The sequence below is a fragment of the Pseudoclavibacter sp. CFCC 14310 genome (assembly GCF_008831165.1).
Lineage (GTDB): Bacteria > Actinomycetota > Actinomycetes > Actinomycetales > Microbacteriaceae > Pseudoclavibacter_A.
In genome coordinates this window covers 284,920-341,910 of the sequence record NZ_WBKC01000003.1, presented here as the reverse complement: position 1 = coordinate 341,910, position 56,991 = coordinate 284,920, and the positions used below count along the sequence as shown (strand labels likewise).

General features: G+C 65.4%; 49 protein-coding genes and 2 tRNA genes (2 of these 51 cut by a window edge). 26 read left to right on the top strand and 25 right to left on the bottom strand.

Annotated features, from left to right (window positions below; translation table 11 throughout):
• The 3 genes in view from ligA to F8O06_RS08905 are tightly spaced (at most 2 nt apart) and all read left to right on the top strand, a layout consistent with a single transcriptional unit that may run on beyond the window.
• Positions 1–811, top strand: the end of a protein-coding gene (gene ligA, locus F8O06_RS08915; protein WP_158038277.1) for an NAD-dependent DNA ligase LigA. 1,565 nt of this gene lie to the left of the window's left edge; only the last 811 of its 2,376 coding nucleotides appear in the window; its start codon lies beyond the left edge, outside the window; its stop codon occupies positions 809–811.
• Between the two features lie 2 nt (positions 812–813).
• Positions 814–2,157, top strand: coding sequence for a M18 family aminopeptidase (locus F8O06_RS08910; RefSeq protein ID WP_158038276.1), 1,344 nt, complete (start codon positions 814–816; stop codon positions 2,155–2,157).
• Positions 2,154–3,167: an NAD(P)H-hydrate dehydratase gene (locus F8O06_RS08905; RefSeq protein WP_225733449.1), complete on the top strand. Its 1,014-nt coding sequence runs from the start codon at positions 2,154–2,156 to the stop codon at positions 3,165–3,167. The genes F8O06_RS08910 and F8O06_RS08905 overlap by 4 nt, the downstream gene beginning before the upstream one ends.
• A gap of 750 nt (positions 3,168–3,917) precedes the next feature.
• On the opposite strand, the gene F8O06_RS08900 is transcribed toward F8O06_RS08905, so the two are convergent.
• From F8O06_RS08900 to aroA, 4 genes are all read right to left on the bottom strand, one after another.
• Complete coding sequence (locus F8O06_RS08900; protein ID WP_158038275.1) at positions 3,918–5,081, bottom strand: DUF4192 family protein; 1,164 nt, start codon at positions 5,079–5,081, stop codon at positions 3,918–3,920.
• A 205-nt stretch (positions 5,082–5,286) separates the two neighbouring features.
• Positions 5,287–6,075, bottom strand: coding sequence for an inositol monophosphatase family protein (locus F8O06_RS08895; protein WP_158038274.1), 789 nt, complete (start codon positions 6,073–6,075; stop codon positions 5,287–5,289).
• Positions 6,076–6,157: 82 nt separating this feature from the next.
• A complete protein-coding gene (locus tag F8O06_RS08890) occupies positions 6,158–7,354 on the bottom strand; it encodes a ribosome small subunit-dependent GTPase A (protein ID WP_158038273.1) in 1,197 nt (398 codons plus the stop codon).
• Between the two features lies 1 nt (position 7,355).
• Complete coding sequence (aroA, locus tag F8O06_RS08885; RefSeq protein WP_158038272.1) at positions 7,356–8,804, bottom strand: 3-phosphoshikimate 1-carboxyvinyltransferase; 1,449 nt, start codon at positions 8,802–8,804, stop codon at positions 7,356–7,358.
• A gap of 102 nt (positions 8,805–8,906) precedes the next feature.
• On the opposite strand from aroA, the gene F8O06_RS08880 reads away from it, so the two are divergent.
• Positions 8,907–9,638: a sigma-70 family RNA polymerase sigma factor gene (locus F8O06_RS08880; RefSeq protein ID WP_158038271.1), complete on the top strand. Its 732-nt coding sequence runs from the start codon at positions 8,907–8,909 to the stop codon at positions 9,636–9,638.
• Positions 9,635–9,901 (top strand): anti-sigma factor family protein, encoded by a 267-nt coding sequence (locus F8O06_RS08875; protein WP_158038270.1) that lies wholly within the window; start codon positions 9,635–9,637, stop codon positions 9,899–9,901. The genes F8O06_RS08880 and F8O06_RS08875 overlap by 4 nt, the downstream gene beginning before the upstream one ends.
• Positions 9,902–10,048: 147 nt before the next feature.
• Here F8O06_RS08875 and F8O06_RS08870 read toward each other — a convergent pair whose 3' ends face one another.
• Positions 10,049–13,942: a multifunctional oxoglutarate decarboxylase/oxoglutarate dehydrogenase thiamine pyrophosphate-binding subunit/dihydrolipoyllysine-residue succinyltransferase subunit gene (locus F8O06_RS08870; RefSeq protein ID WP_158038269.1), complete on the bottom strand. Its 3,894-nt coding sequence runs from the start codon at positions 13,940–13,942 to the stop codon at positions 10,049–10,051.
• Between the two features lie 172 nt (positions 13,943–14,114).
• Here F8O06_RS08870 and F8O06_RS08865 point away from each other — a divergent pair, with 172 nt between their 5' ends.
• Genes F8O06_RS08865 through F8O06_RS08855 form a run of 3 tightly spaced genes read left to right on the top strand, consistent with a single transcriptional unit; the run spans position 14,115 to position 17,958 of the window.
• Positions 14,115–15,554 carry a GuaB1 family IMP dehydrogenase-related protein gene (locus F8O06_RS08865; RefSeq protein WP_158031051.1) on the top strand — a complete coding sequence of 480 codons (1,440 nt, stop codon included), beginning with the start codon at positions 14,115–14,117 and terminating at the stop codon, positions 15,552–15,554.
• The gene (locus tag F8O06_RS08860; RefSeq protein ID WP_263969993.1) at positions 15,551–16,915 is read left to right on the top strand and encodes a hemolysin family protein; all 1,365 of its coding nucleotides are present in this window, start codon (positions 15,551–15,553) and stop codon (positions 16,913–16,915) included. Before F8O06_RS08865 ends, F8O06_RS08860 begins: the two co-directional genes overlap by 4 nt.
• A complete protein-coding gene (locus tag F8O06_RS08855) occupies positions 16,912–17,958 on the top strand; it encodes a hemolysin family protein (RefSeq protein ID WP_158031052.1) in 1,047 nt (348 codons plus the stop codon). Before F8O06_RS08860 ends, F8O06_RS08855 begins: the two co-directional genes overlap by 4 nt.
• Positions 17,959–17,970: 12 nt before the next feature.
• On the opposite strand, the gene F8O06_RS08850 is transcribed toward F8O06_RS08855, so the two are convergent.
• Entirely contained in the window at positions 17,971–19,467 is a 1,497-nt protein-coding gene (locus F8O06_RS08850) for a sugar porter family MFS transporter (protein WP_158038268.1), read from the bottom strand.
• Between the two features lie 123 nt (positions 19,468–19,590).
• On the opposite strand from F8O06_RS08850, the gene gatC reads away from it, so the two are divergent.
• The 5 genes from gatC to F8O06_RS08825 all read left to right on the top strand — a co-directional run bounded on the left by gatC (position 19,591) and on the right by F8O06_RS08825 (position 24,510).
• On the top strand, positions 19,591–19,884 hold the full coding sequence (gatC, locus tag F8O06_RS08845) for an Asp-tRNA(Asn)/Glu-tRNA(Gln) amidotransferase subunit GatC (protein WP_158031053.1): 294 nt from the start codon (positions 19,591–19,593) through the stop codon (positions 19,882–19,884).
• A 120-nt stretch (positions 19,885–20,004) separates the two neighbouring features.
• Complete coding sequence (gene gatA, locus F8O06_RS08840; RefSeq protein ID WP_158038267.1) at positions 20,005–21,585, top strand: Asp-tRNA(Asn)/Glu-tRNA(Gln) amidotransferase subunit GatA; 1,581 nt, start codon at positions 20,005–20,007, stop codon at positions 21,583–21,585.
• Complete coding sequence (gene gatB, locus F8O06_RS08835; protein WP_158038266.1) at positions 21,582–23,078, top strand: Asp-tRNA(Asn)/Glu-tRNA(Gln) amidotransferase subunit GatB; 1,497 nt, start codon at positions 21,582–21,584, stop codon at positions 23,076–23,078. The genes gatA and gatB overlap by 4 nt, the downstream gene beginning before the upstream one ends.
• Positions 23,075–23,656, top strand: coding sequence for an NUDIX hydrolase (locus tag F8O06_RS08830; RefSeq protein WP_158038265.1), 582 nt, complete (start codon positions 23,075–23,077; stop codon positions 23,654–23,656). The genes gatB and F8O06_RS08830 overlap by 4 nt, the downstream gene beginning before the upstream one ends.
• Before the next feature lie 71 nt (positions 23,657–23,727).
• Positions 23,728–24,510 (top strand): L-threonylcarbamoyladenylate synthase, encoded by a 783-nt coding sequence (locus tag F8O06_RS08825; RefSeq protein ID WP_158031057.1) that lies wholly within the window; start codon positions 23,728–23,730, stop codon positions 24,508–24,510.
• Positions 24,511–24,682: 172 nt separating this feature from the next.
• On the opposite strand, the gene F8O06_RS08820 is transcribed toward F8O06_RS08825, so the two are convergent.
• A complete protein-coding gene (locus F8O06_RS08820; RefSeq protein ID WP_158038264.1) occupies positions 24,683–25,942 on the bottom strand; it encodes a class I SAM-dependent methyltransferase in 1,260 nt (419 codons plus the stop codon).
• A gap of 263 nt (positions 25,943–26,205) precedes the next feature.
• Here F8O06_RS08820 and F8O06_RS08815 point away from each other — a divergent pair, with 263 nt between their 5' ends.
• Positions 26,206–26,991 carry a DsbA family protein gene (locus F8O06_RS08815; protein WP_158038263.1) on the top strand — a complete coding sequence of 262 codons (786 nt, stop codon included), beginning with the start codon at positions 26,206–26,208 and terminating at the stop codon, positions 26,989–26,991.
• A gap of 140 nt (positions 26,992–27,131) precedes the next feature.
• Complete coding sequence (locus F8O06_RS08810) at positions 27,132–28,460, top strand: DNA recombination protein RmuC (RefSeq protein WP_158038262.1); 1,329 nt, start codon at positions 27,132–27,134, stop codon at positions 28,458–28,460.
• Between the two features lie 84 nt (positions 28,461–28,544).
• Here the strand turns inward: F8O06_RS08810 and trxA are convergent, their stop codons facing one another.
• From trxA to F8O06_RS08765, 10 genes are all read right to left on the bottom strand, one after another.
• Entirely contained in the window at positions 28,545–28,982 is a 438-nt protein-coding gene (trxA, locus tag F8O06_RS08805; RefSeq protein ID WP_158038261.1) for a thioredoxin, read from the bottom strand.
• A gap of 128 nt (positions 28,983–29,110) precedes the next feature.
• On the bottom strand, positions 29,111–29,272 hold the full coding sequence (locus F8O06_RS12270) for a hypothetical protein (RefSeq protein WP_192496896.1): 162 nt from the start codon (positions 29,270–29,272) through the stop codon (positions 29,111–29,113).
• Between the two features lie 37 nt (positions 29,273–29,309).
• Complete coding sequence (locus F8O06_RS08800) at positions 29,310–29,663, bottom strand: metal-sensitive transcriptional regulator (protein WP_158038260.1); 354 nt, start codon at positions 29,661–29,663, stop codon at positions 29,310–29,312.
• Positions 29,660–31,387 carry an FAD-dependent oxidoreductase gene (locus F8O06_RS08795; RefSeq protein WP_158038259.1) on the bottom strand — a complete coding sequence of 576 codons (1,728 nt, stop codon included), beginning with the start codon at positions 31,385–31,387 and terminating at the stop codon, positions 29,660–29,662. The genes F8O06_RS08800 and F8O06_RS08795 overlap by 4 nt, the downstream gene beginning before the upstream one ends.
• A gap of 154 nt (positions 31,388–31,541) precedes the next feature.
• Entirely contained in the window at positions 31,542–32,636 is a 1,095-nt protein-coding gene (locus F8O06_RS08790) for a putative zinc-binding metallopeptidase (protein ID WP_158038258.1), read from the bottom strand.
• Positions 32,637–32,641: 5 nt separating this feature from the next.
• Entirely contained in the window at positions 32,642–33,097 is a 456-nt protein-coding gene (locus F8O06_RS08785; protein WP_158031065.1) for a thiol-disulfide oxidoreductase DCC family protein, read from the bottom strand.
• Positions 33,098–33,106: 9 nt separating this feature from the next.
• Positions 33,107–34,150: a patatin family protein gene (locus tag F8O06_RS08780; RefSeq protein WP_225733448.1), complete on the bottom strand. Its 1,044-nt coding sequence runs from the start codon at positions 34,148–34,150 to the stop codon at positions 33,107–33,109.
• A 719-nt stretch (positions 34,151–34,869) separates the two neighbouring features.
• On the bottom strand, positions 34,870–35,892 hold the full coding sequence (locus F8O06_RS08775) for a CNNM domain-containing protein (RefSeq protein WP_158038257.1): 1,023 nt from the start codon (positions 35,890–35,892) through the stop codon (positions 34,870–34,872).
• Positions 35,889–37,307, bottom strand: coding sequence for a hemolysin family protein (locus tag F8O06_RS08770; RefSeq protein WP_158038256.1), 1,419 nt, complete (start codon positions 37,305–37,307; stop codon positions 35,889–35,891). Before F8O06_RS08770 ends, F8O06_RS08775 begins: the two co-directional genes overlap by 4 nt.
• Before the next feature lie 289 nt (positions 37,308–37,596).
• Positions 37,597–38,709, bottom strand: coding sequence for a type I restriction endonuclease (locus tag F8O06_RS08765; protein WP_225733447.1), 1,113 nt, complete (start codon positions 38,707–38,709; stop codon positions 37,597–37,599).
• Between the two features lie 428 nt (positions 38,710–39,137).
• Here F8O06_RS08765 and F8O06_RS08760 point away from each other — a divergent pair, with 428 nt between their 5' ends.
• On the top strand, positions 39,138–39,524 hold the full coding sequence (locus F8O06_RS08760) for a nuclear transport factor 2 family protein (RefSeq protein ID WP_158038255.1): 387 nt from the start codon (positions 39,138–39,140) through the stop codon (positions 39,522–39,524).
• Between the two features lie 211 nt (positions 39,525–39,735).
• Here the strand turns inward: F8O06_RS08760 and F8O06_RS08755 are convergent.
• From F8O06_RS08755 to F8O06_RS08745, 3 genes are all read right to left on the bottom strand, one after another.
• A tRNA-His gene (locus tag F8O06_RS08755) sits at positions 39,736–39,811 on the bottom strand.
• Between the two features lie 38 nt (positions 39,812–39,849).
• Positions 39,850–40,476: an oligoribonuclease gene (orn, locus tag F8O06_RS08750; protein WP_225733446.1), complete on the bottom strand. Its 627-nt coding sequence runs from the start codon at positions 40,474–40,476 to the stop codon at positions 39,850–39,852.
• Positions 40,477–40,498: 22 nt separating this feature from the next.
• Positions 40,499–40,571 (bottom strand) — tRNA-Arg (locus F8O06_RS08745).
• Between the two features lie 182 nt (positions 40,572–40,753).
• On the opposite strand from F8O06_RS08745, the gene cysK reads away from it, so the two are divergent.
• A complete protein-coding gene (gene cysK / locus F8O06_RS08740) occupies positions 40,754–41,695 on the top strand; it encodes a cysteine synthase A (RefSeq protein WP_158038254.1) in 942 nt (313 codons plus the stop codon).
• 66 nt (positions 41,696–41,761) lie between these two features.
• Here cysK and serA read toward each other — a convergent pair whose 3' ends face one another.
• Complete coding sequence (gene serA, locus F8O06_RS08735; RefSeq protein WP_158038253.1) at positions 41,762–42,961, bottom strand: phosphoglycerate dehydrogenase; 1,200 nt, start codon at positions 42,959–42,961, stop codon at positions 41,762–41,764.
• A 138-nt stretch (positions 42,962–43,099) separates the two neighbouring features.
• Between serA and F8O06_RS08730 the strand changes: the two genes are divergently transcribed.
• The 7 genes from F8O06_RS08730 (at position 43,100) to ettA (ending at position 49,748) form a co-directional block, all read left to right on the top strand.
• Positions 43,100–43,597 carry a thioredoxin family protein gene (locus F8O06_RS08730; protein WP_158038252.1) on the top strand — a complete coding sequence of 166 codons (498 nt, stop codon included), beginning with the start codon at positions 43,100–43,102 and terminating at the stop codon, positions 43,595–43,597.
• Positions 43,587–44,102 (top strand): DUF4395 domain-containing protein, encoded by a 516-nt coding sequence (locus tag F8O06_RS08725; protein ID WP_158038251.1) that lies wholly within the window; start codon positions 43,587–43,589, stop codon positions 44,100–44,102. The genes F8O06_RS08730 and F8O06_RS08725 overlap by 11 nt, the downstream gene beginning before the upstream one ends.
• A gap of 145 nt (positions 44,103–44,247) precedes the next feature.
• Positions 44,248–45,720 carry an NCS2 family permease gene (locus F8O06_RS08720; protein ID WP_158038385.1) on the top strand — a complete coding sequence of 491 codons (1,473 nt, stop codon included), beginning with the start codon at positions 44,248–44,250 and terminating at the stop codon, positions 45,718–45,720.
• Between the two features lie 4 nt (positions 45,721–45,724).
• Entirely contained in the window at positions 45,725–46,249 is a 525-nt protein-coding gene (gene msrA, locus F8O06_RS08715; RefSeq protein WP_158038250.1) for a peptide-methionine (S)-S-oxide reductase MsrA, read from the top strand.
• Between the two features lie 307 nt (positions 46,250–46,556).
• Positions 46,557–47,279, top strand: a complete 723-nt coding sequence (locus F8O06_RS08710) for a single-stranded DNA-binding protein (RefSeq protein ID WP_192496895.1) — start codon at positions 46,557–46,559, stop codon at positions 47,277–47,279.
• Positions 47,280–47,386: 107 nt separating this feature from the next.
• Positions 47,387–47,779, top strand: a complete 393-nt coding sequence (locus F8O06_RS08705; RefSeq protein ID WP_158038248.1) for a DUF6993 domain-containing protein — start codon at positions 47,387–47,389, stop codon at positions 47,777–47,779.
• 286 nt (positions 47,780–48,065) lie between these two features.
• Positions 48,066–49,748 carry an energy-dependent translational throttle protein EttA gene (gene ettA, locus F8O06_RS08700; protein ID WP_158031076.1) on the top strand — a complete coding sequence of 561 codons (1,683 nt, stop codon included), beginning with the start codon at positions 48,066–48,068 and terminating at the stop codon, positions 49,746–49,748.
• Positions 49,749–50,323: 575 nt separating this feature from the next.
• On the opposite strand, the gene F8O06_RS08695 is transcribed toward ettA, so the two are convergent.
• Positions 50,324–51,259, bottom strand: coding sequence for an acyl-CoA thioesterase (locus F8O06_RS08695; RefSeq protein WP_158031077.1), 936 nt, complete (start codon positions 51,257–51,259; stop codon positions 50,324–50,326).
• A 366-nt stretch (positions 51,260–51,625) separates the two neighbouring features.
• On the opposite strand from F8O06_RS08695, the gene F8O06_RS08690 reads away from it, so the two are divergent.
• Positions 51,626–52,363 carry a hypothetical protein gene (locus tag F8O06_RS08690; protein WP_158038247.1) on the top strand — a complete coding sequence of 246 codons (738 nt, stop codon included), beginning with the start codon at positions 51,626–51,628 and terminating at the stop codon, positions 52,361–52,363.
• A gap of 32 nt (positions 52,364–52,395) precedes the next feature.
• Here the strand turns inward: F8O06_RS08690 and F8O06_RS08685 are convergent, their stop codons facing one another.
• Genes F8O06_RS08685 through pepN form a run of 3 tightly spaced genes read right to left on the bottom strand, consistent with a single transcriptional unit; the run spans position 52,396 to position 56,601 of the window.
• Positions 52,396–52,776 carry a globin gene (locus tag F8O06_RS08685; RefSeq protein ID WP_158053886.1) on the bottom strand — a complete coding sequence of 127 codons (381 nt, stop codon included), beginning with the start codon at positions 52,774–52,776 and terminating at the stop codon, positions 52,396–52,398.
• Positions 52,769–54,022, bottom strand: coding sequence for a mechanosensitive ion channel family protein (locus tag F8O06_RS08680; RefSeq protein WP_158038245.1), 1,254 nt, complete (start codon positions 54,020–54,022; stop codon positions 52,769–52,771). The genes F8O06_RS08685 and F8O06_RS08680 overlap by 8 nt, the downstream gene beginning before the upstream one ends.
• Entirely contained in the window at positions 54,019–56,601 is a 2,583-nt protein-coding gene (gene pepN, locus F8O06_RS08675) for an aminopeptidase N (RefSeq protein WP_158038244.1), read from the bottom strand. The genes F8O06_RS08680 and pepN overlap by 4 nt, the downstream gene beginning before the upstream one ends.
• A gap of 145 nt (positions 56,602–56,746) precedes the next feature.
• Here pepN and F8O06_RS08670 point away from each other — a divergent pair, with 145 nt between their 5' ends.
• Positions 56,747–56,991, top strand: partial view of a ribose-5-phosphate isomerase gene (locus tag F8O06_RS08670; protein ID WP_158038243.1) — the 5' portion only. It continues 232 nt past the right edge of the window; 245 of the gene's 477 nt are visible here — the first part of the coding sequence; the start codon lies at positions 56,747–56,749; its stop codon lies off the right edge, out of view.

The window sequence follows — 56,991 nt, the reverse complement described above, 5'->3', positions numbered from 1 at the left end:
CGAGCCCGACATCCGAGCGCCGTTCAGACGTCAGCGTCGCAAGAGCGACGGCGAATGGGCGGGGCCTGACGAGGCGGCGTTCAGCGGCGACGAGCATTCGGTGCCCAGCGAACTCGCGCACAAGATGCTCGCGAACATCGACGAGGCCAAGACTCGGCCACTGTGGAGACTTCTCGTGGCCCTGAACATTCGCCACGTCGGGCCTGTCGCTGCCCGTGCGGTCGCGGGGCACTTCGGGTCGCTCGATGCGATCTGCGCCGCCGAGACCGATGAGCTGGCCGCAGTCGACGGCGTGGGGCCGATCATCGCCGAGGCGATTCGCGACTGGTTCACGATCGACTGGCACATCGACATCGTCGAGCGGTGGCGGGCGGCTGGCGTGCAGTGGGCGACCCCCGGGCACCCTGGGCCGCATGGGGATGCCGAGGTCGACTCCGAGGCGCCGCTGGCCGGTCGCAGCGTGGTCGTCACCGGAACCGTCCCGGGATACACCCGCGAGGAGGCCGAAGAAGCAGTGATCGCGCTCGGCGCTCGTGCGGCATCCAGTGTGTCGAAGAAGACCTATGCAGTCGTGTTCGGCAGCGGCGCGGGCAGCAAGCTCGCCAAGGCCGAGAAGCTGGGCATCCCGATGATTCCGGCTGAACGGTTCGGTGACTTTCTGCATGATCCTGCGACGGTGGTCGGCGAGATCGAGTCGGGCGGCGACACTCTGGCCTCTGACACCAGTGCGCAGCAAGGGGCTGATGGGCAGGGAGCCCATCGATCCGGTGAACGTGAGCTGACGATCCCCGCTGACAATGAGAAGAGCTGACAATGAGCGATCAAGACTCCGCACGAACCGCGTTCGCTGACGGGTTTCGCACCTTTCTGGCGCACAGTCCGACCTCGTATCACGCGGCTGAGGCCGTCGCCGCACGGCTGACGGCTGCAGCATTCACCCGACTCGACGAGCGCGACCAGTGGCCGAGCGAAGCCGGACGCTACGTGGTGGTGCGCGATGGTGCGGTGATCGCGTGGGTCGTGCCCGAAGGAGCTACCGCGACGACGCCGTTGCGTGTGATCGGCGCGCATACCGACTCGCCGGGGTTCCGGCTGAAGCCGACGCCAGACTTCGTCACGCACGGGTGGCAGCAGGCCGGCGTCGAGATCTACGGTGGGCCGCTGCTCAGCACCTGGTTCGACCGTGATCTGGCCGTCGCAGGCAGGGTCTTCGACCGATCGGGGAGAGCCCATCTGGTGCGCACCGGGGCCATTGCGCGCATCCCGAATCTGGCGATTCACCTCGACCGACGCGCGAATAGCGATCATACGATCGGGCGACAGCGAGAGACCGCGCCGGTGATCGGGGCCGTTGATGCCGTCGACGGCAGCGATGGCAGCGACGCTAATCTGATCGGGTACGTCGCGGCTCGTGCGGGCCTGGAACCAGGCGACGTCACGGGTGCCGATCTGTTCCTCACCGACACACAGCCTGCAGCGCTGCTCGGTATGCATGAAGAGTTCCTCGCCGCTGCTCGGCTCGACAACCTGACGTCGGTCTACGCGGCTCTGGCAGCGCTTGCCGCTGTGGCCGGAGGCAGCAGGGGCGAGCGTCTGGTTGCGACCAGTGAACACATCAGCGTCTTCGCTGCGTTCGATCATGAAGAGGTCGGATCGGCCACGCGCTCTGGCGCCGCGGGGCCGTTTCTCGAAGAAGTGCTGCTGCGCATCGCCGAAGGCCGCGGAGCGACCACTGGGCAGCGGCTGCAGTCTTGGGCCGACTCCTGGGTGCTGTCGAGCGATGCCGGGCACCTCGTGCACCCGAACCATGTGGGCAAGCACGATCCAGAGCACCTGCCGAGGCCCGGCCGGGGCCCGCTGCTCAAAGTCAACGCTCAGCAGCGGTATGCCACTGACGGCGCCGGCGAGGCACTGTGGCACGGCTTGGCCGAGGCCGCCGGAGTCGCGGTGCAGACCTTCGTCTCGAACAACGACGTGCCATGCGGCAGCACGATCGGGCCCATCACAGCGACACGTCTGGGTCTGCGCACGGTCGACGTCGGTGTGGGGCTGCTCTCGATGCACTCTGTACGCGAACAGGTGCATCTCGGCGACCTCCGGGCGCTGTCGCAGCTGATCGCGACCTTCATGCTGGCGGCCGAGGAGCGAAACGCATGAACGACAAGACCACTCCCGCCATCGAGCTTGCGCGCGCACTGACCAGGCCGCGTCTCTGGACGGCCGTCGACACCGCCGTGACCTACCGCTGGCCGCATGCGAACGATCACAAGTACTCTCGTGGCGTGCTCGGGCTGATGACCGGTTCGCCGCAGTTTCCGGGCGCGGCCGTGCTGAGCACCGCCGGCGCGCTGCACACCGGCCTGGGGATGCTCCGCTGGCTGGGCGATGACAGCGTGCGCGACCGAGTGCTCGACTTCGCGCCTGAGGCGGTGACGACGGAGGGGCGTACCGATGCCTTCGCCGTCGGCAGCGGTCTGCCCGAGGTGAGCGCCGAGGCTGGCGACCCGGAGCTCTTTCGTCGAGTGCACGATCTGCTGATCAGCGGTGTGCCGACCGTGGTCGATGCGGGTGCGCTCGCAGCAATCGACGAGGCTGCCCTCGACCATGAGCACCGGTGGATTCTGACGCCGCATCTGGGGGAGTTCCGTCGTGTGGCGAAGCGCCTCGGTGTCGACGTCGCGCTCGACGAGCTTGCTGATGCGGAGCAGTCTGGCAGCGGTGTGAGCCTGCGCGATGCCTCTTTGGATCCTTCCGGCGCTGCCTTGGACCCTTCTCAGGCCGCCGCCCCTGGTCGCTCGGCGGATGCAGTGGAGCGTCACGCCGAAGCGGCTGCCGCGCTGGCTGAGCGAACGGGTTCAGTCGTCCTGCTCAAAGGCGCGCACACAGTGGTCTCCGACGGCACTCAGACTGCGCTGGTGACGACCGGCACGCCGTGGCACGCGACCGCAGGCACCGGTGACGTCCTGACCGGTGTCGTGGGAGCGCTGCTGGCTGCCCGCGCCGAGGCTCCGACATTGGACGCTCTCGTCAGCGTTGCAGCCTCCGGTGCGTGGCTGCACGGCCGTGCGGGTCAGCTGGCGCAGGGGCCGTTCACAGCTCTGCAGCTTGCGGCAGCACTGCCCGAGGCCGTGCGGTCGATCACACCGAATCCCGTTGTGTCGCACTGACCTGCCTGGCCAGGGTCTGTCAGACCACGGCCTTGTCTGCCCCATAGGTCATCGCGACATGGCCTGGCTGGCCAAGACCTGTCTCAGTGCAGCCTGCCTGAGCGCTCTGCCTCGTGTGCCACACCCTTCCCAGGGCCAGCCTCCTCTCCTTTCTGATTGAGGCATGGCAAATGCTGCTCTCGACCGTCGAGACATGGAACTTGGCATGTCTCGATGGTAGGGAAGGACATTTCCCATGTCTCGATGGCGGTGGGAGACATTTCCCATGTCTCGATGGTGGGGAAGGACATTTCCCATGTCTCGATGGTGGGGAAGGACATTTCCCATGTCTCGATGGTGGGGAAGGACATTTCCCATGTCTCGATGGTGGATCTCGATGGGGCAACGTCAGATCTCCGCGGGTCGGTAGGGAAGGCCGTGCGGCAGCTGAGGTATGCCGGGTGATGTGACGGTGGCGCGGTGCCAACGGTGTGTGGGCGGATGCTGATGGGGCAAGCTGGACCAAGCAGGAGCAGGCCGGACCAGCCGGAGCAGGCCGGACCAGCCGGAGCAGGCCGGACCAGCCGGAGCGGGCAGGGCCAGCCGGAGCGGGCTGGGGCAAGCTGAGCGAAGCCGGACCGGGCAGGGCCAAGCCGGTCCGGGCTGGACCAAGCCGGAGCGGGCCGGGCCAAGCCGGGCAGGGCCAAGCCGGAGCAGGCCGGGCCAGTGGGTGGGCCAGGCATGGCGGTAGGCCCGGCGAGAGCTGCGCCCTTACACGGCTGACTCTGAAGTCGAGCTCTGCTCAACGAGCCAGGCTGGCGCGCCGAATCCGCAGCAGAGGTCGGCGAAGACGCCGGCCAACCCATGGTCAGGGTCATGGTCGAGCACCTGCACGAGCAGCCGTTCGGCCACACTGCCGATGCCGATCGCCCACCAGAGCCATGCCATCATCGCAGCGAGATCTGCACGCACTGCAGGATCGGCTGCTGCGCAGCAGCGCTGCAGCACATGCACAGCAGACCGCATTCGCTCGCGGTCGGGTGGGGCCGCAGGGACACCACGCAGCACGAGTTCAGCCAGCGTGTTCTTCAGCCGATACGCGACGGAGGCCAGGTTCGTGTGACGAACACGCGTGTGCTGTGACTCCTGAGCGGCCAGCCCCAGCGCCTCGGGGCCGAACGCCAGACCCACCAAGAAGATCTCGCGCACGATGTCGAGGCGGGCGACGGTGCAGAAATCAAGCAGTCGGTCGACCGATTCGGTGCGATCAGAACCTGGGGGCGGGACGCCGAGCGAGGCGTGCCGAATAAGCGCTTCGAGATCGAGACCGAGGGTCTGAATCGTCTCGTGCAGCCGGAGGCTCTCGGGCAGCCCGTCGAGGCGTTCCGCGAGTGCCTTCGACGTCTCTGCAGCGAGAGCTGTGTCACGGGGCGGCAGTTCGGACATCGCTTCGAGATCGACGATCTCGCGCTCGACGGCCATCATGGCGTCGAGGCGCATCGGGTTCTGCTCGATCTCAGCGAGGTCTCTGCCCCCGGCCGGCAGATCGGCATCGAGATAGCTGCCCCAACCGTCGCCCGCGACACAGCAGGCGTCAAGCACGTCGAGCTCGGAATCAGACAGACACTCTTCGAGCAGCGACCACAGCAGCGAATAGGGCAGCTTGGTGCTGTCGCCGACGGCACGGTCGCAGTAGACCACGGGAACCACCCCAGTGCATCCGGGCACTCGGCAGAGGGTGTCGACCACCAGATCGGCGAACTCCCGAGCCCTGACCAGATCGCCGTCGGCGGGCAGGTCGAGGCGAAACGAGCCGATGCTGCGTTTGCCAGAGAAGAACACGGCGACGAGACTCTCATGGGCGATGAAGCCGGTGAGCGCCGGAAGCGTGGCGAGAAACTGCGCGGAACCCTGCGGTTTGAGTGTGACTTTCATGCCCTCAGCGTCGCCGCAGACGCACACACGGGCGACCCGATTCTGACAGATGTGAGCAGGTAGCGAGGCACCTGGCGCTTGTGCAGAGACGGCATCGGCGCGTCTGCGCCAGGCAGCCAGGCGGCCAGCCAGGCAGGCAGGCAGGCAGCCAGCCCAGCCAGCCAGGCAGCCAAGCAGACAGGCAGAGGGCAGGGGGCAGCTCAGATCAGCGCGGGTTCAGCACACGCAGAGCCTCGTCATGCACACGACCGTTGGTGGCGAGGGCAGCTCCCTCCCAAATGCCAGGAACGCCCGCGGTCGAGCTGAACCGCCCCCCGGCCTCGGTGATGATCGGAACCAGCGCCGCCATGTCGTACGGCTTCAGATCGGGCTCGGCCACGACATCCACCGAACCGTCTGCGACCAGCATGTACGGCAGAAAGTCGCCGAACATCCGATGCCGGTGCGACGCGTCGAGCAGAGCGATCGCCTCGGCGCGCTGGTCGACCAGATCCCACTGGTCGAGGCTGCCGATGCTCACGAAGCCGTCGCTCAGCCGATCGACCGCAGACACCTGCAGCCGCTCTGGCTCGCCGTCTGCGAAGACGCCGAACGCTCCAGAACCCTGCGCCGCCCACCAGCGCCGCGCCAGCAGCGGAGCGCTCACCACGCCCACGACCGGCTCGCCGTCGACGACCAGAGCGATCAGCGTCGCCCACACCGGCACACCGCGAAAGTAGTTGCCAGTGCCGTCGATCGGGTCGATGATCCACTGCCGGCCGGGTTGGCGCTCGCCGCCGTACTCCTCGCCGTAGACGGTGTCATCGGGGCGCTCCTCGGCGACCAGCTCGCGCAGCCGGCGCTCGGTCGCCAGATCGGCATCGGTGACCTCTGAGTCATCGGACTTGGTCTGCACGTCGAGATCGGTGACGCGAAAACGGGAGGTGGTCACCTGATCGGCGGCATCAGCCAGAGTGAGAGCGAACGAGAGATCCTGCGCGAGCGTGAACGACATGCCTCAAGGGTACCCGCGCCCGCTCAATCGCACTGCTGTCGGCACGCCGACAGGTTCCGACGACCCGTCGAAGGGCTCGCGGTCAGTACTTCGGGCGATCGTGCAGGTTGCGCAGCACCCGCACCAGCGAATGCACGCGCTGATGCAGCTCTGAGGGCAGCCCCGCTGCGAGCTCGTCTGCGTCGAGCTGCTCGATGGGAGTCTGCGCGACGACCGGCACCAGCGACTCGAGATCTGGGAATGCCTGGAACACCCGATCGGCCTGCACATGGCCGAGCCCGAACGATCGCACTCCCGGTGTGTCGATGAGCCACCCGTGGCGTGCGTCGACCGCGACGTGATCGTCGTCGTGGGATGCCATGGCGACCGCCGAGTCGCGCTCGCCAGCCGAGTCGCGCGAGCCGCCTCCGCGATTCGAGCGGCCTGGGGCAGCGGCTTCACCGGCTCCGGCTTCACCGGCTCCGACATCCGCGGTATCCGCAGCATTCGCCGCGACCGCCTCGACTCGGCAGGCCAGCGCAGACGACGACGTGTGCCGGCCTCGACCGGTCACCGCGTTGACGTGCCCGGTCGCGCGATCGGCCTCGGGCACCACCGCGTTCAGCAGCGTGGACTTGCCCACGCCCGAGTGTCCGATCAGCACCGCGATGTGCCCGAGGGCGACGTCGATCACAGCATCGCTCGCGAAGCGGTCGGCACGGCTCTCAAGCACTTCGATATCGAGACCCGCGAGATGCTCGTGCACCGGCGCGGCGCTCGCCAGGTCGGTCTTCGTGACGGCCACGATGGGAACGATGCCGGCGTCGAGCGCGGCGACGATGCACCGATCGATAAATCCGAGGCTTGGATCCGGCTGCGCGGCGGCCACCACGATGATCAGCCGGTCTGCGTTGGCCACCACCACACGTTCGACTGAGTCGATGTCGTCGGCACTGCGCCGCAGCACCGTCGTGCGCGGCTCGACACGCACGATGCGGGCGAGCGTGCCGTCGTCTCCGCTGAGATCGCCGACCACAGCCACACGATCGCCGACCACGATCTGTTTGCGGCGCAGCTCGCGTGCCCGGGCGGCAGTGACCGGCTGGCCGGTGGATGCCACCTCGAGCTGGTAGCGACCGCGATCGACCGCGATGACGAAGGCCTGCTGCGCGTCGTCGTGCGCAGGTCGTCTCTTGCTGCGCGGACGGTTGGCCTTGGGGTTCGGCCGCACCCGCACGTCCGACTCGTCATAGTCGTCCCACAGCCCGCGCTCTTCGGCGTCGCTCTCTGTCCAGGTCATCTCAGATGCCCAGACTCAGCAGGTCGGTCTTCGGAGGTTCGACCAGCTCCGACCACATTCCTGCGAAGTCGGGCAGGGTCTTGCCGGTCGAGTTGATGTCGTCAACTTCGACGTCGGTCACCAGCAGTCCGATCACTGCGCCGGCCGTGGCCATGCGATGATCGGCATAGGCCTGCCACGACCCCCCGTGCAGCTCGGCAGGCTCGATGATCAGCCCGTCGTCGGTCTGTCTCGCCCGGCCGCCCAGTCCGTTGATGTCGTTCTCGAGCGCCGCGAGACGATCGGTTTCGTGCCCGCGCAGATGCGCGATACCGCGCAGCCGACTCGGTGTGTCAGCCAGTGCCGCGACTGCCGCGATGGTCGGAGCCAGCTCGCCGGCTGCTGAGAGATCGAGATCGGCGCCATGCAGTTCGCCGCTGCCGCTGAGCGTCAGCACACCCTCTGCGAGTTCGGAACGACCGCCGAACGCAGCGAAGAGCTCGGGCAGCAGCGCCCCGACCTGTGTGGTGCTGGCGGGCCAGCCGTCGACCGAGACCTGACCGCCGGTCACCAGGGCCGCGGCCAGAAAAGGAGCCGCGTTCGAGAGATCCGGCTCGAGTCGCACATCGGCTCCGGCGATCGGCTGCTCGGCCACCCGCCAACAGGTGGGCCCCAGTCGCTCGACAGTGACCCCGTGCTCGGCGAGTGTCGCGATCGTCATCTCGATGTGCGGCAGGCTGGGCACGCGATCACCCACATGCTCGATCGTCGTGACACCCTGATACCGGGGCGCCGCAAGCAGCAGAGCCGAGACGAACTGACTCGAAGCAGAGGCGTCGATGCGAATGTGCGAACCGCTCACCGATCCGGTGCCGTGCACGGTGAACGGCATGCCGCCGCGACCGTCGTCGGCCACGTCGACGCCGAGCTGTCGCAGCGCCTCGATGATCGCCCGCATGGGCCGCTGCCGGGCGTGCGGGTCACCGTCGAAGCCGACCGGCCCCATCGCCATCGCTGCGATCGGCGGCACGAAGCGCATGACCGTGCCCGCCAGGCCGCAGTCGATCGAGACGCTGCCGTGCACGTCGGTGATCGGAGTGACGCGCAGGTCGCCGCTGCGATCCGTCGAGGCGGCAGCGGACGCCGTGGTCGGCAGACCAGTGAGGAAGGCGGACGCAGCGGGGGAGGCGGGGTCGCGCGGGGCATCCGCCACCGGCTCGATGCGGGCGCCGAGCTGTCGCAGCGCCTCGATCATCAGAGCACTGTCGCGGGAGTGCAACGGCGCTCGCAGCACTGAGGGGGCGTCGGCCAGAGCAGCCAGCACCAGCTCGCGGTTCGTCAGCGACTTCGAACCGGGAATGCGCACCGTTCCGGTCACAGGGCCAGCCGGGGTGGGGGCCACCCATGGTCGTGTGGGAGGGACATCGGTCGCGGCGCGCTCGCCGTCTCTGGAATAGCCACGTATCTGCATCGTTGTTAAGTGTATCGGCAGCAGTGACTGCACAGGCGAGGCGAGAGGACGCATCCGTTGACAGCGACATGTCTCGCAGAGAGACCGGTAGACTTGGGCAGGATGACATCCCCGACCACCGATCACGAAAGTTCGCAGAGCTCGACTCCTGAGCCGCTGCCCGAAGAGCCGACGCAGGCTCCGCTCGACGTCACACGGCTGTCGGCAGACGAACGTCGCGAGCTGTTTCAGCAGCAGGCCATGCCATTCATCGACCAGCTCTACGGTGTGGCGATGCGCATGACTCGAAACCCGTCTGACGCCCAAGACCTCGTGCAAGAGACATATGCCAAGGCGTTCCAGGCGTTCGGATCGTTTCGACAGGGCACCAATCTCAAAGCGTGGCTCTACCGCATTCTGACCAACACGTACATCAACACGTATCGCAAAAAGCAGCGCACCAAAGGCACTGAGAGCATCGACGCTCTGGAAGAGTGGCAGATGGGCGGTGCCGAGTCGGCGACTGCGACGTCTTCGCGGTCGGCCGAGATCGAGGCCCTTGACCGTATGCCCGAGTCGCAGGTGAAAGAGGCGCTGCAGAACCTTCCCGAAGACTTTCGGCTGGCGGTGCTGCTGGCCGACGTCGAAGGCTTCTCGTACCAAGAGATCGCAGACGTGATGAAGACCCCGATCGGCACTGTGATGTCGCGCCTGCATCGCGGTCGAAAGCTGCTGCGCACCGAGCTTGCCGACTATGCGAAGCAGCTCGGGCTCAGCGACAAGTCGGCGGCGAACAAGCGGTCGACACGTGCGAAGAGCACGACGGCGAAGAAGAAGGCGGTGAACGACAAATGATTCGCAAAAGCGAGAACGATGCGGCGATCACCGAGTGCGAGCATGTGCGTGAACAGATCGAAGAGTACGTGCATGCCGAACTCACGGCCGATGAGGCGAGGGTCTTCGACGAACACATGCGCACCTGCCCGGAGTGCACCAGCGAGCACCAGGTGAGCATGGTGCTCACCGAGGTGATCCTACGAGGGTGTCGTGAAGAGGCTCCCGAGGCGTTGAAGCGCCGGGTGGTGGCACGTCTGCGCACCCTGCACGCCGAACACTGATTCTGTACGTCGAAGACTGACTCGCTGCGTCGCTCAGGTCGTCGGCTGCGTCGGCTTCGCTGACGGCCCGCCGCGACGATCGCACAACGTGAAGAGGCCCGGCCGGAGATTTTCTCCGGCCGGGCCTCTTCACGTCTGCGGCGACGATCAGCCGAAGGCGCGCTCGATCAGGTCTGCTTCCTGCTGCTTGTGCCTGAACTGCGAGCCGGTCGCAGGCGAAGCCGCGGCCTCGCGCGAGACGACCTGCACCTCTCGGTCGCCCACGGCTTTCGGCATGTGCAGTGCGAGGAACGGCCAGGCACCCTGGTTTTCGGGCTCGTCCTGCGCGAAGACGAGTTCGGCGTTCGGATACTGTGCGAGCACCCGCCGAAGCTCTGCCTCAGGCAGCGGGTAGTACTGCTCAAGACGAACCAGTGCGACCGTGGTGTCACCTGACTTCTGCAGCGCGGCCAGCATCTCCCAGTAGAGACGGCCGCTGACCACGACGACGCGACGTACCGCATTCTTGTCGATTGAACGGGTCTCGTCGAGCACCGGCTCGAACTGGCCGTGCGTGAAGTCTTCGACTGGGCTCACCGCCGTCTTCAGACGCAGCATCGACTTCGGGGTGATCACGATCAGCGGATGCTGTGGCCGGCTGAACGCCTGACGGCGCAGCAGATGGAAGTGCGAGGCCGGCGTCGAAGGCTGGGCCACGATCAAGTTCTCCTGCGCGGCAAGCGACAGGTACCGTTCGATACGTGCCGACGAATGGTCAGGGCCCTGACCCTCGTAACCGTGCGGCAGCAGCAGCACGAGCCCTGAACGCTGACCCCACTTCTGCTCAGCCGAGCTGATGAACTCGTCGATGACGGTCTGAGCGCCGTTGGCGAAGTCGCCGAACTGGCCCTCCCACAGCGTCAGCGCTTTGGTGTTCTCGACCGAGTAGCCGTACTCGAACGCCATGACTGCGAACTCGCTGAGAAGTGAGTCGTAGATCCAGAAGCCGGCCTGCTCGTTGGCGAGGTTCAGCAGTGGGAACCACTCCTGGCCGTTCTTCTGATCGTGCAGCACCGCATGGCGCTGCACGAACGTGCCGCGACGGGAGTCCTGACCGGTGAAGCGCACCGGCACACCCTGCACGAGCAGCGAACCGAAGGCGAGCAGCTCGCCGAACGCCCAGTCGATATGGCCATTGCGTGACATCTCGAAGCGCTTCTCGAGCACCTTCTTGAGCTTGCGATGCACGGTGAAACCCTCAGGCACCGCCACGTGGGCGTCACCGATGCGCTCGACGAGGGCCTGCGGAATGCTGGTGGCCCGTTCGAAGGTGCCGCCTGCCGCTGCAGCCTCGTGCTGCTGTGCCTCGGGCAGCTGGATGTCGTTGATCGCACGCGCAGTGTGGCCGCCTGCGCCGAGCGACTCCTCGTACGACTCTTTCTGGGCGGCGTGCGTCTCGTTGAACGCGCGCTCGAGCTCCGCGTGGAAGTCGGCGTCGGCCTTGTCGTACTCCTCTTGCGTGATGTCGCCACGACCGATCAGCGCCGAGGTGTAGAGCGCACGCACCGAGCGCTTCGACTCGATGATGCCGTACATCAGAGGCTGGGTCATCGACGGATCGTCGCCCTCGTTGTGGCCGCGACGACGGTAGCTGACCATGTCGATGAGCACGTCGCCGTGGAAGCGCTGCCGGTACTGGAAGGCCAGTTCGGCCACGCGCACGACGGACTCCGGGTCATCGCCGTTCACATGGAAGATCGGCGCCTGGATCGTACGGCCGACATCGGTCGGGTAGACCGACGAACGACCGTCGTACGGCTTGGTCGTGAAACCGATCTGGTTGTTGACGATCACGTGGATGGTGCCGCCGGTGCGGTATCCGCGCAGCTGCGACATCTGCAGCGCCTCGTAGACCGAGCCCTGGCCGGCGAAGGCCGCGTCGCCGTGCACCAGAATCGGCAGCACATTGAACGTCTTGTGCGGCTGTGCATCCTGCTTGGCGCGCACGATGCCTTCGAGCACCGTGTTGACCACCTCGAGGTGCGAGGGGTTCGCGGCCAAGTACACCTTGACCTGACGCTCCTGCTCACTCGTGAACACGCCTTCGGTGCCGAGGTGGTACTTCACATCGCCCGAACCGGTCTGCTGCGGCTGGGTGCCTTCGAACTCGCGGAACACCTGTGCGTAGGTCTTGCCGGCGATGTTCGTCAGCACGTTCAGACGGCCGCGGTGGGCCATGCCGATGCCGACCTCGTCGAGCTCTTCGTCGGCCGCGCGCTGCAGCACCTCGTCGAGCAGGGCGATGAGCGATTCGCTGCCTTCGAGCGAGAAGCGCTTCTGCCCGACGAACTTCGTCTGCAGGAAGGTCTCGAAAGCCTCGGCCTCGTTGAGCTTCTTCAGGATGTGCAGCTGTGTGTCGTGCCCGGGCTTGGAGTACGGGCGTTCGAGCTGATCCTGCAGCCACTCACGCTGCTCGGGGTCTTGAATATGCATGTACTCGACGCCCACATTGCGGCAGTAGCTGTCTCGCAGCTGACCCAAGATCTCGCGCAGCTTGGCCGTGGGCGCGCCGGTGATGCCTCCGGTCACGAACGACCGGTCGAGATCCCAGTGCGTCAGGCCGTGCGTCAGGATGTCCAGGTCGGGGTGGCGGCGCTGGTGGTACTCCAGCGGGTCGATGTTGGCGATCAGGTGACCTCGCACCCGGTAGGCGTGGATCAGCTGCTGCACGCGGGCGGCGCGGCCGACCTCGTCAGACGAGTTGATGGCCACATCGGGCACCCAGCGCACCGGCTCGTAGGGCAGCCGCAGCGACTCGAAGATGTCGTCATAGAAGCCGTGGTCGCCGAGCAGCAGCTCGTGCACGATCTTGAGGAACTGGCCAGAGCCGGCACCCTGGATGACGCGGTGGTCGTAGGTCGAGGTCAGCGTGACGACCTTCGAGATGCCCAGCTTGGCGATCGTCTCGGCGCTCACGCCGGAGTACTCAGCGGGGTAGTTGAGCGCGCCGGCGCCGATGATCGTGCCCTGCCCCTTCATCAGGCGCGGCACGGAGTGCACCGTTCCGATGCCTCCGGGGTTGGTGAGCGAGATGGTGACGCCGCTGAAGTCATCGGCGGTCAGCTTGTTGTGACGGGCTTTGTCGACCACTTGGTCGTAGGCGGTGATGAACTGCTCGAAGTCCATCTCTTCGGTCTGCTTGATGCCGGGCACCAGCAGCGCTCGAGTGCCGTCTTTCTTCGGCACATCGACGGCGATGCCGAGGTTGATGTGCGCGGGCTGCACGACCGACGGCTTGCCGTCGACCACGTCGTAGTAGACGTTCTGGCTGGGGAAGCTCTTCAGCGCCTGGACGAGCGCCCAGCCGATGATCTGTGTGAACGACACCTTGCCGCCGAGCGAACGCTTGAGATGGTTGTTGATCACGATGCGGTTGTCGATGAGGATCTTCGCTGGGATCGTGCGCACACTGGTCGCGGTGGGAACGGTCAGCGACTCGTCCATGTTGCGGGCAAGCGCCTTGGGCATGCCACGCAGCGGGGTGACCACGGGTTCGCGAGCGTCGGGCTCTGCGGCAGTCTCACCGACGGGCTTGGCCAGCTGCGTGTTGCGATCAGCGGGAATCGGCTTTGGCGCAGGGGCGAAGTTCGTGGTGCGAGCCACCGGCAGGTCGCCGACGATCGGAATCGAGGCGGTCGGGAACGGAGACGCCGTGGGCAGCGTCGAGCGCACCGGGGGCACAGGGCCGGGGTGCGGCGTGCTGTGCAGGTCTTCTTCGGCCTGCTGAGCCAGCTGCGCCTGCCGATCGAGACGTGCGTCGGTCGTGCCGTCGGAGAGACGCGCACCGCCCGAGGGCGCGTGCTCGACTCCGGTGCTGGCGGGCGCCGGCTGCTCTGCGGCGGGTTTCACCGCGCTGTCGGGGCGATAGTTCTGCAGAATGGGCAACCATTCCTTATCGACGCTAGCCGGGTCTTTCTGAAACTGCTCGTAGACCTGCTCGACGAGCCATTGGTTGGCCCCGAATTCCTGGGGGTCGAAGCTGCCTGATCCGCTGGTGGCCAAGACAATCGCCTCTCTTCATCGAAATGCTGACGAGACAACCCTACCGGCATTCCCCGAACGGCCGAATTCGACGTCGATGATTCTCCGACAGATGTTGGAACCGATCGCCGGGGCGTGGAACCAGCGCCCGCAGCTCACCAGCAACCGAAAGCGATGCACTAGCGTTGACTGCATGCGCTTCTATGATTCGCGGCCCCAATACGATCTGACCTATTCAGATGTCTTCCTGATTCCCTCGCGCAGCGAGGTCGGGTCACGTCTGCGCGTCGATCTGGCCAGCGACGACGTCACCGGAATGACCACGCCGATCGTCGCCGCGAACATGAACGCCGTCACCGGCCCGCGGCTTGCCGCCTCTCTGGCACGCCGCGGCGGTCTCGGCGTGCTGCCCCAAGACATGGACGAACAGTCACTGCTCGATGCGGTCGCCTGGGTCAAAGAGCGTTCGTCTCGGTTCGCCTCGCCTTTCCTGGTCGACGCCGACCTGCAGGTCGCCCAGGCGAAGCGGATGCTCCCTCCTGCAGAGGGACACGGCTTCGTCGTGCAGGATGCCCAAGGCGGGTTCGTCGGCGTTCTGTCTGCCACGGTGCTCTCTCGCGCACTCGACGACGCTCGGCTCGGCGACCTCGTCCATGGCGACCAGCCGGTGCTGCAGCAGAGCGAAGTGCCCGACGCCGAAACGCTTTTCAACACCCTGCACGATCGTGGTCACCAGCTCGCGGCCGTCTTCGACGGTGACCGTCTGCTCGGCACGGTCAACCAGAAGCAGGCGATGCGCTCGACGGTGTACCGCCCCAACGTCGATGCGCAGGGGCGCCTTCGGGTGGCCGCGGCGATCGGCATCAACGGCGACGTCGCGGGTCGGGCCGAGGCGTTCATCGCCGCCGGTGTCGACGTGCTCGTGGTCGACACCGCACACGGCCACCAGAAACAGATGCTCAACGCGCTCGAAGCGGTGCGCAGCGTCTCGAAGACCCACGCCGTGGTCGCCGGCAACGTGGTCACCGCGCAGGGGGTCGAAGATCTCGTCGCCGCCGGTGCCGACATCGTCAAAGTCGGGGTCGGACCGGGGGCCATGTGCACCACCCGCATGATGACCTCGGTCGGCCGGCCACAGTTCTCAGCCGTGCTCGAGGCCGCGACGACCGCTCGCTCGATCGGCGCCGGAGTCTGGGCCGACGGGGGAGTGCGCTACCCGCGCGACGTCGCGCTGGCGCTCGCCGCCGGAGCCAATGCCGTGATGATCGGCTCCTGGCTGGCCGGCACCATCGAGTCTCCGGGCGTCGTCGAGCGTGACGAGGCCGGGCGTCTCTTCAAACGCAACTACGGCATGGCCTCTTCGAAGGCGGTCGCGGGCCGATTCGCGAAGCTCACCCCGCTGGAGCAGGCTCGCAAGTCGATCTTCTCTGAGGGCATCAGCGACTCGAAGCTCTACATCGATCCGCTCACTCCGTCGACCGAAGACATCCTCGACCAGATCACCGCAGGCGTTCGCTCTGCGGCGACGTATGCCGGTGCCGCCGATCTCGCCCAGTTCCGCGAGCGCGCGACCATCGGCATCCAGTCGGCTGCCGGATACGAAGAGGGCCGCGCCCTCCCCGAGAGCTGGTGAGCGATCCGTTGAACGACCTCATCCTGTTCCTGATCGGCATTCTGCTGACCTTGGGAACCGGCATGTTCGTGGCCGCCGAGTTCACCCTGGTGAACATCGACCGTGCTGATCTCGAAGCACGTCGCGATCGCGGTGAAAAGGGACTCGAGCGCATCATCGGTGCGCTGCGCCAGACCGCCACGCATCTCTCCAGCGCGCAGCTGGGAATCACCCTGACCACGCTGCTCGCCGGCTATACGCTCGAACCGGCGCTGTCATCCTTCATGGCGCCGCTGTTCGACCTGATGCGTCTGCCCGAGCCCTGGGCGGGCACGATCAGCTCGATTCTCGCGGTCATCGTGGCGACCGTGCTCTCCATGCTCTTCGGCGAGCTGGTGCCCAAGAACTTCGCACTGGCCCGACCGATGGTGGTGGCCAGGATCGTGGTGCCCTTTCAGCTGGTGTTCACCACCATCTTCAAACCGGCGGTCATCCTGCTCAACGACACCAGCAACCTGGTGCTGCACGGCTTCGGGATCGAGCCGCAGGAGGAGCTCTCGTCGGCACGCAGCGCCGAGGAGCTCTCGTCACTGGTCAAACGCGCCGCGCTGGCCGGCAGCCTCGACTCGCAGACGGCGACGCTGCTGACCAAGACGCTCGACTTCTCAGAGCTGACGGCCGGTGACGTGATGACCCCGCGGCCGAGCGTGCAGCACGTGGAGGCCGTCGACACCGCGCAGGACGTCATCGACCTGACCCGCAGAACGGGCTTCTCGCGGTTTCCTGTGATCGGTCGCGACGGCGATGACGTGCTCGGCCTCGTGCATGTGAAACAGGCCGTGGGCATCGAACGCGACCAGCGCAGTCAGGTGAAGGTCAAAGCGCTCATGGTGCCGATCGCCCGTGTGCCAGAGACGATGTCGCTCGACACGCTGTTGGGCGAACTGCGCGGCCGCAGTCTGCAGATGGCCGTCGTGGTCGACGAATACGGCGGCACCGCCGGAGTCGTGACGCTCGAAGACCTGGTCGAAGAGCTGGTGGGCGAGGTGGCGGACGAACACGACCGACTGAGCCTGGGAGCGGTGCGCACTCGCAGCGGCAACTGGCTGCTGCCCGGTCTGCTGCGCGCAGACGAGATGGCCGAACAGGTGCAGGTGAGCTTTCCCGAAGGCAGCGCATATGACACGTTGGGCGGATTCGTGATGGAACGCCTGGGGCGCATCCCACAACCGGGCGACGCCGTCGAAGAACCCGGAGTCGGCACGTTCGTCGTCACGGTGATGGACGGCCGCCGCGTCGACCGGGTGCGTTTCGCGCCGGCGCCGCTGGTCGAGATCGCCGCTGCGCACGAGCGCGCGCAGGAAGGCGGTGACGCACGATGAATGACTGGGCAGGAATTCTCTGGTTGGTCGTGCTGCTCTTCGGCAATGCCTTCTTCGTCGGCGCAGAGTTCGCCGTGGTGACCGCTCGCCGTTCGCAGATCGAACCGCTGGCCGAGGCAGGCAACCGCCGAGCCAAGACCGCGTTGTGGGCCATGGAGCACGCCACCCTCATGCTGGCGGCGACTCAGCTGGGCATCACCATCTGCTCGCTGCTGATTCTGAACGTCTCAGAGCCGGCCATTCACCACCTGCTCGAGGTGCCGCTCGGCTGGCTCGGGCTCAACGATGCGGTCACGGGCACCGTGGCCTTCGTGATCACACTGGTGCTGGTGTCGTTCCTGCACGTGGTCTTCGGCGAGATGGTGCCGAAGAACATCGCGTTCTCGGTTCCGGATCGCGCGGTGCTGCTGCTGGCGACGCCGCTGGTCGGCTTCGACAAGATCTTCAAACCGGTGATCTGGGCGCTCAACAAGGGCGCCGACCTGGTGTTGATCGTGTTCGGGGTCAAACCACAGCACGCCGCGAGCACCGCATTCACCCTCGACCAAGTCGCCACGATCGTCGCCGAGTCGACGAAGGAGGGCACGCTCGACGACCGTGCGGGCACGCTCGGCAACACCTTCGAGTTCACCGAGAAGCGTGCGGTGGATGTCGCGGTGCCGACCGCCCAGCTGCGCACCCTGTCACAGAGCGCGACGCCCGACGACGTCGAGGACGCCGTCGCGGAGGACGGCTTCTCCCGCTTTCTCATTCGCGGGCCGCAGGGGGCGCTCGTCGGCTACGTGCATCTGAAGGACGTGCTCGACCTGCCGGCCGACCGCTACCGTTCGCCGATTCCGGTCGATCGCATCCGGCCGCTGATCACGATCAGCGCTGGCACCGAACTCGAAGACGCACTGACGATCATGCAGCGGCAGGGCGCGCACGTCGCCCGGGTCTCCGACGGCAGCGGCCATGTGACCGGGGTGCTGTTCTTCGAAGACATCATCGAAGTGCTCGTCGGCGAGGTGCACGACGGCACCCAGCACGAAACGGCCGAATGACGCCGCAGCGCATCACTCGGTGCGCTGCAGATCCTGTTCGATCTGCTCGAGCGAGCGGCCGTAGGTCTCAGGCACGACGGTCAGCACGAAGATCAGGCTGAGCACGTTGACGGCGGCGAAGATGAAGAACGTCGTGCCACCGATCGCGTCGAGCAGACTCGGAAAGAGCAGCGCGACGGCGCCGTTGAACACCCACTGCATGCAGATGGCGATGCCGGCGGCGAAGCCGCGGATGCGCAGGGGGAACAGCTCGCTCATCATCAGCCAGTAGACCACGGCGACCATCGACTGGATGAAGAAGAGGAACACCATCATCAGGGCCAGGATCAGCATGCTGCGGGCGAAGCTCGTGGGCAGCAGGAAGGCCAGCCCCAGCAGCACATGTGCTGAGACGATGCCGCTCAGACCGATGACGAGCATGCGTCGGCGAGGCAGCCTTGCGAGCGACTTGATGCCGACCAGCGTGGCGAGAACGGCGATGACTCCGTTGCCGATGGTGGCGACCAGCGAGGCCTGCGTGCCCAGCCCGCTCTCACGCAGAATCGTGGGAGCGAAGTACATCACCGAGTTCACCCCGGAGAGCTGCAGCACGGCGCCGAGGCCGACGCCGATCAGCACGACCCGGCGAATCCATCGAACTCTCAGATCGCGCCATGAGGCCTTCGGCTCGTCTTTGACGATCCCGATCGAGGCGGTGATGGCCTTCACCTCTTTGGCCGCCTGCGGCCGCGGGCGCAGCAGCCGTAGCACACGCCAGGCGCGCTTCTGCTGCCCGTTGGCAGCGAGCCAGCGCGGCGACTCGGGCGCGAAGAGCATGCCGGCGAAGAGCAGCACAGGAGGGATCGCGCAGATCATCAGCATGATGCGCCAGGTGCCGTGCGAGTCGCTGACCGCGGCGATGATCGCGTTGAACGTATAGGCCAGCAGCTGACCGGTCACGATCATCAGCTCGTTCTGCGAGACGAGACGGTCGCGTTTGTCCGGAGGCGCGACCTCGCCGATGAAGATGGGCACGACCGTGGAGGCGCCGCCGACGGCGAGCCCCAGCACGATGCGGAATATCACCATGACCGTCACCGTGGGCGCCAGAGCGGTGCCCACCGACCCGATCACGAAGATCGCGGCGAGCAGCAGCAGCGAGCGGCGTCGGCCGATGCCGTCGGCGAGTCTGCCTCCCACGACGGCGCCGAGAGCGGCGCCGAACACCAGTGACGAGGTGACGATGCCTTCGAGCAGGGGTGTGAGCGCGAGGCCGCCCTCGCTCTGCGGCAGCGTGAGGAACGGCAGCGCACCGCTGATGACGCCGGTGTCGTAGCCGAAGCCGATCGCACCCATCGTGGCGATGAAGACGATCAGGCGCACCCTCTTCTCGGGCGAGCCGCCGGGCATCGCGGTGGTTCTGTCGGAGGCTGCCGGCTGAGAGGCGGGCGTTCGCACCGTGGAAGCCGACGAGGGCTCCGAGGGCGAGACATGGTGATTGGATGCGGGAGGAAGATTATCGGGGGACATTGGTGCGTCATTGTACGATCGCCCCCGCCGCGAGGCAATTCGACGAAGCGCTCTGTCAAGCTGCCGGCACATCTTCCTGCGGCGCGCTGATCGCAGGCGGGCGAACTGGCTACACTGGTATGCATGGCTGAAATCTCCCGCGACGAAGTCGCTCATCTCGCGAGCCTCTCTCGCATCGCACTCTCTGAAGCAGAACTCGACGAACTGACGCCGCAGCTCGAGCAGATTCTCGAGGCCGTCGCGTCGGTCAACGAGGTCGCCACTCCCGACGTGCCGGCGACGAGTCACCCGATTCCGCTGACCAACGTCTTTCGCCCCGATGTGGTCGGCGAGACGCTCAGTCCTGACGAAGCCTTGTCCGATGCCCCCGATCGCGACGGCAACTCTTTCCGTGTGCCGTCGATCCTCGGCGCCTGACCCATTCCGGACGAGGCCGCGTCGCGACCCGGCCGAACCCAGCTCTTCGCCGCACGGACGAGACGTCAGAACGCATCGTCGCATGTGCGCGCATCACCAGCCCGCAGAGAAACGGATGAAATGACCGACCTGACCAGACTTCCAGCCTCAGAGCTCGCCGCGCAGCTTGCTGCCGGCGAGATCTCTTCCGTCGAGGCGACACAGGCGCACCTGGACCGCATCCAGGGCGTCGACGCAGACGTGCACGCCTTCCTTCACGTCAACACCGAAGAGGCGCTTGCCACCGCAGCCGACGTCGATCGGCGACGAGCAGCCGGCGAGCAGCTGGGCCAGCTCGCGGGCGTGCCGGTGGCCGTCAAAGACGTGCTCACCACGAAGGGGCAGCCCACCACATCGGGCTCGCGCATTCTCGAGGGCTGGAACCCGCCATACGACGCCACAGCCGTCGAGCACCTTCGTCAGCATGACACCGTGATCATCGGCAAGACCAACATGGACGAGTTCGCCATGGGGTCGACCACAGAGCACTCCGCATACGGGCCGACGCACAACCCGTGGTCACTCGATCGCATCCCCGGAGGGTCTGGCGGCGGCTCGGCTGCGGCCGTGGCCGCATTCGAGGCTCCGCTGGCGCTCGGCAGCGACACTGGCGGCTCGATCCGCCAGCCTGCCGCACTCACCGGCACCGTGGGTGTGAAGCCCACCTACGGCGGCGTCTCGCGATGGGGAGCGATCGCTCTGGCATCCTCGCTCGACCAGATCGGGCCGGTCGCGCGCAACGTGCTCGACACCGCTCTCATCCACGACGTCATCAAGGGGCACGACCCCAAAGACTCCACCAGCCTGACCACCGAATGGCCTTCGTTCGCCGCAGCCGCACGTCGCGGGCAGACCGGCGAATCGCTCAAGGGCCTGCGGGTGGGCATCATCCGCGAGCTGAACCAGCCCGGCTTCCAGGCCGGCGTGCGCAGCCGCTTCGACGAGACCGTCGCCCTGCTCACCGCACAGGGCGCCGAGGTCGTCGAGGTCTCGGCACCGCACTTCGAGTACGCAGTCTCGGCCTACTACCTCGTGCTGCCGGCCGAGGCCTCAAGCAACCTCGCCAAGTTCGACGGCGTGCGCTACGGTCTGCGAGTGCTGCCCGAGGGCGTCAAGCCCACCGTCGAGAACATGATGGCCGCCACTCGTGAGGCCGGCTTCGGCCCCGAGGTCAAGCGCCGCATCGTGCTCGGCACCTACGCGCTGAGCGCCGGGTACTACGACCAGTTCTACGGCAAGGCGCAGAAGGTGCGCACGCTGATCCAGCGTGACTTCGAAGCGGCCTTCAACGAGGCAGACGTGCTCATCTCGCCGACCTCGCCGACGACCGCCTACCCGCTCGGCGACAAGCTGTCGGATCCACTCGCGATGTACCTCGCCGACATCACCACGATTCCCGCGAACCTCGCCGGCATCCCCGCGATCAGCCAGCCCATCGGGCTCGCCGCCGAAGACGGTCTGCCGGTCGGTCTGCAGACCTTCGCTCCGGCGTTCGAAGACGCTCGTCTCTACGAGTTCGCCGGTGCGGTCGAGACGCTGCTCGAGCAGCAGTGGGGCGGCCCGATCATCGATCAGGCTCCGCAGCTGGCAGTGCGTTCAGGAGCCCAGGGCGGCGCCGCGACGGATGCCACGGCTCACGATTCAGAAGGAGCGGCACGATGAGCGACGAACTGCTCGACTACGACGAGGCCATCAAACTCTACGAGCCCGTGCTCGGCTTCGAGGTGCACGTCGAACTCAACACCAAGACCAAGATGTTCAGCTGGGCTCCCAACGAGTTCGGCGACGGCCCCAACACCAACGTCACGCCCCTGTGCCTTGGCCTGCCCGGCACGCTGCCGACGGTCAACGAGCAGGCCATCACCGACAGCATCCGTCTGGGGCTCGCGCTGGGCTGCAGCATCGCCGAGGTCTGCCGCTTCTCGCGCAAGCAGTATTTCTACCCCGACCTGCCCAAGGCCTATCAGATCTCGCAGTTCGACGAACCCATCGCCTACGAGGGGTCGGTCGAGGTCGAGCTCGAAGACGGCACTGTGGTGCACATTCCGATCGAGCGTGCGCACATGGAAGAAGACGCCGGCAAGCTGACCCATCAGGGCGGCTCGGGGCGCATCCAGGGTGCGACCTCGTCGCTGGTCGACTACAACCGCGCGGGCGTGCCGCTGGTCGAGATCGTGACGATGCCGATCATGGGCACCGAAGAGCGCGCCCCTGAGATCGGCCGTGACTACGTCGCCGCCATCCGAGACATGGTCAAGGCGCTCGGAATCTCTGACGCACGCATGGACCAAGGTTCGATCCGCTGTGACGCGAACGTCAGCATCCGCCCCCGTGGGCAGGAGAAGCTCGGCACTCGCACCGAGACGAAGAACATCAACTCGCTGCGCTCGGTCGAGCGGGCGGTGCGCTACGAGATTCAGCGTCAGGCCGCCGTGCTCAGCGCCGGAGGCACCATCACACAGGAGACCCGGCACTGGCAGGAGGCCAGCGGCATCACGATCTCGGGTCGAATCAAGAGCGACGCCGACGACTACCGCTACATGCCCGAGCCCGACCTGCTGCCGGTGGTGACGTCTGCCGAACGGGTCGAAGAGCTGCGCGCCACGCTGCCTGAGCAGCCGGTGATCCGTCGTCGGCGCCTCAAAGAGCAGTGGGGCCTCGGCGCTCGCGAGTTCCAGGACATCATCAACGCCGGTCTGCTCGACCAGGTCGAGGCGACGGTCGAGGCGGGCGCCACTGCGGCATCCGCACGCAAATGGTGGACGGGCGAGATCAGCCGCATCGCCAACGCACTCGAGCAGCAGGTGGCCGACCTGAGCGTCACGCCCGAGGACGTCGCCGAGATCGACGCCCTGATCAACGAGGGCACCCTGACCGACCGCTTGGCGCGCCAGGTGCTCGAAGGCGTGCTGGCCGGCGAGGGCAGCCCCCGCGAGGTCGTGGACAAGCGCGGCCTGGCGGTCGTCTCAGACGACTCGGCGCTCACCACGGCGATCGACGAAGCCCTCGCGGCTCAGCCCGATGTGCTCGCCAAGATCAAAGACGGCAAGGTGCAGGCGGCCGGTGCGATCATCGGGGCGGTCATGAAGGCCATGCACGGCCAGGCAGACGCCAAGCGTGTGCGCGAGCTGATCTTGGAGCGTGCACAGCAGTGACCGAACGCTGGCTGCCGCAGAGCGCCCACCTGATTCCGCAGCAGGCCGAGCTCGTCTTTCGCGGAGTGATCTTCGACACCTATCAGTGGCCGCAGACGCTCTTCGACGGGTCGACGGCCACCTTCGAGATGCTGCGCCGCGCTGACACCGTCGTGGTCATCGGCATCGACGATGACGGCAACGTGATCACCGAGAACGAGCACCAGCCCAACGGCGTGGTGCGCATGGGCGGCGTCGCGGCCGGCGGCGTCGAGCCCGAGGATGCCTCGGTGCTGGATGCGGCGAAGCGGGAGATGCGAGAAGAGACCGGATACGCGTTTCGCAACTGGCGTCTGCTCGAGGTGCGGCAGCCCGAGATGAAGATCGAGTGGTTCGTGCATGTCTTCGTGGCGACCGGTGTGATCGACGTCGTCGAGCAGAACCTCGATGCGGGGGAGCAGATCGAGGTGCAGCTCGAACCATACGCCGACTACTTCGCACACACGCCGTATGGGCACCGCAAAGCGCTGTCGCGCTTCGACGGCGTCGACGAACTGCGTGCCTGGGTCGGCGAGGGCGAGCACGTCACCGGCGAGTGAGCGCGGCAGACACCGCGGTAAGATGAGTGGCCGTGCACAGCACGGATCCCGAGAGCAGGAATGAAGGCGAGATGAGCAACGAGACCAAGACCATCCACTGGAACGGCGGCGTGCAGCAGGAGGGGCTTGACATCCTTCTCGGCGACGGCGGCATGATCGTGAGCCCGACCAAGGTCGGCTACATCATCATGACCTCTGACGGCAAAGGGCTCGAGCGCAAGTTCGAGGCGAAGCAGCGCAACCGCAACAAGCCGGGTGTCGTGCTCTGCGGGTCGATGGAGCAGCTGAAGCGTCTCGCACAGCTCACCCCTGAGATCGAGGCCTACTACCAGCAGCACTGGGATGAAGACATCCTGATGGGCTGCATCCTGCCGTGGCGCGAAGACGCTCTCGAGTTCATCCCCGACGAGCACGCTCGTGAGCTGGCACGCGACGTGCGCGGCACCAGCTGCTTCGTCATCCGCTTCGGCACGCCGGGAGAGAACCTCGCGGCCGCGCTGTGGGAGCAGGGCAAGCTCGCCTTCGCCAGCTCGGCGAACCCGTCTGGCAAGGGCAACCGCGGCAAGGTCGACGGCATCGGCGATCGCATTCACGACAGCGCCGACCTCATCATCGAGGCCAACGACTACGTGAAGTCGATTCAGCCGAACGAGACCGAAGAGACCCGTTACGAACAGGGCGTCATGGTGTCGATGGTCGACGCAGACGGCAAAATCGTGCCCGAGCAGCACGGCGACCGCTCGATCACCCCCTGCCCGACGCTGATTCGCAAGGGCCTCTATCTCGACCGCATTCTGTCGATTCTGTCGAAGCACTTCAACAGCTGGAACTTCCGTCAGGGCGAGTACTACTGATTCGCTGACGCCCAGCCGCCGAAGGCCCGCCGACGAACGTGTCGGCGGGCCTTCTTCGTGCGTGCGGCGTCGGTGGGGGTCTTCAGACTGTGGCGAGACCCATCCGTCACGGAGCCGCTGCCCGGCCGAGGCGTGCGTGCGGTTTACACGATCGGGCAGCGGCTGGCCGCTGTCAGCGGGCGCGTGACTCGGTGACGGTGAACTTGCGGTTGCGGTCGAGCTGTCGCGTGGGTCCGACGATGCGCTGCAGGTCGGATGCGTAGTGCAGGTGTGAGTTGAACACGGTCAGCAGTCGGCCGCCCGGTCGCAGCACTCGTGCGGCCTCTTCGAACATTTCGAGCGCCACGCCGGTATGGACGGCCGCTCCGACGTGGAACGGCGGGTTGCAGGCGACGAGATCGACGCTGTCGTCTTCCGCCTCGCACAGCAGCACGTCACGGCGAACCTCGATGCGATCTGCGAGACCGTTCGCAGCGGCGGTGAGCCGTGCGGATGCGACGGCGCTGCTCAGCTGGTCGGTCGCGATCACACGGAGCCGGGCATCGGCTTGGGCGAGAACGGTCGCGATGATGCCGGTTCCGCACCCGAGGTCGACGGCCACCGGTCTCTGGTCGCTCGAGCCGCTCTCGGCCCGCTGCTGCTCGAAGAACCGGACCACTGCATCCTGCGCTGCCTGTGACAGATAGGGCAGGAGCGCGCGTGTGCCGATGTCGAGCGAAGCTCCGGCGAAGGCCCCGGGCACTGCGCATACAGTGATCGGTGCGATGCCGTGGCCCGGATCGACCTCGGCTTCCGAGAAGGGCAGTGGGGCGGCGCTCGCCGTGTTGGCACAGTGAGCACTGCCGGCAGTGTCTGCCGTGCTGTCTTCGGCGAGGGGCTCGCTGGCGAGCAGCAGACGCGACTTCTGGTGCGCGAGCGAGGCGTGCACCTGCCCGAAACGCGACTTGAGCACGTCGTTCATGCTCAGCGACATGTGCTTGACCCGCCCGCCGCAGTAGACCTGTACGCCTTCGGCCGGGTGTGCTGCGACGAGGTCGACCAGCAGCCGCAGCTGATCGAGGCTGCGCGGCAGCTGTGCCAGCACGATGCGAGCACCGGCGAACTCCTCGGGATCGAGTGCGACCGTGCGCCATCCATCCGTGAGACCCAGCCGCATCGCGTTGGCCTGGATGGCCTGCTCGGCGACCAGCGCGTCAGTCCAAACGCGCACGTCGACTGCACCGAGCATCCGCGCACCCAGCGTCAGAGCGCCGTGCGTGTCACCGAGCACGACCACCTCGCCCGGTGCGCTCGCGGCGATCTGCTCAGCGGCTTCGGCGAGCAGCAGCCGGTCGGTCGCGTCCGAGGCCTGCAGATTGTCGGCTTCGACATCGGGCCAGCGGCGCAGCTGGTCGAACCATTCGGCGGGCAGGGCTGAGGGAGTGGAAGACATGTCTCAAGGGTAGTCGCCGGGGTTGAGCGGTATCGAGGCATGGCAAATGTCGTCTCAGCCCTTCGAGACATGCCAAGTTCCATGTCTGGATGCTGTGGGCGTGCATTTGCCATGTCCCGATGAGGGGGCCAGGGGCCGGGGGATGAGCCGGGGAATATGGAGTGGGTATGAGGTAGTGGAATCAGGAGAGATGTCACGGAGGCCCCGTCGGCTGGCTGAACAGATCAGGCTGCTCACAGCTGGCTGGTAACCTGAGAGGCATCATGCCCATTTCGTCGCACACCACTCAGCCAGCATCCCGCCCAAACTCGAAAGGTGAGCGAAAGCCCGCCGCGCTGCTGATCGACGACTTGAACCGCCGCCTGCGCCGAGCGCACATCGCCAATGCGATTCTGGCCATCGTGCTCGCGATCGCGCTGGTGGCCGTCGTCGCCCTCGCCTTCAAACAGTCGAACGGGCAGTCTGAGCCGACCGCGACCCAGACGACGCAGGCCGATCGCGCAGCCCGTCACCAGCAGAACGATCCCATGGCGGTCGGAGACATCGACGCACCTGTGACCATCGTCGAGTGGATCGACCTGCGCTGCCCCTTCTGCGCGGCCTACGCGAACCAGACGCTGCCGACGATTCTGCAGAACTATGTCGACACGGGCAAGGTGCGCTATGAGTTTCACGATGTGGCCTTCTTCGGAGATCAGTCGGTCGACGCCGCGGTCGCCGCACGGGCCGCCGGCGAGCAGGGCCGCTACGTCGAGTACCTCGAAGCCCTCTACGCAGCGGCTCCGGAGAGCGGGCACCCAGACATGCCCCGCGACCACCTGATCGCCTTCGCTCAGACGGCCAAGGTGCCAGACATGGATCGATTCACGGCAGACCTCGATCGCGCCGACCTGCGCCAGGCCGTGCAGCAGAGCACCACCGACGCGCAGCAGCAGGGCATCGACGGCGTGCCGGGATTCCTGATCGGAGACAAGAGCGTCTCAGGCGCCCAGCCAGTCGCGGCGTTCAGCAAGATCATCGACCAGCAGCTGCAGGCCGCCGGGCACTGAGGCTTCGCTGCAGCGGGGCGTCAGGCGTGACGCCGCTGCCGGTTCCCTGCAGCGACGAGTGATGTCTGAGGGTCGCTCTAAGCTCATGACGACGCAGCTTCGCCTGCGCCATGGCCGTCAAGAGTGAGGAAGCGACAAGAATGAACGTGCTGATGCTGGCTCTGCTGGGGCTGATCGCCGTGCTGTGCCTGATCGTCATCGTCCTGCTGTTGCGCGGGGGTCGTGGGGATGCTTCGGCGGTCGACTCGCGTGCGCTCGGCCGCGAGGTGCGTGCGGCCGTGGGCGAGCTCAAACCTGATCTCTACGCCCAGCAGCACGCGCTCGGGCAGCAGCTCGTGCAGAACTCGCAGGTGGTCGAGCAGCGCCTGCAGGCCTTTGAGCATGCTCAGTCGCAGGCAGCTGCTCTGCAGCGTGAGGATGCTGCCCGCGCACGACACGAGATGGGGGCGGCGGTCGATACGCGGCTGGCTTCGTTCTCCGAGCGCATGCAGACGCTGAATGAGACGCTGGCGACAGAGCTCGCGCGTCTGCGGGCCGACAACGAACGCAAGCTCGAACAGATGCGCGCCACCGTCGACGAGAAGCTGCAGGGCACGCTCGAACGGCGCCTGGGCGAGTCGTTCCGACTGGTCAGCGATCGGCTCGAACAGGTGCAGAAAGGCCTCGGCGAGATGCAGACGCTCGCCTCCGATGTCGGCGGCCTGAAGCGCGTGCTGACCAACGTGAAGAATCGCGGCAGCTGGGGAGAGGTACAGCTCGGGCGTCAGCTCGAAGACCTGCTGGCGCCCGATCAGTACAAGAGCAACGTGATCATTCGCCCCGGCAGCACCGAGAACGTCGAATACGCCGTGCGGCTGCCAGGGCGTGACGAGACGTCGGTGGTCTACCTGCCGATCGACTCGAAGTTTCCACAAGAAGACTACGAGCGTCTGCTGCAGGCGCAGGAGGCCGCCGACACCAGCGGCATCGAGGCTGCCGGCCGCAGCCTCGAGAAGGCAGTTCGCCTGCAGGCAAAGACCATTGCGAGCAAGTACATCGATCCGCCGCACAGCACCGACTTCGCAATCATGTACCTGCCAACTGAGGGTCTCTTCGCCGAAGTGATTCGCCGCCCGGGGCTGGCCAGCGACCTGCAGACGCAGTTCCACGTCATGGTGACCGGGCCGACGACGCTGATGTCGCTGCTCAACAGTCTGCAGCTGGGCTTCAAGACTCTGGCCATCGAACAGCGCACGTCTGAGGTGTGGAAGATCCTGAGTGCTGCGAAGACCGAGTTCGGCAAGTACGGGCAGGTGTGGGAGAAGCTCAGCAAGCAGCTGCAGACGGCCCAGCGCACTGTCGACGAGGCCGGTCGGCGCACGCGTGCGGTCGAGCGCAGGCTGCGTGACGTCGAATCGCTCGATGCCGGCGCACCCGAATCGGCTCAGCTGATGAACGACCTGTTCGAAGCAGACGCGAACCAGGACTGATACTCGAAGGCCGCGCCCGTTCGTGAGAGAGCGCGACCTTGGGCGGTTCGATATATCTGCGGTCTAAGCGCCGTCTCCCGTGGTCTACGCTTCGTCTCCTGAGGTCTGTGCGGCCTGCGTGCTCGGCGCACCCTGAGAATTCTCTTCCGTCGCCTGCTGCGATGCCTGCTGCTGTGCGATCTCGGCACGAACCTCGTTCATGTCGAGCTGGCCGACCTTCTCGATGATCTCGGTGAGCTGAGCGATGTTCATTGCACCGGGTTGAGCGAAGATCGGAATCTGCTCGCGGAAGATCACGAGCGTCGGAATCGAGCTGATCTGGAAGGCCTGCGCCAGCTCCTGCTGGGCGTCGGTGTCGACCTTGCCGAACACGATCTCGGGGTTCTTCTCTGAGACGTTCTCGAAGACGGGCGCGAATGCGCGGCACGGGCCGCACCACGACGCCCAGAAGTCGAGCAGCACGATGTCGTTGCCGGTGATTGTCTCGTTGATGTTCTCGACTGTGATCTCTTGAGTAGCCATCGTCTATGTATATCCGTTCAGTGTGAGTGGGTCAACGGCGAAGCGGGCCAGCGTGCGAGGCGGCACGACTCGATCGCCGGGCAAGACATGGCGACTTCGGCAGCCGTATGCACCCGCAGAGGGTCTGCTCACCGAAAGATCTTGGCGAACCAGCCTGTGTGCTGCTGCTCTTGCTCATGCCCCGGGCAGCGCTGGTCTTTCGGCACGCCGCGCATGACTTGGTCGACATGCTGGCCGCAGCCGCGCCAGGTGATCTTGCCGCAGGTCTTGCATCGAGTCTGTTGGCACATCGTGGTCTCCTTAGTGTGTGGTCGTCGTCGTGGATGCTCAGGCGAGCATCAGGAAGAGCTTCTCGAGTTCCGCGGTGGTCAGTTTGGCATCGCCGGTTCGGGTGGGGCTCTCTTGGGCAGAGGAAGCGTCATTCGAGGCCTCGGCGACCTCGGCACCAGACGACTCTTCATCCGACGGCGTTGCGTCTTCGGACAGACACTCGCGCATCGCGGTCGAGATGATTGCGAAGCCCGCCCGGTCCAGGGCACTGGTCACAGCCGAGAGCTGCGTCACCACGTCACGGCAGGGAGCCTCGTTCTCGATGGCGCTGATGACACCGTCGAGCTGGCCACGTGCACGGCGTAGCCGGTTGACGATGCGGCGAACAGCCTGAGGGTCGTCACTGATCATGACTGGGTTCCTTTCGATGCGAACTCCGGAGTCGGCGGGGTGAACGCACCCGGAGTGGTGATTATGTGTTCGCGGCCCTCGGCGCGCAGGGCCGCGCGCAGCGTCTGCATGCCACCCGAGAGCATCGCCGCATCGAGCCCATGCTGCAGCAGCACGCGCGTTGCGATGTGCGAGCGCACGCCGGCCGCACAGAGCGTGCGCACCGTCCGGCCGCCGGCAGCGAGCGCGATGTCAGCCAGATGCTCGCGCACCACTGTGTGCGGAACGTTGATCGAGCCGACAAGGTGTCCGTCGGCGAACTCCTGCGGCGAACGGGTGTCGACGACGAGCGACTCGCGCATCACCGCATCGAGATCAGCCGCATGCCACAGCCGCTGCTGCCCGTTCAGCACGTTCTCGCCGACCATGCCTGCCAGGTTGACAGCGTCTTTCGCCTGCCCGAACGGGGGAGCGTAGGCCAGATCGAGATCGATCAGGTCGACCATGCGCATCTGCGCGCGAATCGCGGTGGCGAGCACGTCGATGCGACGGTCGACCCCGTCGGCGCCCACGATCTGCGCACCGAGCACGAGCCCGTCGGGTCGCCTGAAGTGCACGATCATGTGCATCGCCTGCGCGCCGGGAAAGTAGCCCGCGTGCTGCAGCGGATGCAGATGCACGGTCTCGAAGTCGATCTCGGCATCGCGCAGCGCGTCGGCATTGGCCCCGGTGAACGCTGCTGTGAGACCGCCGATGCGCAGCACCGCGGTGCCGACCGGCTTCGGCAGCGGATGCGGGTCGCCGTCGCGCAGGATGCTGTCGGCCACGAGCCGCCCGGCCCGGTTCGCAGGCCCAGCCAGCGCGACGGGTCGGCGCACACCGGTCACTGCATCCACGCTGGCGGTCGCGTCACCCACCGCCCAGACCGAGGGTGCGCTGGTGCGGCCGGCGGCGTCCACCAGAATCGCGCCGCGCTCGCAGGCGATGCCAGCCCGCTCGAACACCTCGGTGTCGGGTCGCACCCCTGCCGACAGCACGATCAGATCGGCGGGCACCTCGGTGCCGTCGCTGAGTGAGACGACGTCGTGATCGACGCCCGTCTGGATGCTCACGGCCGTGGTGTGCTCGCGAACGTCGACGCCGATGCACTCGAGTTCGTCGCGCACGAGCACCGCCAGCTCGGGCTCGAGTGGCGTGAGCACGTGCGACGCCGCCTGCACAAGCGTGGTCTCGAGGCCGGCGTTGGCGAGGTTCTCGGCAGCTTCGACGCCGATGAAGCCGCCGCCGAGCACGACGGCGCGGCGGGCTCCCGAGGTGACCTGCTCGCGCAGCGCGAGGGCGTCATGCACCGAACGCAGCGTGTGCAGTCGCGGCGAGTCGATGCCTTCGATCTGCGGATGCCGCGCGCGCCCGCCTGGCGAGAGGATCAGCGCGTCGTATGGCAGCATCTCGTCACCGTCGTCGGTGTGCACGGTCACCTCGCGAGCGTCGATGTCGACGGCCGTCACCTCGTTGCGTACGCGCACGTCGAGGTTCAGCGCGGCGCGCAGCGATTCTGGGGTCTGGACGAGCAGCTTCGACTCGTCTGCGATCTCGCCGCCGACATAGTAGGGCAGCCCGCAGTTGGCGAACGAGACGTGATCGCCGCGTTCGAGCACGATGATCTCGGCCGATTCGTCGAGTCGTCGGGCGCGTGCGGCGGCGCTCATGCCACCTGCGACGCCTCCCACGATGATGATGCGCATGGTGTTCCCCTCGTTACGTGCGATCTGTGACAGAGACCGTGTCGACGGCTCAGCCGTGAGACGTCTAGGTCATTCTGCGGTCAGGTGATCTGAATACCCTGGTGGGTATACGTGAGAGCGTAGCACAATATACCCCTGGGGGTACTTTTGTCGCTCAGTGCGTGGGCGAGGTGATTACCGAGTTCTCTCCGGCGAAGTGGCGCACCAACTCGAGCACGAAGGTCAGCTTGTCAGCGACCTGATCGGTGATCGTGAACGGGTAGAGATCGTGCTTGCCCATCGAGCGGTTCACTCGGTTGAGCGCGGTCGCCAGCGGATTCCAGATTGACAAGAGGTCTGCTGCGTCTGCCGTCGGTGCACCGGCGAGCGTGGGAATCGACGTCTGCTCGACCCTCACTTTGTCTGGCCAGGAATCAGGAAAACGCAGCTGCAGGCCGTGTGCTGCAGCAGTCTGCAGCGTGTCGGCGATGTGCAGAAAATGCGCGAACGTCTCGGCGAAGTCCTCCCAAGGATGCGTCATCGCGTACTGCGAGATGTAATTCTCGCTGCGTGTGGCGCGATCCTGCCGCCGCTCGTCGTCGTCATCGCCGTAGTGGGCGTTGAGCGCTGCGCCGTAATCCTGCCGCTCGTCGCCGAAGAGATCGCGAAAGCGCTGCAGCCAGTCATCGTGCTGAGCAACCAGTGCCTGCCAGTAGTAGTGACCGATCTCGTGTCGAAAGTGCCCGAGCATGGTTCGGTACGGCTCGTCGAGCAGCGCGCGCAGCGCCTCACGGTGCGAATCCTGCGCCTCGGTGATGTCGATGGTGATGACGCCGTTCATGTGGCCGATCATCACCTTTTTGTCATCGGTCGAAGCGTCGAGGTCGAATGCGAGCCCGCCGTCAGGCTGCTGGCAGTGGCTGACGATGGGCAGATCCAGGTCGTCGAGCTGAAAGACCAGCCGCCGCTTCGCCTCGGCGGTCTCGGCGAGCAGCCGGATCACTCGTTCGTCGAGGTCGTCGGGAACGCTGCGCGTGAGCGCACATGAGAAGCACAGAGTGTCGGCTGATGCGGCCAGCCAGTTGCAGCCGATGCGCTCGTTCTCGCAGTGATGCCAGCGGTCTCCCTTGTCGTCGATCCAGACACCGTCCGTCAGCGGCACCATGGTGCGGTCTGCCCTTGAGAAACCCACCTCCGTTCCGCACTCCGTGCAGGCGCGCTGCTCGAAATAGACGATTGAACCGCAGGCCGGGCAGGGGAAGATGCGCATGTGGGCTAAGACTCCTTTGAGATTGTGGCAGCCTGATCTGACAGGCTGCAGCTCGGGCCGCGGCCGTCGGCGACTCGACGATAGAGGCGCTCCTGCAGACGGGCGACACCGGGCAGATGATAGATCGTGCGAAGCACACGCCCGCCCAACGCGATGTCCAATGCACTGTCGACGGCCGCGGCGCCTGAGCATCGCATCCATCGGCCAGAGGGCAGCCTCACGTACAGCCAGACCGATTCGGCGGCCTCGTCGGCCGAGAGACGCAGCGCCTCGCGCACCGGCAGGTTCTGCGAGGGCACGGAGTAAACGCGATCATGTCGATCGAGGCTCTGCAAGATGTCGACGCAGCGCCGGCAGAACTCGCACTCGCCGTCGAATACGAGAATCGTGTCGGCGTGGGCGAGCGGCTCCAGCGCGGGAATCGAAGCGAGGTCGGGGAGTGCGGCAGGGGCGACGTTCATAGCCTCAGGCTACGCCTGTGCAGGACGTGCGAGACCGACGAACTCTCTGATCGCGTCGACTTCGCTGCGAAACTGCGCCGCACCCTCGGCATACGACTGCGCGAGCTTCGCCACGTCGCGCTCCTGGTTGCTGACGGTGAGCCCGGTCGGTGCGAACACGTAGGCCCTGCCGGCTCGTTCGAGTTCGAACAGCTCGGCCCGGGTGCGGTTGTAGTGCTCGGGTCGGGCAGCCAGCGCAGCCGGCACCGCGGGAAAGCGCCGGAACGCCAGCCGGGCCGCAGCGCCCGCCCGAAACCGCGGTTTCACATAGTCGCGCGGACGGCTCAGCACCACGACGAACTTGTCGAACCCGGCGGCTCGGGCAGCATCCAACGCGATGCCGCCGGTCGGGCCGAGGGCACCGTCGACGTAGGTGCGCCCGTCGAGGTGCACGGGAGGCATGAAGATCGGCATCGTCGACGAGGCCTGCACACGGTCGAGCAGACCATCGAAGCTCGCGATGTCGTCGCGGCCCCAGTAGACGGTGTCGCCGGTGTCAGCGCAGAAGGCGCCGATCGCGAACTGCGCGGGGTTGCGTCGGTACATCTGCCAGTCGAGCGGCAGCGCCTCGCCGGGGTTCGAGGTGTGGTGATAGATGTAGTCGGAGTTGAAGGCGCCCTTGCCGCGCAGCCAGGTGCCGAGGCTGCCGAGATTCGGGTCGGCGCCGAAGTCGACGAACGACTTGCGTGCCCGCAGAGGGTCGCGGCTCAGGTAGTTCACGGTGTGCGATGAGCCTGCCGAGACCCCGCCGACCCAGCCGAAGTTGATGTTCTCGCGCACGAGGCCGGCCACCACGGGGGCGGTGCATGCGGCGCGCATGCCTCCTCCCTCGAAGATGAGGGCGGTGTCGGTGACGTTGATCTCGGGTGCTGAGATGGCGGGGCTCGAATCTGTTGCGGCGCGTGGTTCTGGCGCGGTGTTGATGAGGTTTTGGCTTGGTGTGGTCTGTGCGGTGGTTGGGCTAGGTGTGGCCTGAACGGCGGATGCCATGGTGCGGTCTGTCTCGGTGCTCACCATCCCATTGTCTCGCGTTCGGTACGGCGCGTGCGACGGAACTGGCAGGGCGGTGTGCTTCTCTGTCGACACGGATCGCTCCGCACCTGCGCCGATTGCTCCACACCTGCACCGATCGCGCGGAAACCCGCCAATTTGGAGCGATCGGTGGCGGTGCCGGCCAATCGGCGCAGGTGCGGAGCGATCTCACTGGGCAGAACCGGTTGTATGGGCTGTTGTGCTGCCGTCAAATGTGCAGAACCTGCGGTTTTGGTCTGCCTCGAGGTTCTCGAGTGTGCAGAACCGTTGGACTTTCGGCACGTCGAGTGTGCAGAACCTGTTTGATTTCGTCGAGAGTGTAGAAATTGTCACCTTCACACGGTTTTTCCAGCTCCTTCTGCACTTTCGTGCTCGACTGCACACGAAGTACGCACTCGGCAGGTTGCCACTCGCGTCGCTGCGCAGAATGTGTGGGAATGAGCTGTTTTCGCCACAAATTCTGTCTATCAGAGAGTGAATCCTTTCGGAAAGCGCATGGCACATCCTGACCCACGTGGCGACGCCATCACAGATCGCTCCGCACCTGCGCTGATTGCGCGGAAACCTGCCAATCTGGAGCGATCGGTGGCAGCGCTAGCCAATCGGCGCAGGCCGAGCTCTCGCCACAGCCGCAGACCGGCGCAGGGGCAGCTCGGCACCACCTGTCACGACTGCAGCAACGTCACAGCTGCAGCCACCCGTCACAGCCGCAGACCGGCCCCGTTCGGCAGCACCCGTCGCAGCACATCAGACATCGTCACCACGCCGACGAACGCACCATCTCTCGTGGCGACGGCGAACTGGCGGCCGGTCTTTCGCATCCGCGCGAGGGCTGCATGCGCAGGCAGGTCGACGGCGAACTCTAACGGCTCTCGCACCAGGTCGTCGATGCGATCGTCGTCGTCGTGCAGCAGCAGGTCGCGCACGTGCACCACACCGGGAGTGCCGGAGCGTTCGACGAGCACCCGCAGGTGACCCGAGGCGGCGGCGACGTCGCGCACGTCTGCCGCGGTCGCATCCTGCGTGACGGCGGCAGGATGCGATGGTGCGGCAGGCAGCAGATCGGCGACCGTCAGCCGCTCGAGATCGAGCACCTGCGCCAACTGGGCACGGAACGCATCGTCGAGCGTGCCCACGGCGGCCGAATGCTCGACCAGATGACGAATCGCCTCGACGTTCTGACCCCCGGTGCTGCGCGACTCGGCGGGGGAGTAGCCGCTGGCGGCGACGAGACGGTTGGCGATGCGGTTGATCCAGACGAGCAGCGGGCGCAGCAGCCAGGCCAGACCACGGGCAGGCAGACTGACGGCGCTCGCAGCTGCCTCGGGGTGGGCGATCGCCCACGACTTCGGAGCCATCTCGCCGATCACCAGATGCAGGAAGGTGACGAACAGCAGGGCGAGCACGAAGGCTCCGCTGTCTGCCAGCCAGTCTGGCGCGCCCCAAGCGGCAAGGATCGGACTGAGCCACGCGTCGACCGCGGGCTTGGTGATCGCACCCAGCGCGAACGTGCAGATCGTGATGCCGAACTGGGCCACGGCGAGCATGATCGTCAGCTCGTTCATGCCGCGCAGCGCGGCTCGTGCGCGCAGGCTCGTCGCTGCGTCTGCCTCCAGCCTGGGGCGGCGAGCCGCCAGCAGCGCGAACTCGATGATGACGAAGAATGCGCTGAGCACGATGAGTACGGTGGTCGCGATCACGACGAAGAGCGGTGACTGTGTCATCGGTGGCCTCCCTCGGTGCCTGGGGCGGCCGGGTGCGTGTCCATCGCATCCGCATCTCGCTCGATGAGGTGCAGCCGCAGCCGGCTCGGCACGAGCCGATCGACCTCAAGCGCCGTGATCTCGAGCTCTCGCTGCACCGGTTCGCCCTCGGCGAGGTCTGCCGGGTCGGCGGGCAGCGCGACGGTCACAGTGTCACCAGGTTCGAGGAACGCGCCGCTCGCGCTGATCGCAAGGCCGGCCACGGTCTCGACGTCGTCTTCGGGCAGCTGTCTGCCGATGATGCGGGACGCCTCGTCGATATGGGTGTCGCCGCCGACCTCCCAGCTCTGCGAGGGCTGATCGACGTGGATGCGGTGGAGTGCGCTCTCGCGGCCTCCGTCGTGCTCGTCGGTGATCTCGCCGACGAGTTCTTCGGCGACGTCTTCGGTGGTGATGATGCCGGCGAAGCCTCCGTATTCGTCGATGGCGCAGGCCAGCTGTGCACCGGCCTCGCGCATCTCGTCGAGCGCGGCGGGCAGCGGCATGAGGGTGGGCACGAGCACCGGGGTGCGCATGATCACCGAGACGGGGTCTGTCTCGGCACCGGTGTGTCGCAGCAGATCGATCAGCTGCACGACGCCGCAGGGGTCGGCACGATCGTCGAGCACCGGAAAACGACTGTGCCCGTGGGCCATCTCGCGCCGCAGCTCGGCGACGGTCGTCTCATGCGTCACCGTCGCGACGCGTGACGCCGGGATCATCGCGTGTTCGACGTCGTCGCTGGGAAAATCGAGCACACGATCGATGAGCACAGCCAGATCTGCCGGCAGGTGCCCGCTCTCGCGGGAGTCGGCGACAGCCCGCCGCAGCTCTTGAGGCGAGGCACTGGAATCGACGTCGTGCACCGGTTTGACGCCGATGAGACGCACGAAGAGGTTGGCCGCGACGTCGAAGACGGTGATCAGCCAGCCGAAGACGGCCAGGTAGATCTGCGTCGAGCGGGCCAGCCGCAGTGCGAGCGGCTCGGGCGCCGAGATCGCGAGGTTCTTCGGGTACAGCTCGCCGAAGATCATCTGCACGATCGTGGCGATCACGAGCACGCCGATGGTGCTCACCGGAATCGTGACGGCGGCGGGTACCCCGAGGCCTCCGAAGATCTGGGCGAGGGAGTCGCCGATCAGTGGCTCGGCGATGTATCCGACGAGCAGGCCGGTGACGGTGATGCCCAACTGCGCGCCGGAGAGCATGAACGAGGTGCGCTTGGTGACGGCGAGAGCTCGCTGGGCGCGCCTGTCGCCCGTCTTGGCTCGGGCAGCCAGGCCGGCTCGGTCGACCGACATATAGGCGAACTCCTGCGCCACGAAGTAGCCGTTGACGACGATGATGACCAGAATCAGCACCACGCCGAGCAGCAGAGAGAGCAGCAGCCCAGTCATGAGGCGCTCGCCTCATTGACGATCACACCGGCCAGCGGTGTGGTGGGCTGATCGGCGAGCGGCCTGTGGCGGCGAGGTGCGGCCCCGCCAGGGTCGTCAGCGCGCGGATGCGAGCGCGCGTGACGGCGGATCGAACGGTGTCGTGGTGCTCGGCGTGCGGTCGGCGTTGAACCCAATTGGCGAGTCGCTCCTTCATTCGCGGCTGGTCGCATGAGTGTACCTACCGTGGCTGAGAGCAGGCTGTGGGGACAGCGCCTGCCACTGGCCAGCGAGGGTTCGAAGGCACGGATCAGTCGTAGAAGTGTGCGGTGGCTCTGAGTTGGTCGGCGAACTTGTAGATCTCGTCAAGGGTGTCGATCGTTTCACGAGTCTCGTTCTTCTCGGTGTCGAAGAGCCCGATGTACTTCTGCCCGGTGTTGAAATGAAGACGTGCGATCGGCTTGCGATTGTTGTCGTCGAGTAGAATTCCGAAGTAAGACTTTGTGTCGCGCTGGGCGATGCGTGCTGGTGAGACTTCGCTGCAGACGATGGCTCGCACGATCTGATAGGCCTCGATCTCTTCCAAAGTGGTCTCGATGCCTTTGTCCGACTTCTCGTCAGGATGATCCACGCTGGCCTGTGCCACGTTGGCGCTGGCCGCGGGCCCGGAGACCGATGCGTCATCGGATTCGGTCTGGTAGGCCTGGCTGCCCAAGGCAGCCTTGAGCCGGTCGTTGACTTGGTCTGCCAAGAACTGTTTCATGGCTTTCGGTACCAGACCTGAGAACAGGTCGCGCACCTTCTGTGTGAAGGATCCGTCGTACACGCGCGAAGCGACCATCTTGATCCAGTCGTCATCAGGTGCTTTGAACTGAGCGGCCAGGGCACGTTTGAGCTCACCGACGTACTTGAGTTCTTCAGCGGCGTTCAAGACGGAGTCGAGATCGAAGACCTCTTTTGTGAGCTTGTTGAGCTCGGGGATGACGACGGGATCCAGATCAGACACCTGGAATCGGAGGAACGGCTTCTCGTCCATTCGATTGGGCTTCTCAAGATCGGTGAAGAATTTGTACTCATCACCGTTAGTCAGGATTGCGATGCGTGCATTCGTGACGGCGAAGTATCGAAACAGTTGTGAGGCATGGTTGATATTGAGATCTTCGCCGATCTTCTTGCACTCGACGAGAATCTGCACGACATCGTCTTTGATGATCGCGTAGTCGATCTTCTCGCCCTTCTTCGTGCCGATGTCTGCGGTGTACTCGGGCACTACTTCGTTCGGGTTGAAGACGTCGTACCCCAACACGAGCGAGATGAAGGGCATCACAAATGCGTTTTTTGTGGCTTCTTCGGTTTCGATCGCGTCGCGCTGTTTATCGATCTTTGTGGCCAGGCTGTTCAGACGCTCGGTGATCTCGGGCACGTTTCCCCCTCATTGGATTGTGGCAAGCTCGTTTAGCCTATGAGGTAGGACCAAGACCCAACGGTACTGACGCGCAGTCGCAGGGGAGTTCTTCAGATCTTTCCCTTGTCTGCGTAATCGGGAGGATTCTGAACACCGAACACGGGGTCGATCAACGCCCACTATCGCCGGGCGATGAGAGCTTCTGGGACAGGATGCTGGGTCGTTTTGTCCGCTCTGACCCTGACTTCTAAGATGAATATTGACGTCGAACAGGCTTACGCCCCTGGCATGGAGGAGAACGCGGAGCTACAGCTCGCTCAGACTGTTTGGGTGAAGTGACTCTGTGGGGCTGAACGCAAATTCGAGGCACTGATGGTCAAGGCTGCCATTTGTGCTATCACTAGGGGTTGTAGCCCGCTTGGTCGACTTTGAATTGAGAATCCCAAATGACCACACTTGCGCTCGCACTGTCCGACCTTCTCAACGACCGCCAATCATCTCTCGAGACACTGTTGGACCGTCACTTCAGCGATAAATACCGTCAGTGCACCAATGGTGATTGGACCACGCGTGAGCAGTTCGCTGAACACATCGAACACCTTCGGGTCATCACCAGCAGCGCGAAGATCAAGGTGTTAGATGAGCTCACCGATGGTGACCATTATGCGGAGAGACACCGTGTGGTTGTGACAAAACGAGACGAGTCAACAGTCGAGCAAGAGGTGTACGTGTTCGCACGGCTGGACTCTGACGGGAAGTTTCTCTCGCTCGAGGAAGTGACCCGCATGGTCCAAGGAGACGAACAAGATCGGAATATCGGCAGTGCTCGCTGACTCCGTCGTGCGGTCGACGAGGCCGTCGAATCTCGACGCGGTCTTGTCTCTGTGAAGGCCTCTGGCATCATGTGCCCGTTGACTCAGAACTGCGTGCGGTAGGTGACGTCGCCGTTCTTCCAACGGCGGGGCCTGAACGTAGGTCTTAAGGCAAGTATCGTCGCAGGTGTAGCCGCCAACTGCTGCAACCTGCTACATCCCGCATACTTACTGGGGTGGCTAACGGGACTTGAACCCGCGACATCCGGCACCACAAGCCGGCGCTCTACCAACTGAGCTATAGCCACCATGTGCACTCGATCGCTCGAACGCAGCGCGTTTCATCTTACTGGTTTTGCAGCAGCGACGCGAATCGGGTTTCCGAGGCCTCGCATGCGGCCGTCGCCTCGGCGCTCGTCGGCCCGGGTTCGGCCACGATGAAGGTGCGACGGTAGTAGTCGAGCTCGCGAATCGACTCGATGATGTCGGCCATCGCGCGGTGACCGCCATGTTTGTCGGGGGAGTGGTAGTACGCTCTCGGGAACCACCGTCGTGCAAGCTCTTTGAGGCTCGACACGTCGATGTTGCGGTAGTTGAGGTGCTCGTCCAGCTCGGGCAGATCGCGGGCCAAGAAGCCGCGATCGGTGCCGATCGAGTTGCCGGCCAGCGGGTTCGCCTGCGGTCGCGGCGCATGCTTCTTCACATACGCCATCACCTGATCGTTGGCCTCGGCCAGCGAGATCCCGCCATCGAGCTCGTCGAGCAGACCCGACTCGGTGTGCATGTTCCGCACGAAGTCATTCATGCCGGCCAGCGCATCCGCCGACGGCTTGATGATCAGATCGATGCCCGCATCGCACACATTGAGATTCTCGTCAGTCGCGATCACGGCGATCTCGATCAGCTCGTCTCTGTGCAGGTCGAGGCCGGTCATCTCGCAGTCGATCCAGATGATGTTCTTGCCGTGTGGCACAAGGCCTCCAAGTGGTTCTGAGTCTCCCCGGCAGGATTTGAACCCGCGACACAAGGGGTAGAAACCCTCTGCTCTGTCCACTGAGCTACGGGGAGAGGCGCCGCAGTCGGCACCCAACGATGATACACCGAGCGCAGCGGCGGTGCACCGTATTGCCTCTGCCCACGGGCCGCGACCCGACCAGCGACCCGAGCCGAGAACCGAGCCGAGAACCGAGACGGCGACGCAGTTCGTCAGAGAACGCCAGACGTGATGACGAGACCATAGAATGCGAGGCATGCCGAGAATCTTTCACGATCTGACCGAGGCCGTCGGTCACACTCCGCTCGTCCAGGTCAACCGCCTGACCGCCGATGCACAGCAGGGCACACGCGTGCTGGCGAAGCTTGAGTCGTTCAACCCCGCGTCAAGCATCAAAGACCGCACGGCGCTGTCGATCGTGCGCGCCGCTGAAGCTGACGGCAGCCTCGGCCAGGGCAGGGGCATTCTCGAGGCCACGAGCGGCAACACCGGCATCGCCCTGGCCTGGATCGGAGCGGTTCGCGGCTACCGTGTGGTCATCGTGATGCCTGACGACGTCTCGCTCGAACGGCGCACCCTGATCAAGGCGCTCGGTGCCGAGCTGGTGCTCACTCCGGGTGACGAAGGCATGGGCGGTGCCAACCAGCGGGCGGGCGAGATACTCGAAGCAGACCCGAGCCTGGTGCTCACGGGGCAGGGCGGCAACGAGGCCAACCCGAGGGTCCACTTCGGCACCACAGGTCCCGAAATATGGGATGACACCGACGGTGAGGTGGATGTCCTGGTTGCGACGACCGGCACCGGCGGCACGATCAGTGGTGCGGGACGGTTCCTGAAACAGGTGAAGGCCGATATCGAGGTGATCGGGGTCGAGCCGGCCGAGGCGCCGGTGCTCAGTGGCGGCGAGTGGCAGCCGCATAAGATTCAGGGCATCACCGGCGGCGACGGCACCCCGCCGGTCACCGACGTCGAGGTGATCGACCGCATGGTGGCCGTCGAGCAGGATCAGGCCATCGAGACCTCGCGGCGCGCGGCACGACTCGAGGGGCTGATCGTCGGCATCTCGTCGGGTGCTGCACTACTGGCCGCGACGCGACTTGCGGCCGAGCCCGCATATGCGGGCAAGACGATCGTCGCGGTGCTGCCCGACACCGGTGAGCGCTACATCACGAGCGAACTCTTCGACCACGTGCGCTGAGCAGAACGGCGGTCATCCGGCCCTCCAGTGAGAGCAGATGACCGCCGTTGTCGAGGCTGATCCAGGTCAGCCCATGATCCGCAGGCGGATGGTCTCATCCATGCCGCGCAGCACCTCGAGCACCTCTTCTTCGACCCAGGCGTTGACGTCGGTCACTGCGTAGCCGATCTGGCCGCGGGTGGCGAGCACCTGGCTGTCGATGTTCACACCGAGATCGCTGAGTGTGTTGTTGACCTTTGCGAGCACGCCCGGAATATTGCGGTGAACGTGGGCGATGCGGTGGATGCCGTCGGTCCAGGGCAGCGTCAGCACCGGCAGGTTGACGCTCAGGCTGGTGTCGCCGTGCTTGATGTAGTCGATGAGCTTGCCCGAGACGAAGCGGCCGATGTTGCGCTGGGCCTCTTCGGTCGAACCGCCGATGTGCGGGGTGAGAATGACGTTGTCGAACTCGGCGAGCTTGGTCTCGAAGGCGTCGCCGCGCTTCTTGGGCTCGGCGGGGTAGACATCGATCGCCGCACCGCCGACGTGGCCGCTCTTGACCGCGTCGTAGAGAGCCTCGATGTCGACCACGTGGCCGCGTGAGTTATTGATGAACATCGCGCCGTCTTTCATGGCGGCGAACTGCTCGGTGCCGAAGAAGTTGGTGTTCGACTTGCGGCCGTCGACGTGCAGGGTCACGACGTCGCTCTCTTCGAGCAGCTCGTTGAGCGTGTGCCGGCGTTCGGCGTTGCCCATCGCGAGCTTCTCTTCGAGGTCGTAGAAGACGACCTTCATACCGAGGGCCTCGGCGACGACCGAGAGCTGGGCGCCGATGTTGCCGTAGCCGATGATGCCGAGGGTGCGGTGACGCACCTCGTGCGAGCCGGTCGCAGCTTTGTCCCAGATGCCTCGGTGCGCCATCCGATCTTTCTCGGGAATGTGGCGCACGAGCATGATCAGCTCGCCGATGACCAGCTCGACGACCGAGCGGGTGTTCGAGTAGGGGGCGTTAAAGACTGCGATGCCACGCTCTGCGGCTGCAGGCAGGTCGATCTGGTTGGTGCCGATGCTGAACGCACCGACCGCCTCGAGCTGCGGGGCGTTGGCGAGCACGCGATCGGTGACGTGGGTCTTCGATCGAATGCCGAGCACCGAGACGTCGGCGAGCTTCGAGATGAGCTCGTCTTCGTCGAGCGCACCACCGACGGTGGCGACCTCGAAACCTCGGGCCTTCAGATTTGAGACGGCAAGCGGATGGATGTTCTCGAGAAGTAGGGCTTTCTGCACTTCTTAATGCTAACCCCGGTGGAGTCTCAGCGAAACCGCGGGTTCGCCACGCCGTGTCATGCGGCCGGGTGATGAACGTTGCGCCATGTGTCAGCCGAGAGGCTGTGGGAGGGCGAAGCGACATAGGCTGCCACCACAATGTCACCACTCACCGCCGTCTTCGTTCTGTCGGGCCTCTGCCTCATCGCGACAGCGCTCGGTCTGCTCTGGCGCTTGCGGCAGGGGCGACTCGTGCGCAACCGATCTCAGCAGACGCCACCATGGCATCCTGCGACGACCACTGCAGACCCGGTGCTGGGGCGGCTCGGCCTGCGAGCGACGATCGTGCAGATGTCGACCGATGTCTGCGCCCACTGCCCATCAGTGCGCCGGTCGCTCACCGCGATCAGCGCGGCCGATCCAGACATCGCCTTCGTAGAGATCGACGTCGGCAGTGATCTCGACACCGCTCGACGTTATGGCATTCGACGCACACCCACGGTGCTGTTCTTCGATGCACACGGTTCTCAGGCCGGCCGGGTCGAGGGGCCTGCGACGCAGAGTCGCTACCGCGAGCTGATCGACGACCTACTGGCCACGGGAGCTGAGCACACGGCAGGCATCGAGGGATCCAGAGGAGGCTCATATGGGCGATAAGACGTATACCCTGCAGGCCCAGCCGAACGGGCCGGGCATCGACCCCAGGGCACCGCGCTTCGGGGCGAACATCACTTGGGTGCTGCTGCTCGTCGTGCTGTTTCTCAACCTGGTCGAAGGCCCCGGGATCCGACCCGGCGAGACCGGCGGGGTGCTGGCACGCCCCAGCTTCTGGCTGCTGCTGGTCGTGACGCTGCTCTTTGCCTGGGGCGCGTTTCTGGGGGCGAAGACACATCCGTACTCCGTACTGTTTCGCGCTGTGGTTCGCCCGAGACTGGCACCACCAGAACAGCTCGAAAACCCGAGGCCGCCGCGATTCGCACAGCTCGTGGGGTTCGTCTTCACCGCAGTCGGCCTTGTGCTGGCGCTGCTGGGTGTGCCGTGGGGGCTCTTCGCACCCACCGCCGTCGCGTTCGTCGCAGCCTTTCTCAACGGCGTCTTCGGCTACTGCCTCGGCTGCGAGGTCTATCTGCTGCTGGCGCGCGCTAAACTGGTGAAGCTCTGACGCAGGATAGTCGAAGCGGATCCCCGTTCGCTCTCGCAGCAGACATGTGATCCTTCGGCGTTCGCTCAGAGCGAGCAGCGTGACACCAGACGCCACGTCAAGATCTCATGAGCGAGAGAGGAAGCCCTTGTCCGGCTCCACAGACATGACCGACCAGTCGCACACGACTCCGCAGCAGACGCAACCCAGCCATCCTGCGTGGATCGAACGCGTCTTTCACGTCGCCAAGCGCGGCTCGACCGTCGGCACCGAGGTGCGCGGCGGGCTGGTCAGCTTCGTGGCGATGGCCTACATCGTCATTCTGAACCCCCTGATCATCGGCGGGTTCTCGCCCGACCAGGCGGCCGTAGACGTCGCGGGCGGCTTCCTGCCCAACAACCAGGTCGCAGCGGTGACGGCACTGACCGCCGGCGTGATGACCATTCTCTTCGGCTTCGTGGCAAACCTGCCGTTCGGGCTCGCAGCGGGACTCGGTGTGAACTCGTTCCTGGCCGTGAGCGTGGTCGGTGAGGTCACCTGGCCCGAGGCCATGGGACTGGTCGTGATCAACGGCATCGTCATCACGATTCTGTCGCTCACCGGGCTGCGCACGATGATCTTCGAGTCGATTCCGCAGCAGCTGAAGACGGCCATCACGGTCGGCATCGGTCTGTTCATCGCATTCATCGGCTTCGTCGACTCGGGGCTGGTGCGCTCGACGGGGTTCAACTCGCCCCCGGTGCAGCTCGGCGAGGGCGGCTCGGTGCACACCTGGCCGGTCGTCATGTTCGTGGTGTCGCTGATCATCATCGGCGTGCTGATGGCCCGAAAGATCAAGGGTGCGCTGCTGATCGGCATCGTCGCCTCGACCATCGTGGCAATGATTCTCGAGGCGGTGCTGCACCTCGGCAGCTCGGTCGACAACCCCGGTGGCTGGGGCCTCAGCGTGCCGCAGCTGCCCAGCAGCCTGTTCTCGCTGCCTGACCTCAGCCTGGTCGGCAACTTCAGCTTCGGCGCGTTCGGTCGCATCGGCTACCTGTCGTCGATCATGCTGATCTTCACCCTGTTCTTCACCAGTTTCTTCGACGCGATGGGCACGATGACCGGCCTCGCGAAGGCGGGCGGCCTGGCCGATGAGAAGGGCAACTTTCCTCGACTCAAGTCGGCGATGGTCATGGAGGGCGTCGCCGTCGCGGCCGGCGGTGCGACCTCTGGCTCGGCCAACACAGTGTTCGTCGATTCGGCGGCCGGCGTCGGCGAGGGTGCACGAACCGGTCTGGCCTCAGTAGTCACCGGTGCGCTGTTCCTGCTCGCGATGTTCTTCAGCCCGCTGACCACGATCGTGCCGGCTGAGGTCGCCTCGGCCGCGCTGGTCGCCGTCGGTTCGCTGATGGTGTCGCAGATCAAAGACATCGACTGGAGCGAATACTCGGCAGCGCTGCCGGTGTTCCTGACGATCACAGTGATGCCGCTGACCTACTCGATCGCCAACGGCATCGGCGTCGGGTTCATCAGCTGGGTGCTGGTGCGGTCGATCTCGGGCAAGGCACGTCACATCTCGCCGCTGCTGTGGATCGTCTCGATCGGTTTCGCGGTGTACTTCGCACGCGGTCCGCTGCAGGCGCTGATCGGAGGCTGATCGCATGGCTGAGATCGTCGTCGCCGGCGGATGCTTCTGGTGTCTTGACTCCGTCTTTCGTCATCTGCGTGGTGTCGAAGAGGTGGTCAGCGGATACGTGGGCGGCAGCGTCGAGCACCCGACCTATGAGCTGGTGTGCACTGGGACGACCGGGCACGCCGAGGCGGTCAAAGTGGTGTTCGACGAGCAGCAGCTGCCCGTCGACACGCTGCTCGACGTGTTCTTCACGCTGCACGACCCGACGACGCTGAACCGGCAGGGCAACGACGTGGGCACGCAGTACCGCTCGGCGATGTTCCCGGCGGATGCCGCCCAGCGTGAGACCTTCGAACACGCGATCCGGCGTGCCCAGGAATGGTGGGATGCGTCGATCGTGACGACGATCGAGCCGCTCGGCGCGTTCTGGCCGGCCGAGGACTACCACCAGGACTTCTTCGCGAAGAACCCGGGGCAGGGCTACTGCCAGGCGGTGATTCCTGCGAAGGTGGCCAAGGTGCGGCGGCGTTTCGCCGACCTCTTCGTCGACTGACTGATTGCTGAGCGGTGCTGGACCTCGGCCGCAGCATCTCTTGCGCCTGTGTGAGCGGGTCTGCATCGACCTCGGCTTGGAACCTGCCAGAGGTTGAGGCCTTGCACCCATGTGAGCGGGTCTGCATCTGTGAGGCGATCGCAGGTGCGTTGGGGCAAATGACTGGCAGATGCAGTCCGCACAGCCGGGTGCAGTGGTCGAAGTTGTGCACACTCGCGTGCCCAGAGCTGCGATGGTGATGACGACTGGCGATGCTGGCAACAGGAACTCGACCACCGGGTCGGGTCGCATCCTGAAGGAGCCCGCCATGAGCATCGACACCATCGCAGTCAACGGCCTGGTCGCCACTGAGCCGCAGACGAACTTCACCCGAGACGGCAAGCCCATCACTTCGTTTCGGCTCGCATCGAACCAGCGACGCTTCGACCAGAAAGAGGGTCGATGGGTCGACGGCGATACGAATTGGTTCACAGTGACCGCATTCCGGCAGCTGGCCACGCATGCACAGCAGAGTCTCTTCAAAGGTCAGCGGGTCTTGGTGCAGGGCAGACTGCGCGTCAAGCAGTGGCAGAACGAAGAACGCTCGGGCACCACTGTTGAGATCGTCGCAGACAATATGGGGCACGATCTGGTCTGGGGCATCAGTGCGCTGACCAAACCCGAACGTCAGCCTCCAGCTCACCTGCAGCAGGAGGGCGCGCCTGGCGAGGTCTCTGGTGCAGAAGACTCCTTCCCGTCGGCAGATGCAGATGCATCCACTGGTGCGCCTGAGGGTGGCACAGGTACGTCTGACGCTGGCACAGCGTCTGCGACCGGTCGGGTGCACGTCGATGCCGCAGCGTTGACGTCTGAATCTGATGGGCAGACAGTGGAAGGCAGCGGTTCCACGACGGGTGCGGTCGATGACGCTGCGTCACACGGCGGGCTCGAAGACCACAGCGACAACTGGACCGACACATCCGCACAGCCTCGAGGCTGGAATGAGCCGGGCATGCAAAGCGACCGGGCGGCGGCTACGCTAGGCGGGTGACCATTCGAACCGCCAGCTCTCGTCGTCAGTCATCTTCTCACCGAGAATCGGTCGGAGTCTTCCGTGCCCGTTCTGCCGTCGCGGGAGTGTTCGCGGGGGTGCTGACGATGGCCGCACTTGCTGGCTGCGCACAAACGAACAACGGCTCGGCGTCGACTCAAGCACCTGCTCCGAGCGCTGCGGTTTGGGTGCCCGGCGGCACCGCGGAACAGAACCTGCCGGCGTTTCAGTCACTGCTGCAGCCGCTGACCGATGACGACAAAGTGCCGACGACACAGTCCGTCGTCGACGCCGTGCACTCGGTCGGGGTCACCAACGACCAGATGCAGGTCACTCCTGATCACACGCCGAAAGACTTGGATGCCGACAACCTGTCGGTCTCGGTCAAGATCGACGATCAGTGCCTGATTGGGCAGTATCATCGCGGGCGATTCGATGCTGTGGTGGCTGCGCCGATCAACGGCTCCTGTCTCGTTGGCAACACAGTGCCGCTGCAGTAGCCTCGCTGCGGTGCCCCTGCAGTAGCGTCGCTGGGGTAGCCCCCGGCAGTGCTGCTGACTGTACCCCTGCATGAGTGCACCTGAAGTGCCCCTGCACGAGTGTCGCCGCACAAGCTTCCGGCAGTGTCGCTGAAGGTGCCCTTGCATGAGTGTCGCCACACGAGCCGTCCGACAAAGATGCGGTCGCGACGAAGCGGCGCGCGGGGAGGCTTCGCCCGCAGCGGAACCTCTTGTCGGGTCGCGCGGCAGCTCCATGAACGGGCTCCCAACCCATAGAATGGTGCGCATGGCTGAATACATTTACCAGATGGTGCGCGCCCGAAAGGCGCATGGCGACAAGGTCATCCTCGACGACGTCACCCTGGCATTCCTGCCGGGCGCGAAGATCGGCGTGGTCGGACCGAACGGCGCTGGCAAGTCGAGCGTGCTCAAGATCATGGCCGGGCTCGACACGCCGAGCAACGGTGAGGCGCGGCTCACGCCAGGCTTCTCTGTCGGCATTCTGCAGCAGGAGCCCGAACTCGATGACGAGCTCACCGTGCTCGAGAACGTGCAGCAGGGAGTCGGCGAGCTCAAAGGCAAGGTCGATCGGTTCAACCAGATCAGCGAAGAGCTGGCCAACCCTGATGCTGACTACGACGCGCTGCTCGAAGAGATGGGCAAGCTGCAGGAAGACATCGATGCGGCCGATGCCTGGGATCTGGACTCACAGCTGGAGCAGGCGATGGATGCGCTGCGACTGCCCCCGTCTGATGCCATTGTGAAGAATCTCTCGGGAGGTGAGCGCCGCCGTGTGGCGCTCTGTCAGCTGCTGCTGAAGAAGCCTGATCTGCTGCTGCTCGACGAGCCCACGAACCACCTTGACGCCGAGAGCGTGCTCTGGCTCGAGCAGCACCTGCATTCGTACCCGGGTGCCGTGCTCGCGGTCACTCACGACCGGTACTTCCTCGATCACGTCGCCGAGTGGATTCTCGAGCTCGACCGTGGTCGTGCCTACCCCTATGAGGGCAACTACTCGACCTATCTTGAGAAGAAGAAAGATCGTCTCGAGGTGCAGGGCCGCAAGGATGCCAAGCTGGCGAAACGCCTCGAAGACGAGCTCGACTGGGTGCGAACGAATCCCAAGGGGCGGCAGGCCAAGAGCAAGGCTCGTCTGGCTCGCTATGAAGAGATGGCCAACGAGGCCGAGAAGACCAAGAAGCTCGACTTTGAAGAGATCCAGATTCCGCCGGGCCCGCGCCTTGGCGACATCGTGCTCGAGGCAGAGCACCTGCACAAGGGCTTCGGCGATCGCGTGCTGATCGACGATCTCTCGTTCACGCTGCCGCGCAACGGCATCGTCGGCATCATCGGTCCGAACGGCGTGGGCAAGTCCACGCTGTTCAAGACGATCGTGGGGCAAGAGAAGCTCGACGGCGGCAACCTCAAGGTCGGCGAGACGGTCAAGATCTCGTATGTCGACCAGGGGCGCGAGGGAATCGATCCCAAGAAGAACGTCTGGGAGGTCGTCTCTGACGGGCTCGACTACATTCACGTGGGCCAGGTCGAGATGCCCAGCCGTGCATATGTGTCGGCGTTCGGGTTCAAAGGCCCCGATCAGCAGAAGCCTGCGGGAGTACTCTCGGGCGGTGAGCGCAACCGGTTGAACCTTGCGCTGACCCTGAAGCAGGGCGGCAACCTGTTGCTGCTCGATGAGCCGACCAACGACCTGGACGTGGAGACGCTGTCCAGCCTCGAGAACGCACTGCTCGACTTTCCCGGCTGCGCCGTGGTCATCACCCACGACCGGTGGTTCCTCGACCGAATCGCGACGCATATTCTCGCGTACGAGGGTGACGACGAGAATCCAGCCAAGTGGTACTGGTTCGAGGGCAACTTCGATGCGTACGAGAAGAACAAAGTTGAGCGCCTCGGCGAGGATGCTGCTCGCCCGCACCGCGTGACCTACCGCAAGCTCACGCGAGACTGATTCGTTCAGTCGCCTACGCTCTGACACAGCCGTGTGCTCGGTCGGCCTGCACCTGTGCGAGCCTGGCATGGGCATGGGCATTCTTGCACGCAGGTTGAGCTGTGCGTTCGGTCAACCCGTATACAGCCGCTGAGCAGGGTGTTCGAAAGGGTCCTGTTCCAGATCTCTTGAGATCTCGGAACAGGGCCCTTTCTTCTTGCCGTCAGGCGTGGCATGTTCTGCACTTTCGGCGACGGGCAGGGTGGTTCTGGTTGTCGAGTGTGTAGAAGGTGTGGGTGTCAGCGGCGCGAGGTCGCATGTTCTGCACTTTCGGCGACGGGCAGGGCGGTTCTGATTGTCGAGTGTGTAGAAGCTGTGGGTATCGGTGGCGCGAGGTCTCAGGTTCTGTACTCTCGGCGAAGGCGTGAGTGGTTTGTGTACTCTCGGCGACGGTGCGGCGGGTTCTGCACACTTAGCGCGAGCAGAAGTCGGTTGGTCGTCGAGCGTAGACCTCGGTTGGTCAGCGAGCGCAGACCTCGGTCGGTGAACGAGTGCCAGAACCCCGCCTACTCGGCCCTCGTCGGCGCCACTCCGCGCTACTCGGCCTTCTTGAGGTTCTCGGGCTTGAACTGCGGCAGCCGCACCAGGCCTTCCTGAGCCACAGTTGCGATCAGATCGCCGCCCTGCGTGAACATGCGTCCCTCAGTGAGACCGCGGCCGCCCTGGGCAGTCGGCGACTCCTGCACATAGAGCACCCATTCGTCTGCTCGTGCCTGCCGGTGAAACCACATCGCGTGGTCGAGGCTCGCCGTATTCAGCCCCGGGTATGCCCACGGAATCCCATGCCGCCGCAGAATCGGCTCAAAGGTCGTGTAGTCGCTCGCATATGCCAGAGCCGCCGCGTGCAGCGCAGGGTCGTCGCCCAATGCCTCCCGCGTCTTGATCCAGACCGCCTGGAAGGGAATGTCCTCATCCTCTTTCGGCACGCTCACATAGATCGGCGACGGGTAATGGCGCATCTTGAACGCACGATAGTCGGTGAAGTAGCGTCGAAACGCCTCGGGAGCACCGCGCAGCGTCTCTTCGGTGGTGGGCAGCTCGTCCGGGCCGGGGATGCCGGCCGGCGGCCGAATCTCATGCTGCAGCCCCGCATCCACCGTCTGGAATGACGTGATCAGCGACAGAATCGGCTCCCCATGCTGATACGCCTGCACGCGGCGCTGACTGAACGAGCGCCCGTCGCGCAGCGTCTCGACCGAGAAGTCGACCGGAAGCTCGATGTCGCCGCCGCGCAGAAAATAGGCGTGCAGCGAGTGCACGAACCGGCCGTCGGGCACAGTGCGACTCGCGGCGGTGAGCGCCTGCGACAGAATCTGTCCGCCGAACACGCGTCCGGTCGGCATCCAGTGCGAGGGGCCGCGAAAGCCCTGCTCGCCGGGATGCGCGGCAGCCACCTCTTCGAGGCGCAGCACGTCTTCGATGTGCCGAACAGGCGCGATGTTGTCGAGTGCGTAAGACCGGTCAGCGGCCATTGATGACTCCTTTGTGACAGCGGACGAAGGGCAGAGCCCGCAGGACTGGGCAAAGCGTGCAGCGCGTTCAGCCATGATCTGACGGCGGATGCGTCAGCACGGCCCGTCGTGCAGCGCACCGACGCGAGCTGGCTCGCGACGAACAGCGCACTGTCGCGAGCTGGCTCGCGACGAACATCGCACCTTCGGATTATAGGCACGGCCGAACAGCTGCTCTGACCACGGCCGCCGTCGCTGGTATATGTTGTCGGCATGGCATTCGGCGACAGTGACTCATCACCAGGCTCAGCTCCTGACTCAACACCTGACTCAGCTCCTGATTCAGCTCCTGATTCAGCTCCTGATTCCGCCTCTGGGGCAGACCCGATGGGCGGCACAGACGCAAACGAGGCCTTCGACATCTCGAGCCTGCTCTCGCGCCCCGGCGCCGCGCCCGGGCCAGACCGCCTCCATCTGCTGGATGCGCATGTCGTAGCCGACCTTGAGCAGTTCGTCGCGCGGGCGCGTCGCCTTGACGACGGGGCCGCAGTCTGGCTCTCGGCGCATGACCGCGCCTTGGTCGCCACCGCGTCACCGCTGTTCGCCGCGGGTCTCAGCGACGCCGCACCGACCCTGCTCGGGGTCAAGGTGCTGCCGCTGGCGAAGCCTGCCCGGCTGCAGTACGTGGTGCCCGCTCAGGCGCTGAGCGACCGTCTCGTGCGCATGCATCGCGAGGGCGACACGACGCTGCGCACGCCGCCCGTCGAAGTGCACGAGGTGTGGACTGCGGTGACTCCGCCGCGATCCGGCTGGCAGCGCGTCGCCGAGGTGTCGGTCGAGCAGGTGCGCGAGGTGGCTCGCGCCGGCATCGACGAGATCGCGCAGGGCGTGCCCGAGCTGGCCGGCGAGCTGGCCGTGCACGAGCTGCGTGGGCGCGTCTGGGGTCGTTCTGCGGATGCACTGGCCGGGCTGACCTCGGGCCTCGCGTTCACGCTCGACGCGTTCGGCTTTCTGCCGTCGCAGCAGGAGCAGACTGGCATCGTGCGCCTCTTCCACAATGGCACGTGGCAGCGAGCCGCGGCGCCGTTCGGCGACGCCATCGTGCGCCTGCCCAGTCGGCTCTGACCGACGAGGGCCAGCACCTCGGCCGGGCGGGGTCACTCTTCGAAGGTGTTCACCATCGCCTGCGCCGCGCGGTCGAAGTAGTCCCACAGCATCGTGCGTGCGGCGGGGGAGGGCGCAACCTCGTCCAGCGCGGCCGCCATGCAGCGCTTCCAGCGATCTCGGGCATCCGGATTCACTTTGAACGGCATATGCCGCATGCGCAGGCGGGGGTGACCACGCTCTTGGCTGTAGGTCGTGGGCCCGCCCCAGTACTGCGTCAGAAAGAGGGCCAATCGGCGCTCAGCCCCAGCAAAGTCATCGGCTGGATACATCGGCGCGAGCACTTCGTCTTCGCGAATGTGCACATAGAAGGCGTGAGCGAGGCGCTCGAAGAACTCCTGCCCGCCCACTTCGTCGAAGACTGTCTCAGCCACGTTCGGGGCCTTTCTCGTCGGAGGGATGCTCACGGCGAGGCGGCTGCCAGTCGTTGTCCGGATGCTGCCGCGCCTCAGGGTGCACCTCGTGCTGTTGCGGATGCTGCGGTCGCGCCGGCTGCTCATGCTCTGCGCGCTGTGCCGCCGCCTTGCGGTGTTTGCGCAGACGTGCCTTCGCCTTGCGCCGCTCGGCCGGAGTGTCGGGCACACCGCGCGTCGCCGCGTCGATCTCGGCAGTGGTCGCGTGCACCGGGGCCTCCTGCTCGCCACGCCCGGTGAGCAGCGGGTCGGCGATCGTCCGCCCCTTGACGCGGGGGTTGTCCGACTCGATGGTGGCCCGCAGCGTCGATGTGGTGGCGGTGTGCACGTCGTACTGATTGAACAGTCGCAGGATGCGCAGGCGCAGTTCGCGAGCGACGTCGTCCTGCTGACTGGGGCGCGTCTTGATCGCCAGTTTCACGACCATGGTGTCGCCGGCAAGCGCGGTGATGCCCCAAAGCTCTGGCTTGCCCTCGATCTTGCGCAGCCAGTAGCGCTCTTTGATCATCTCGCGGCTGGCGGTGAGCATGAGCTCCTGCACGGCCTCGAAATCAGAGTCGGTAGGCAGGTCGACCTGCACGATGGCGCGACCCCAGCCCTGCGACTGGTTGCCGACTTTGAGAATCTCACCGTTGCGCACGTACCAGAGCGTGCCGTCGGCGGCGCGCACGCTCGTGACGCGCAGCCCGACCGCCTCGACCGTGCCGCTCACTGTGCCGAGGTCGACGACGTCGCCGACGCCCAGCTGGTCTTCGAACACCATGAAGATGCCGGTCAGAAAGTCTTTGACCAGACTCTGCGCGCCGAATGAGACGGCGACGCCGAGAATGCCGGCGCTGGTGACCAGTGCACCGGTGTTGAACCCAAGCTCGCCGAGCACCGAGATCAGGGCGATCACGACGAGCGTCCAGGTGATGACGTTCGAGGTGACCGATCCGATGGTTCGCGTGCGCTGCACGACGCGAGCCTTCGACAGCGGCGAGACGAGCAGGTCGGTCGTCTTGGTGATGTCCTCTTTGCCCTTCACCCCGCTCACGATGCCGCGAACGATGCGTCTCGTGATCAGCAGCAGCACCCAGCGCAGCACCAAGGTGACCACGATGATCATCAGGATGTTGCCGACTTTGCTCCACTCGTTGAAGAACTTGCCGAAGAAGGCGAACATCGACGCGAGCCACGCCGGGGTGTCGATCTGGGCCAGGATCATGCCGCGCCCTCTGCACCCGCCTCGGCGTCACGGCGCTGCACTTTCAGAGCGCGCTCGACTCCGTCCAGGTTCTCGATCACGATTCGACGCAACGCCTGCGGCGCATCCTCATGATCGCCCAGCCAGGTCACGGCCGCCTGCCGCAGACGCTCGTCGGCCAGAGCGCCGGGGAACGTCGCCTCGAAGATCTGGTCGGCCATGTGATACGACCGCTCGTTCCAGACACTGAGCAGATGGGCGAAGTGCTCGTCGACCAGGCCGTCGAGCAGACGGGTGTCGAGTGCGCGCTGCAGCCCGTAGCCCATGTTGCGCACGGTCAGGTTGGTGAGCGACTCGTCGGTGTGAATGCGGTGCGCGGTCTGCAGCTTGTGATCGGCGTCGGGGATGGCCGCGCGAGCCCGCGCCGCAGAGAGCAGCCCGGTCGCGGTGTGATCCTTTTCGAGTGCGACGTCGATCTCAGGGTCACCAGCACGCCCTGCGGCGACGAGAGCGATGAGCAGCTCCCAGTCGAGATCGGTGTCGATCGTCAGCCCGGGCAGCACGAGATTGCCGCCACGCAGTGCTTCGAGCACGTCGAAGTGCTCGGCGTCGACTGAGAGTGCGGCAAAGCTGCGCACGAACTGGAACTGCTGGTCGCTGCCGGCCTCGGCGTTCTGCGCGAGCTGCCAGACGGCGTTCGCGGCGGCCTCACGTGCCTTCGCACGGCTGTCGGGAGCGGCGTACGATCCGGTCACGGTGACCAGCTGACCGAGCACGGTGCGCAGCGTCGTCGACTGGTCTTCGGCGCTGACGTTGCCCAGCACGGTCTGAGCGAACTCGCGTGCGGCGAACTCGGTGTCGCGGGTGGCGTCCCAGAGCGCGCTCCAGACGATCGCGCGGGCGGTTGGGTCGTGCAGATCTTTGAGGTGCTCGAGTGCGGTGTGCTGCGAGCGATCGTCGAGGCGCACCTTGGCGTAGGTGAGGTCGTCGTCGTTGAGCAGCAGCAGGTCGGGCATGCGCTTGCCGACCAGTGCGGCCACCTCTGTGCTGGCGCCGTCGATGTCGGTCTCGATGCGATCGACCCGTGTGAGGCCTGAGCCGGTGAGCTCGTACAGCCCGATGCCGAGACGATGCGGGCGCAGTGTGGGATGCGACTCCGGCGCGGTCTGCTCGATGCGGTACGCGGTGATGACGCCCGTCGCATCGGTCTCGACGACGCTGCGCAGCGTGTTCACGCCGGCGGTCTCGAGCCACTTCTTCGACCAGTTGTGCAGATCGCGGCCGCTGGTAGCCTCGAGCTCGACGAAGAGATCCTGCAGCTCGGTGTTGCTGTGCGCGTGCTTCGTCAGGTACTGATGAATGCCGGTGAAGAACTCACGGCGGCCCACATAGGCGACCAGCTGCTTCAGCACGGACGCGCCCTTGGCGTAGGTGATGCCGTCGAAGTTGACCTGCACGTCTTCGATGTCGCGAATCGCAGCGAGAATCGGGTGCGTCGAGGGCAGCTGATCCTGGCGGTAGGCCCACGCCTTCTCGGTCGAGGCGAAGGTCGCCCAGGCGTCGTGCCACTCCGTCGCCTCGGCGACCGCCAGCGTCGAGGTGTACTCGGCGAACGACTCATTGAGCCACAGGTCGTTCCACCAGCGCATCGTCACCAGATCGCCGAACCACATGTGCGCCAGCTCGTGAATGATCGTCACGACGCGGCGCTCACGCATGGCGTCGGGCACGTTGGAGCGGAACACATACGCCTCGGTGAAGGTCACCGCGCCTGCGTTCTCCATGGCGCCGGCGTTGAACTCGGGCACGAAGAGCTGATCGTACTTCTCGAAGGGGTACGGCACATTCCAGAGATGCTCGAAGAAGTCGAAGCCCTCGCGGGTCTTCTCGAAGATGTAGTCGGCGTCGAGGTGCTCGGCCAACGAGGTTCGCGTGTAGACGCCGAGCGGAATCGTGCGACCGTCCGAGCTGATCAGCGACGAGTGCTCGTGATGGTACGGCCCGGCGATGATCGCCGTGATATAGCTCGAAATGCGCTGGGTGGGGTCGAACCGCCACGTCTTCGCCGGGCCCGAAGCAGCATCCGCCGCATCGACGCAGGATGCGACCGGCGTGTTCGACACGACCGTCCAGTGCGCCGGAGCCGTCACGGTGAACGTGAACGACGCTTTCAGATCGGGCTGCTCGAACACCGGGAACATGCGGCGTGCGTCGGGCACCTCGAACTGTGTATAGAGGTAGACCTCTTGATCGACCGGGTCGACGAACCGGTGCAGTCCCTCGCCGGTGATCGAATACCTCATGTCGGCGTCGATGACGAGTTCGTTGTGCTCGTTCAGGTCGGGCAGCTCGATGCGCAGACCGTCGCTCACGACCTCTGGTGCGAGGTCGGCGCCGTTCAAGGTGATCGAGTGCACCTGGTCGGTGACCGCGTCGATGAATGTGGATGCTCCCGCCGCGGCGTCGAAGACGACTCGCGTCGTGCTGCGGAACGTGGTCTCGGACGCTCCGGAGAGGTCGAGCGTCACCTCATAGCTGCCGACCTCGAGCAGTGCGGCACGTTCCTGGGCTTCGACGCGGGTGAGATTCAATCCGGGCATTTTCTCTCCATCCTGAGAATCGACATCTGCCATCAGTCTAGGCGCAGGGGATGAGCGAACTCTGTGTGTCACGGCGCTGTTCGCCACAGGCGAGTGCGGGTGCGTGTGCGCCGGAGCAGTCGACGCACTCACTACGATTGGGGGTATGACACAGCTGCCGATTCTGCACATCGCCACCGACCACGCCGGGCTCGATCTGAGCCATCACTTCATCGAGCACTTCAGCGGGCTCGGGTACGAAGTGCACGACCACGGGCCGCAGAGCTATGACCCGGTCGACGACTACCCGGCGTTCTGCATCGCCGCGGCTGAAGCGGTTGCAGCCGACAGCGCAGAGGGACGGTTCGCGCTGGGCATCGTGATCGGCGGTTCAGGCAACGGTGAACAGAT

What these genes read in the sequence shown, in the direction of transcription:
- F8O06_RS08910 (WP_158038276.1), top strand. Translation starts at nt 814, where the DNA reads ATGAGCGATCAAGACTCCGCACGAACCGCGTTCGCTGACGGGTTTCGC.
- F8O06_RS08905 (WP_225733449.1), top strand. Translation starts at nt 2,154, where the DNA reads ATGAACGACAAGACCACTCCCGCCATCGAGCTTGCGCGCGCACTGACC.
- F8O06_RS08900 (WP_158038275.1), bottom strand. Translation starts at nt 5,081, where the DNA reads ATGAAAGTCACACTCAAACCGCAGGGTTCCGCGCAGTTTCTCGCCACG.
- F8O06_RS08895 (WP_158038274.1), bottom strand. Translation starts at nt 6,075, where the DNA reads ATGTCGTTCACGCTCGCGCAGGATCTCTCGTTCGCTCTCACTCTGGCT.
- F8O06_RS08890 (WP_158038273.1), bottom strand. Translation starts at nt 7,354, where the DNA reads ATGACCTGGACAGAGAGCGACGCCGAAGAGCGCGGGCTGTGGGACGAC.
- aroA (WP_158038272.1), bottom strand. Translation starts at nt 8,804, where the DNA reads ATGCAGATACGTGGCTATTCCAGAGACGGCGAGCGCGCCGCGACCGAT.
- F8O06_RS08880 (WP_158038271.1), top strand. Translation starts at nt 8,907, where the DNA reads ATGACATCCCCGACCACCGATCACGAAAGTTCGCAGAGCTCGACTCCT.
- F8O06_RS08875 (WP_158038270.1), top strand. Translation starts at nt 9,635, where the DNA reads ATGATTCGCAAAAGCGAGAACGATGCGGCGATCACCGAGTGCGAGCAT.
- F8O06_RS08865 (WP_158031051.1), top strand. Translation starts at nt 14,115, where the DNA reads ATGCGCTTCTATGATTCGCGGCCCCAATACGATCTGACCTATTCAGAT.
- F8O06_RS08855 (WP_158031052.1), top strand. Translation starts at nt 16,912, where the DNA reads ATGAATGACTGGGCAGGAATTCTCTGGTTGGTCGTGCTGCTCTTCGGC.
- F8O06_RS08850 (WP_158038268.1), bottom strand. Translation starts at nt 19,467, where the DNA reads ATGTCCCCCGATAATCTTCCTCCCGCATCCAATCACCATGTCTCGCCC.
- gatC (WP_158031053.1), top strand. Translation starts at nt 19,591, where the DNA reads ATGGCTGAAATCTCCCGCGACGAAGTCGCTCATCTCGCGAGCCTCTCT.
- gatA (WP_158038267.1), top strand. Translation starts at nt 20,005, where the DNA reads ATGACCGACCTGACCAGACTTCCAGCCTCAGAGCTCGCCGCGCAGCTT.
- gatB (WP_158038266.1), top strand. Translation starts at nt 21,582, where the DNA reads ATGAGCGACGAACTGCTCGACTACGACGAGGCCATCAAACTCTACGAG.
- F8O06_RS08825 (WP_158031057.1), top strand. Translation starts at nt 23,728, where the DNA reads ATGAGCAACGAGACCAAGACCATCCACTGGAACGGCGGCGTGCAGCAG.
- F8O06_RS08820 (WP_158038264.1), bottom strand. Translation starts at nt 25,942, where the DNA reads ATGTCTTCCACTCCCTCAGCCCTGCCCGCCGAATGGTTCGACCAGCTG.
- F8O06_RS08815 (WP_158038263.1), top strand. Translation starts at nt 26,206, where the DNA reads ATGCCCATTTCGTCGCACACCACTCAGCCAGCATCCCGCCCAAACTCG.
- F8O06_RS08810 (WP_158038262.1), top strand. Translation starts at nt 27,132, where the DNA reads ATGAACGTGCTGATGCTGGCTCTGCTGGGGCTGATCGCCGTGCTGTGC.
- trxA (WP_158038261.1), bottom strand. Translation starts at nt 28,982, where the DNA reads ATGGCTACTCAAGAGATCACAGTCGAGAACATCAACGAGACAATCACC.
- F8O06_RS12270 (WP_192496896.1), bottom strand. Translation starts at nt 29,272, where the DNA reads ATGTGCCAACAGACTCGATGCAAGACCTGCGGCAAGATCACCTGGCGC.
- F8O06_RS08800 (WP_158038260.1), bottom strand. Translation starts at nt 29,663, where the DNA reads ATGATCAGTGACGACCCTCAGGCTGTTCGCCGCATCGTCAACCGGCTA.
- F8O06_RS08795 (WP_158038259.1), bottom strand. Translation starts at nt 31,387, where the DNA reads ATGCGCATCATCATCGTGGGAGGCGTCGCAGGTGGCATGAGCGCCGCC.
- F8O06_RS08790 (WP_158038258.1), bottom strand. Translation starts at nt 32,636, where the DNA reads ATGCGCATCTTCCCCTGCCCGGCCTGCGGTTCAATCGTCTATTTCGAG.
- F8O06_RS08785 (WP_158031065.1), bottom strand. Translation starts at nt 33,097, where the DNA reads ATGAACGTCGCCCCTGCCGCACTCCCCGACCTCGCTTCGATTCCCGCG.
- F8O06_RS08775 (WP_158038257.1), bottom strand. Translation starts at nt 35,892, where the DNA reads ATGACACAGTCACCGCTCTTCGTCGTGATCGCGACCACCGTACTCATC.
- F8O06_RS08770 (WP_158038256.1), bottom strand. Translation starts at nt 37,307, where the DNA reads ATGACTGGGCTGCTGCTCTCTCTGCTGCTCGGCGTGGTGCTGATTCTG.
- F8O06_RS08760 (WP_158038255.1), top strand. Translation starts at nt 39,138, where the DNA reads ATGACCACACTTGCGCTCGCACTGTCCGACCTTCTCAACGACCGCCAA.
- cysK (WP_158038254.1), top strand. Translation starts at nt 40,754, where the DNA reads ATGCCGAGAATCTTTCACGATCTGACCGAGGCCGTCGGTCACACTCCG.
- F8O06_RS08730 (WP_158038252.1), top strand. Translation starts at nt 43,100, where the DNA reads ATGTCACCACTCACCGCCGTCTTCGTTCTGTCGGGCCTCTGCCTCATC.
- F8O06_RS08725 (WP_158038251.1), top strand. Translation starts at nt 43,587, where the DNA reads ATGGGCGATAAGACGTATACCCTGCAGGCCCAGCCGAACGGGCCGGGC.
- F8O06_RS08720 (WP_158038385.1), top strand. Translation starts at nt 44,248, where the DNA reads ATGACCGACCAGTCGCACACGACTCCGCAGCAGACGCAACCCAGCCAT.
- msrA (WP_158038250.1), top strand. Translation starts at nt 45,725, where the DNA reads ATGGCTGAGATCGTCGTCGCCGGCGGATGCTTCTGGTGTCTTGACTCC.
- F8O06_RS08710 (WP_192496895.1), top strand. Translation starts at nt 46,557, where the DNA reads ATGAGCATCGACACCATCGCAGTCAACGGCCTGGTCGCCACTGAGCCG.
- F8O06_RS08705 (WP_158038248.1), top strand. Translation starts at nt 47,387, where the DNA reads ATGGCCGCACTTGCTGGCTGCGCACAAACGAACAACGGCTCGGCGTCG.
- ettA (WP_158031076.1), top strand. Translation starts at nt 48,066, where the DNA reads ATGGCTGAATACATTTACCAGATGGTGCGCGCCCGAAAGGCGCATGGC.
- F8O06_RS08695 (WP_158031077.1), bottom strand. Translation starts at nt 51,259, where the DNA reads ATGGCCGCTGACCGGTCTTACGCACTCGACAACATCGCGCCTGTTCGG.
- F8O06_RS08690 (WP_158038247.1), top strand. Translation starts at nt 51,626, where the DNA reads ATGGGCGGCACAGACGCAAACGAGGCCTTCGACATCTCGAGCCTGCTC.
- F8O06_RS08680 (WP_158038245.1), bottom strand. Translation starts at nt 54,022, where the DNA reads ATGATCCTGGCCCAGATCGACACCCCGGCGTGGCTCGCGTCGATGTTC.
- pepN (WP_158038244.1), bottom strand. Translation starts at nt 56,601, where the DNA reads ATGCCCGGATTGAATCTCACCCGCGTCGAAGCCCAGGAACGTGCCGCA.